The following is a 57,671-nucleotide window of genomic DNA, read 5'->3' as shown; positions in this document are numbered from 1 at the left end:
AATTTTTTTATAGCTATCAGTATTAAATCGTAAATTTTGCTCAGTAAGTTTCAAAATATTCAATATTATATGTCTATATTTATCAGATTTGTTTATAAATTATATTTTTGTCTTTATTTAATAGCTTTTATTTGTATTATTACTCGATGATCTTTGGCCAGAAGTTTAATAAGAGATTTATGTAATACAATATTATCACATTCATGTTTATAAAACATAAATAAAAAAATGCATATATTCTTTGATTTAGTAGGTAGTTAGTAACAGATATTAGGCGTTATTTAGCAAGTTTGTAGTTATATTCATAAGTTCCAATACGATCAGTATAACCTAACATTATTATCCATACCTCTTTTAGATTCAGAGTACTCAATTCACTAACAAATAGCTTTACCCTTGCTTTTGCGCTCTGATTTAATATATATTTGTTAAAATCAAAGAATACTGTAGCCTTTAGAAGATAGTGTTTAACTTTTGCGATTGACCAATGACCCCTCATTGGATATTTTGAATATTTATCACAAAAAACTTTACTAATAGTAATACTCAACATATAATTAATGGGAGATGTTCCTACTATATTATAATCACCTATGTGAGGTATAATCTGATAATCTAGTTATTGTTATCCAATGACATTGTAATAAATATTCCAAACCTACAGATAATAAAATGGAGATACTTATATAATCCTCTATTGGAGGATTTATAAAATTATTAATCTGAGAAGTATAAAGATGCCATATTAAAAAACCTATACTATGAGAGATATTTAATATACTAAATAGTGTAGCATAAGTGTATTTATAGAATATATGAATACCATGAGTTATATACTAAATTCTGTTTTCCACCATGCCATACATTACCCCAATCATAACCTACCTCAAGCTCAGCTGATACCCTAAAAACGTACTCCATACAAATTTATTGGAATAAGTTATACCATAATTATTTACATAACCATTACCACTATTGAGTGTTATGAAAATGAGATAAACCACTTTTAATTCCCTCATACCAATAATTATATTTATGATAAAGATCAGCGTGGACAATATGGGTTTTTAAACTAATCCAAACTAAGAAAATTACAACAATTTTTTTTTCATTATAAGCTTCAGTATGAATATTAAAATTCAGGCAGTGAAATACTAATAGATAATAATCTTGTATTTGCCTGAATTACTAAAAATCATAGTAATGATTAATTTGTCTTTTTTTAAAGAAACTTTTATAAATATAATCATGTATATATGTATAACCATATCTCACTCTAGATAAGATTTACATATATATAGTTAAAACAGTTTAATTAGAGATTAAAAAAATTTTTTCTTAGAAAGATATGTTTAAATATTTTTGAATATCTGGATATATCATTTGATATTACGTATATTTTATATACCTATAAGTTTGATATGCATTCATTGAGGTTTAAAAACTTAGGCATAAAGGTATTTTTATAAGAAAATTAATATAAACGGAGAGATGGACCAATAAGTTTTTTATTGATATTAGATGTTGTATTTATTAATAAGATATTGGTAGAAAATCATTGTTATGGATATACTACGGATCATAAAAAAAAATTTTAAGTAATATTACTTATCTTTAAAATAATTTAATCTAACTCCATTTTGATAAACGTGGTACTTTTGGAGGTCATGATGATTTTCACTAAATTTGCCATTGGGCAACAAGTGAGACATAAAATGTCAGGTCTGCTCGGAGTAATAATTGATGTCGATCCCGAATATTCCTTGACAACACCTAAATTAGAAGAATTTGGTGTTTCTGAATCATTACGTACAGATCCATGGTATCACGTAATTATAGAAAATTATTCAGGAGAAGCAGTCTATACCTATGTGGCTGAAGTGCAATTATATGGAGAAGTTTTGTGTGAACATCTTGACCAACCTTCTTTAGATGAACTTGCTAGTTCGATCAGACAACAACTTCAAGAACCTTGTTTGCGTCATTAATTATAATTTAATTTTTTATTATAATGTTTTAAAAATGTTGAATTGATGACAGAATAACATTAGTTAATTTATTAAAGGCCAATTTGTATTAATGGATAAAAGCCTTTAGTACTATCTTGAGTATATATCAGTTTGTTATGTTGATAATGGAAGTAAAATTCAAAATAAAAAAAATTACCTGTCCTTCATACTTCATAATATGAAGTTTAAGTATATATATGAGTATATAAATACTATAAAATAATATTTTAAATAAGAAGTTATAAATTATTTACTATATTTTTCACTAAAATAGGACCCTTATATATTAAGCCTGAATAAATTTGTCCTAATGATGCACCAGCAATCATTTTTTCGCGCATAGCAATTAATGAATCAATACCACCTACCCCAATAATAGGGATACGTCCTCGTAATTCTCGAAATAAACACTTAATAACTTCAGTGCTACGCAATTGTATTGGTCGACCACTTAATCCACCATTTTCCTGACTTTTATTTAATCCTTTGATAATGTTTTTATTTATACTACTATTAGTAGCAATAACACCGTCTATTTTATACCTAATAAAATTATCGGCTATTTTGATTAATTCTTCTTCAGAAAGATCTGGAGAAATTTTAACCACAATTGGCACATATTTAAAATATTTTTTTGCTAAAAATTTTTGCTTTGCTTTGATCGTCAATAAAAGGTCTTCTAGAAGACTACCATATTGGAGTTTGCGTAAATCTAAGGTATTAGGAGAAGATATATTGATAGAAATATAACTAGCATACTTATATACTTTTTCTATACATGTTAAATAATCTTCTTTTCCATATTCAATTGGAGTATTTTTATTTTTACCAATATTAATACCTAAAATACCTTTAAATTTTGATTTTTTAATATTTTCTATAAGACCATCAACGCCTATATTATTAAATCCCATACGATTAATAATACCTTCTGCCTCAACTAAGCGAAATAAACGGGGTTTTTTATTTCCTAACTGTAAATACGGTGTTACTGTTCCTACTTCAATGAAACCAAAACCCATTAAACTAAAAGCTTGGATACACTCACCATTTTTATCTAAACCAGCTGCTAACCCTAGGGCATTTTTAAAAGTTAATCCCATACATTTTATTGGTTTAGAAAATAAATTTTGTCTAATAAGCCATTCCAAGGGTGTACCGGATATCAAACCTAAAATTTTTAAAACTAATTTATGAGCACGTTCCGGATCAATTTTAAAGAGAGCAGATCTAATTATAGGATACAGCATAATATCCTCCTTAAGGAATTTATATAGTAAATAATTTAATTCTTTATAAATGTTAATGAATACATATTTTCACGGTAAGTATATTTTACTTAATCAAATATTCCATTTTTACTATTAACTAAGCTTAGATAAAACATATAAATAAAATATGATTTGATAGCAAATCACTTTATGTATAAGATATAATAAGTTGCTTACTTTAATAGAGAATTAAAAATTTTTTAGAATTAATACCAATAAATCCATAATTAAAGATGGTTATGCTATATTAACCAGGCTACTTGATACAGATGCATATAAAATATATATATGCATCTGTATTTTATGGTCATTATAATGGTCGGTAAAGTGTTTTTATCGTCTGAATAATATTATAACTAGGCCTTTCTTTTATGCTGATGAAATTCAAATAATATGAGTTCTGTAATATTATGTAGAGAAGAATTTATTTAAATCAGCAATTATTTAATCAAATTTTATGGTCAGTTGCAAAACATTTTGATATTTCCAGTAAGGATATTATATTAAATAGTTATGTAAAGCATGCTATATAACATTTATAAAAACATAAAATGATTTAAATATAAGTAAATAAATATTTAGATTATCTGCGGATAGATTTAAAAAATTGTTAAACATTATGATAATAAAGATAGAGATAAAGACCTTATGAAAACTATGCTGGTAGCGGATATACTAAATGGTAGGATAAAAGTAGAAAATAAAGTTATTATACGTGGATGGGTCCGTACTAGAAGAGATTCAAAAGCAGGTATTTCTTTTATTGCTATTTATGATGGTTCTTGTGTAAATACTGTGCAGGTTATAGCTAATAATAATCTTAAAAATTACAAGAGTGAGATCCTACACCTGACATCAGGTTGTTCTGTATCAATTGCCGGATATGTAAAAAAGTCTCCAAGTAAAGGCCAATCTGTTGAGATTTATGCTATACAAATTGATGTAATAGGGTGGATAGACAAACCTGAAACTTACCCAATAGCTCCTAAAAAACACAGTATGGAATATTTGAGAGAAATAGCACACCTACGTCCTCGAACAAATTTGATAGGTTCAGTGACACGTATCCGTCATACTTTAGCATTAGCTCTCCATCAATTTTTTGATCAACATGGATACTACTGGATATCTACTCCTTTAATAACTTCTTCGAATACAGAAGGAGCTGGTGAGATGTTTAGAGTATCTACGTTAGATATAGAAAATATACCACGTAATTTAAATAATAAGGTAGACTATAGCAAGGATTTTTTTGGTAAAGAAACATTTTTAACGGTATCTGGTCAATTAAATGCTGAAGCTTATGCATGTGCTTTATCAAAAGTATATACTTTTGGTCCAGTTTTTAGAGCTGAAAATTCTAATACAAGCCGTCACTTAGCAGAATTTTGGATGTTAGAACCAGAAATAGCATTTGCTAATCTTAATGATATAATTATATTAGCCGAATCTATGTTAAAGTATGTTGTAAAGGTTATTTTAGAAAATCGTGCAGAAGATCTTTCATATCTTGATAAAAATTCAAATAAATCAATAATATCACGTTTAGAAAAATTACTTTTATCTAACTTTTTGTGCTTAGATTATACAGAAGTTATTGATATTTTGCAGAAACACCATGAATATTTTAATATACCGATAACTTGGGGAATGGATCTAGCTTCTGAACATGAACGTTATTTAACAGATAAATATTTTGAAAGTTCAGTAGTAATTAAAAATTATCCAAAACAAATTAAAGCATTTTATATGCGTCTCAATGATGATATGAAAACAGTATCTGCAATGGATATATTGGTACCGGGAATAGGAGAAATTATCGGCGGTTCTCAACGAGAAGAACGTCTGGAAATATTAGATAAACGTTTAGATGAAATTGGACTTAACAAGAGTGATTATTGGTGGTATCGTGATTTACGTCGTTATGGTACAGTTCCTCATGCAGGTTTTGGTTTAGGTTTTGAGCGCTTAATTGCTTATATTACTGGAATACATAATGTAAGAGAAGTTATTCCCTTTCCTAGAAGTCCATACAATATTGATTTTTAAAAATATTAATATTATTAAATCATTAATTATGATTTAACTAAGAATTACCATAATGAAACGCAATATTGATAGAGATATCATTTATCATAAATGCGGTGAATGTAATTCTTCATTATAAATCAAGACTATTCAAAACTAATTCTCTATGATGGGAAAAGAACATTTCTCAGTAATATCTACAAAAATGTCAATAAACCTAAACTTACAAAAGAGAATACAATAGCTTTCAATGTCAATAGATGTTTGAAATAAAGCTATTACCTTCACACAAAGTTAAGCATGTATTTTAACTGGCTATATAATATAAATGTTAATAACTATTAGTCATTTTATATAAAATACGCATGAAGCAAATTATCATACTTGTTTAGCTTATATGGGTTTACATTGAGAAAATATGGAAATTTATAGTTTGGACGGAATAATGGCATACTTCAATATACTTTTAACTAGACTAATGACAAATTAAGGATGCTTAATATCCTTAAATTTATTTCATAGCATATTTAACCTGATTCAGTATACTCAGATGATGAATACAAATTACCTCCAGCATAGATGTACATCATAAAAACAAAACTTCTGCAACGGTAATACAGTATGATACTTCTCATTTTGATGTAGCAGCATTATACTGTGAAAATACAGGTACTAGTTACATATTTCTGTCAAGTTCAAAAAACAGAATTAAACGAGCAAAGATTTGTGTAACTCCAGTAAAAAATATAAAATTAATGTCCTTGATTGTTGATTAACTCCATTTATTAGATATGTATAAGCGACCACTAATTATGTGAGTAATAAAGATCTTTATAAATATGTAATTTATGTTCGCGAATTAAAATAATTATTTTCAATAAAATAAATGTTCAATAAGATTGATTAATCTTATAGTAAAGTGTTTTCTATTATAAATAACTAAGCTAAGGTATAATATGTTTGAATCTATTGCTATTGCACCTGCGGATCCCATTTTAGGATTAGCAGATTTATTTTCTACAGATCCTCGTTCTTATAAAATTAATCTTGGTATAGGTATTTATAGAGATAATACCGGTAAAACCCCTATTTTGAATACGGTAAAAAAAGCTGAGAGATATTTACTTGAATATGAAAATACAAAAAATTATCTCAGTATAGAAGGATTACTAGCATTTGCGTATTATACGCAAATTTTATTATTTGGAATGGAAAATCATCATAATAAAGCTAAATATACTTGTACAGTACAAACACCTGGTGGAACTGCTGCTTTACGTATAGCTGCAGATTTTCTGCTTTCTCAAACTATTTGCAAACGCATATGGGTAAGTTCTCCAACTTGGCCAAATCATTACAATATATTTAAGGCTGCAGGATTGGAAGTTATTAATTATAAATATTATGATGATCAACATCATATTTTAGATTTTAATGGAATGATTACCTCATTGCATGAGGCCAAAAAAGGAGATGCCGTACTTTTACATGGATGTTGTCATAATCCAACAGGTATTGATCTGATATCTACTCAATGGGAAAAACTTTCCGAATTATCTAAATTAAATGGTTGGATTCCATTATTTGATTTTGCTTATCAAGGATTTGCAAATAATTTGAATAAAGACGCTGAGGGAATTCGCATTTTTTTAAATAATAACCATGAAATGATTGTTGCTAACTCTTATTCTAAAAACTTTGGTATTTATAATGAGAGAGTAGGTGCTCTTAGTGTAGTCTCCCTAGAAGAAAAACATATTAAAAATGTGTTAAGTCAAATAAAATTGATTATTAGAAGCAATTATTCTAATCCACCGGCACATGGTGCTGCAGTTGTAGTAAAAATATTAAGTGATAATGCATTACGTAATGAGTGGCAACAAGAACTTACTGATATGAGAAAACGTATTAAAGACATGCGAACATTGTTCGTAACTCATTTAATGGAGATGGGTGCAACACGTGACTTCAATTTTATTACACAACAATATGGAATGTTTTCTTATACAGGATTGACAAAACAACAGGTCATTCGCTTACGTAAAGATTTTGGAATATATATTGTTGACTCAGGAAGAATAAATATAGCTGGCATCACGACAAATAATATATATAATTTATGTTCAGCAATTACAGCTGTAATTTAATAATTATATTATTTTAGGAAAGGATTAGTAATCCTTTCCTTACCTACTGTAGATATAGGGCCATGTCCAGGTATTAAGATTACCTCATCTCCCAATGATAGGATTTTTTGTTTTATAACTGTTACCAATTGTTGATAATTACCTTGTAAAAAATCTGTACGGCCTATACTACCTTTAAAAAGAGTATCACCAGCAATAAGTAATTTGTTCTTACGATTGAAAAAAACTATATGACCTGGTGTATGTCCAGGACAATGTATTACCTCTAACCTAATGTTTCCGATATTAATAATATTATTTTCCTCTAAAAAATAATCTGGCCTTAAAGGTTCACATTTGGGAAAATGAAACATTTTGCTTTGGTTTGGTAAATTATTTAGCAAATATAAATCTTGAATGTGAGGGCCTATAATAGGTATTTTATAAAAACTTGCCAATTCCGCGGCCCCAGCAACATGATCAATATGACCATGAGTAAGTAAAATTTTGTTAGGTTTTAATTCAATATCTAATAATTGCTTTTTAAGCTTATTGGTATCACCACCAGGATCTACTAAAGCGCAGTCGTAAGTATTTTTACACCAAATTATTAAACAATTTTGCAAAAAATTTGTTAATACAATAATTTTATAATCCATATATTTACTGTATATAAATAAGATTTAATCTTATGATTAGTATGAAGTGCACTTTTATAAATAAATTATTAGTATGCTTACATGATTTTTAAATTTTTCTAGTAATACCTTTTATACTTATATTATCAGTCAATATAGTATATTTTATTATATTTATGTAGAAATTATCATTTAGTTTCATTATATAACCATATATTATAAATATCTTTTTTAAATTGCAAATGAGAATTAATATTCATACAAGCCATTGAATAAACAATAGAAAATAAAAAACTTTTGATCTATTCATATATATTGTGTTTAATTATTTTTGTGTATTTTAGCAAAAATTATTTTTTTTAAGTATACTTTTGGTAAGTATCATGAGCCGCCTTATCTATACGTATACAAACACGAATATGGCTCTTAAATAAATCATGATGGGGAGCATCATGGAGATAAACCGAATTTAAATTAGGCAGATCAAATTTATATCTTCCCATTGCATTTATTGTACTGAGGAGTTGACGAATATAATAAGGAAAAGAAGAAGGTGAGATAATCTTGCTATTAATTTTAGTGATATCAATTCTTTGATAATCATCTGCATTTCTCAAATATAACTCAAATCCATTTTTGCTAAGATAATTATGGTTTAACTTAAATTTATAAATAATATCATTCACTAAGACTGCTAGTACATTATATACTTTAATATTATCCTTTGTATAATAGGAGTTTTATGATCAATACGACCAATAATTACTTTATAAAATATATTTTTTATTAAAATAAATTAATGAATAGTTTGGAATATTTATAATAATAACATTATATCTAATATCCGGTATACGTAGTTGTTGGATATTTAATCCTAGCACAGCAGCGCTTGTTCGTGATTATTGGATAATGTTTTATGACATTTATATACGTATGATTTTTTCATATTTACTTAAGTGTTTATAGGGCGAAAAATTCATTTAATATTATTATGCATAGGCTTATATAGTCATTAGATGGAGCTAAATATTGAATAAATGTCTTTAAACTCTGTCTATATCCCTTGTTGCCATTCATTTAAAATGTTTATTAGTAGTAGCAAATACTGTCTTTTAAAGAGATACATCTGTACTGCTAATTATACACAAAACTTCCTATTTTTTTGTAGTTTTTATATAATTTTAAGTATTAATACTTGTGCGTAATTTTGTGATAAAGAAAATAGAGAATTATTCATTAAACTGTTTGGCTTCTTTCTCTAATAATAGTGGTATGCCATCTTTTATAGGAAAGGCTAAGCGATCTACCTTACAAATTAATTCGTGAGTAATATGATTATAATGCAGTTCATTATTACATTTGGGACAAGCTAAAATTTTCAGAAAAGAACAATCCACATAAACTCCTAAGTAAATATAATTTATAGTTATTAAATGTTATAATGAATATAACCTCTTCTATCAGAGAGATAGTGAGTATTTTTATAAAAAATGCGCTAATGTGTATCACATGAAGCCCTTTACGAATAATTTATTTTAGCTCACGATATACAAGATATATTATATACAGTTAACCGGTTTTGGTAAACCGGCTATTTTAGTAGCTTGTTTTGCTGGCCCTTTAGGAAATAAAAAATACAAATACTGACTATTACCGATTTCTTTGCCATATTTGTTTTCTACTGCTTTTACTAATAGTCTCATGCCAGGAGAAATATTAAAATCTTTATAAAATTGGTGCAAAAAATGCACTATATCCCAATGTATATTATTGAGTACAATACCTTCTTTTTGGGCAATATCAATTGCTAACTTTTCACTCCAATAATTTATATCTTTGAGATATCCCTCTGCATCAAATTCAATTTTTTTATCAAATTTCATAATGAATAAATATCTTTATTATAAAAGATTCCGTATTATTGCTTAGCACTTCGTTTTTTTCCAGATATAATCTTAATATACATTATTATCATAATTAAAGATATTAAAAAAATATCAAATAGACTTTACAACAATAATAAAATTGTTTATATTAAATTGCGTGTATGATGGAGGAGTGGCTGAGTGGCTTAAGGCAGCGGTCTTGAAAACCGTCGATGGGAGACTATCCGAGAGTTCGAATCTCTCCTCCTCCATAAAAGGTAATTATTTTGCATGTTACTTACTCAGTAAATTTTTTATATTATAAAAATAAATACTATCAGTAGAATATGCAATTTAATGTACCTGTAAGTATCACTAGAATTATTTATTCTAGCACCATAATTTGCAATAACATTGTTATTTTTATTATGCCAATTATGTTACTGTATTTATTTTTATCATTGCAGCTTTAAGTGATTGGTGATATGGTTTTTTATATCCGATAGCTTCTAAAATCCTAGAAGAGGATTATTACTACTGGAGTATTTTCATACTCCATGAGTTACATGGCCTTCTGTATTGTTAATTATACGTTAGATGATTTCGGCATTAAGATAATAGATGACTATGATTGGAAAAGAAGATTATATGTCTGTTTTATATCTATAAAAAATTAAAATAATTAATTTAAAGATAACAATCTATGCTTTATATATGTGTAACTTTATGTTAAACTATCCTTTATATTCTTATTGATTGTATTTTGTTAATTATCCAACCACGGCGCGTTGGCAGAGTGGTTATGCAGCGGACTGCAAATCCGTTTACCTCGGTTCAATTCCGGGACGCGCCTTTATCATTAATTTCTGCCCAGGTGGTGAAATCGGTAGACACAAGGGACTTAAAATCCCTCGGCTTAACTAAGCTATGCGGGTTCAAATCCCGCCCTGGGCATTAAATTAAATAAATGTATATATATTTAAGTACTATTTAATATCACCTAATTATAATATGTAACAATATTGCATGAATTCAATTTATACAAGGCCATTTAATGTTTACTATAAATGCTATGAAGCGAACAAGTAAGGGGAAAGGATCTAATCGTCGGTTGAGAGCATCAAATAAATTTCCCGCAGTTATTTATGGTGGTAAGGAAAGTGCCATACCAATAACATTGGAACAAGAAACGTTAATAAACATACAAAAGAATATTGATTTTTATCGAGAAATATTGAAACTTGTGGTAGATAATCAAGAAATCAAAGTTAAAGTACAGGCAGTTCAACGTCACCCTTTTAAACCTAAATTTTATCATATCGATTTCATTCGTATTTAGAAAATAATTAAATGAATAAAATATTATAGGTGATTACATCATACTATGATCTGCATAAGCAGATACTTTAATTATTTACTAATAATACATTAAATAATTGCTAGGATAATATTTTACATATCAATGAAGTTAATTGTAAAATAACAGACATTTTAAAAATTCTGTTGCTAATTGGCTAAAAATACTTATATTATTAAGTCGGCGCGTAGCGCAGTTTGGTAGCGCACTGTCATGGGGTGTCAGGGGTCAGAGGTTCAAATCCTCTCGTGCCGATTAGATTTATTGTATAAAACTCTATTTATTTGCTGTTGTATTAACATTTATATCTTAAAAAAAAGATGGTATTGTGTTGAAAAATTCAAATAAAAATGTTGGTATCTCTTCTTATCATAATCCTGCGGGTGGTTTAGATGCATTGACAGCAGCTGCGAAAGCTATGCATGATCAAAAAATAATAATACGAGACATTATTTCTCTATTTAAAATTAATCAACCCAAAGGTTTTGATTGTCCTGGTTGTGCTTGGCCAGATTCACATCCTACGTCTTCTTTTGAATTTTGTGAAAATGGAATCAAAGCTGTTTCCTGGGAAGCTACTAGTAAACGTGCTACTCCAGAATTCTTTGCAAAGAATACGATAAAAGAACTATGGCAATGGAGTTCTTTTAGGCTAGAAAATGAAGGTCGTTTAACTCACCCAATGAAATATGACATTGTTACGGATACTTATAAAAAAATTACATGGGAAAAAGCTATTTTTGAAATAGCTAGCAAACTTAACCAGTATAGTAATCCGGATAGTGTAGAATTCTATGCTTCAGGAAGAACTTCTAATGAAGCTGCATTTCTGTGGCAACTATTTGCTAGGGAATATGGTACCAATAATTTTCCAGATTGTTCTAATATGTGTCATGAACCTACGAGTGTAGGATTACCACCTTCAATTGGAGTAGGTAAAGGAACAATAACCCTTGAAGATTTTAATCACTGTGATCTTGTTATTTGTATCGGTCATAATCCGGGTACTAATCATCCTCGCATGCTTGGTACTTTACGACAGGTATCCAAAAGAGGAGCTATAATTTTGGCTATTAATCCACTAAAAGAACGTGGTTTAGAATCTTTTGCTTCTCCTAAGCATCCCATAGAAATGTTGTCTTTAAATTATACATTATTGGCTTCTAAGTATTATAAAATTCGCATCGGCGGTGATGCAGCCTTATTAAAAGGAATTATGAAATGTTTAATTTCCATGCATGACCAATCTGTTAATACTGGAAAAGCAAATGTTATAAATGAAAAATTTATCAATCAGCATACTAAAGGGTTTAAAGAACTGAAAACGGATTTAGAAAAAACGAGTTGGAAAACATTAGAGGATATTTCTGGTTTAAAATATAAGGATATAGAAGAAATTACGCATATTTATGCAGCGTCTAAAAGAACCATTATATGTTATGGTATGGGTATAACTCAGCATCGTAATGGTACTTATAATATACAACAAATTGTTAATTTATTATTATTAGGTGGTAATATTGGCAAAAAGGGTGCTGGTATTTGTCCATTACGTGGGCATTCAAATGTACAAGGCAATCGCACTGTTGGGATTACAGAAAAACCATCTAAAGAGTTTTTAAAAAAACTTGAAACCATATTTAAATTTAAACCACCTTATAAACATGGACATGGAGTGGTAGATGCAATTAAATCAATGATAACAGGACAATCAAAAGCATTACTCTGTCTTGGCGGTAATTTAGCAGAAGCTATGTCCGATCAGTTACTAACTTTTCAAGCGATACGTAAACTGGATTTGGTAGTTCATATAGCTACAAAACTGAATAGATCACATTTAGTATTAGGAAAAGATAATTATTTACTTCCGGTATTAGGACGGACTGAAATAGATATACAAGCATCAGGCGAACAAAAAATTACTGTTGAGGATTCTATGTCAATGGTACATTCATCACAAGGGGTCTTAAAACAAGCTTCTACTTGGCTTAAATCAGAACCAGCTGTGATTGCCTCTCTTGCGAAAACAACTCTGTTAAATACCAAAATCAATTGGGATCAGATGGTAAATAATTATAATGTTATTCGCAATTTCATTGAAGCAGTATTTCCAGCTTTTAAAGATTTTAATACGCGTATTCAAACAGCCGGGGGTTTTTGTCTATATAATTCAGCAGCTAATCGCATTTGGTTAACTCCTTCTGGTAAAGCTAATTTTATTGTTATGCCAAATGCAAATCTAGAAGAATTGTCAATTTTGACAAAAGATAACTTATTGTTAACTACTATACGTAGTCACGATCAATACAATACTACTATTTATGGTCTGAATGATCGTTATCGTGGTATCTCTGGACGACGTGATATATTATTTATATCCTGGGAAGAAGCAAAAAAACAGGGTGTATATGCCGGTGATAAAGTGAATATCATTGCTTTAGATTCAAAAGGTGCTCGTACAGTTCGTCGTATGGATAATTTGATTATTGTTATCTACAATATGATTGCAGGTTGTGTTGCTACATATTATCCGGAAGCAAATATAATGATATCATTAGAAGATTATGATAAAGTGAGTAAGACACCGGCTTACAAAAGCATTCCTATAGTCATGGAAAAATGCAAATAATTAATTAAATTTTTTATTTAAAATACTTGCTATTTACATAGTATATTTAATGAATTATACTATATTATAATACATTGCATGTAATAATATATCTATTGGCTCCTTAGCTCAGTGGTCAGAGCAGGCGACTCATAATCGCTTGGTCGCTGGTTCAATCCCAGCAGGGGCCATAAATATTATTTATCACTTATAATCATAGTTGGAAGAAATATATTTGTTTATAGTAAAATAATATATAACTTATACAAAATATAATTTACAGTAAAGGAGAATTCTATGTTTAAAGATTCATCAGATAGTCTACGTGAAGAAATAAAAAATTTAGCAGATACATTAGACGAAGTGCTGAACAATTCTAGTGAAACCTCAAAAGACGAATTAGATAATATTCGTGATCAAGCTCGAAGTGTGTTAGAGATTTCAAGAGAACGCTTAGAAGAATCAGGTGAGCACCTAATGGAAAGTACACGTAAATTGGTTAATTATGCTGATAGTTATCTTCATAAGCATCCCTGGTATGGTGTTGGTCTAGGTGCTATTTTTGGTGTTATGTTAAGTATTTTTATTTATTCTGAAAGTTAAATTATGGCTGATACCCGGCAGATAAATGGTCCAGCAAAAGGTATTATACATCTTGCAGAAAAGATTATCTTTATCTTAATAAAGATAATCGAGACAAGAATACGTTTAGGTATAGTGGAGTTAGAAGCAGAAAGAGCCAATATAATACAAATGTTACTTATGATTGGCTTAACTTTGCTTTTCACGACATTTGGTTTAGCAAGTTGTTTAGTTTTATTGATATTATCAGTAAATATAAAATATAGTGTTATTATTGTCAGTAGTACTGCTTGTTTATTTTTTGTTTGTGCATTTTGTTTGAGTGTCTGGGTATTTCAAAAGTCACGTGAATCCCGTTTATTAATTTATTCTCTCAGAGAATTGAGAGAGGATCAAGAATTAATGAAAAAATAGTGGAAGATGATTATCTATGGGTCAGCATAATAAACGAATGGCATATATACGGATGTTGCTCAATAGATTACAACAGCTGCGTCGTGATTTGGTTTTAGAAAAACGGGCATTGTTGATTGAAACGGCAACTTATGATAGGTTATGGTTTATTTTGAGGAAAATCAATAGTTATTTTAAGATAATAAGTAGTATATTGGCCATATTTTCCGTACGTGGTTCCAATATGTTAATACGATTCTTAAAAAGGATTATATATATATGGCGCATATGGGGTATGGTGAGATCTACTTATAATAGCTTTTTAGCAGAAGCTAACCGATAAGCCGGGTTCTGTCTTGGACAATCATTCATCTAAACTAAAAATCACTTTCTAGCTCAAGCGACCTACCCGGGTTCATCATACGGGCCGTACTTATATATATAACCCCTATTTGGTCTTGCTCCGAGTGGAGTTTACCCTACCAACACTGTTACCAGTGTTGTGGTGTGCTCTTACCACACCTTTTCACCCTTACCTTACTTAATTTAATTATATAAATACTTAATAAATAAGGCGGTTTGTTTTCTGTGGCACTAGTCGTAGACTCACGTCTCCCAGATATTAACTGGCACTCTGCCCTATGGAGCCCGGACTTTCCTCTCCTTTGTTACTACAAAGCAGCGATTGTCTAGTTAGCTTCTGCTACTGCTAAGATAATAGAATATTTTCTAATATTTGTCATGGCTTTTTTGTTGATTCAAATAATATTTATATAAATCATTTTTTCTGATGTTATGTATTTTAGATGTTAAAGAAATAGATTTTTTAGGAGATAGTTCCTGTTGTAATAAATATAATGTGCGTAATACTTCACTATTAAGGTTTTTTCTATCCTTTTTATATCCCTCAATAACTAATACTATTTCTCCTTTGGTACTATTTTTAGTATTTTTTAACCAGCATAATAATTCTTCCGCAGAACTACCACGTATTGATTCCCAATACTTAGTAAGTTCTCTGGCTAATATGATATAACGTTCATTACCTAATTCAATTACTATGTCATAGATTGTATCTAATATGCGATGTGGGGATTCATAAAAAATAATAGTTCTAGATTCTAAACGAATAGATCTTAGTTTATCACACCGTGCTTTTCTTGTAGCAGGTAAAAATCCTTCATAACAAAAACGATCAGCAGGTAATCCTGATGCACTTAATGCTGTTATGGCAGCACAAGGACCAGGTAGTGGTACTATTCTAATACATAGCTTTCGGCAGTTACGTATTAGATAGTATCCTGGATCATTGATAAGTGGTGTACCAGCATCTGATACTAGAGCGATGCTTTTACCTTCTTGTAGTTTTTTTATTATTAATCGGGATTTTTGTTTTTCATTATAATTGTGCATTAATAAAAGCTTGGTATTTATGTTAAAATATTTTAGTAAAAACCCTGTGTGAAATGTATTTTCTACAGCAATTAGATCCACTTTAGATAAAACTATCAATGCACGATTAGTGATATCTCCTAAATTTCCGATAGGGGTAGGTACAATATATAAAGTACTTTTACAAATATCCGTAAAAATTATTGATTTCATTTGTTTATTAGTTTTTGCTTTAGGATGAAAAACTATTCTTTATTAATGCTGAATAATTCAATTTTTCTATTTAGTTACCAGCAATATTCATTTCTGGAATTAGTACTGAGCCACATTGAATATTACTTCTTGTTTCAATATCATTACCTATCATTGCTATACTACTCCACATTTCTCTCAAGTTACCGACAATAGTTATCTCATTTACAGCATATTGAATCTCTCCTTTCTCGACCCAAAAACCAGCCGCTCCACGAGAATAATCTCCGGTAATTATATTCACACCTTGTCCTAAGAGCTCAGTAACTAATAAACCTGTATTCATTTGTCCTAATATATCTTTTAAACTATATTCTGGCCCGGATACAAACCAGTTAGAAATTCCCCCCGCATGTCCGGTACTGTGCAAATTTAGCTTACGAGCTGCATAACTTGCTAATATCCAAGTTTGTAATATCCCATTTTTAACTATAGATCTCCTTTGAGTGAGAACTCCTTCAGCATCGAATGGAACAGATGCTAATCCTCGATAGATATGTGGTTTTTCTGTAATATTTAGCCATGCTGGCATAATTTGTTTTTTTAATGAATCAAGTAACAACGTAGATTTATGGTAAACACTATTACCACTAATAGCTGCTGTAAGATGTCCAAATAAACTAGGCGCGACTTCAGCAGAAAAAACTACCGGTGATTTCATCGTAGTGAGCTTACGAGCTTCTAATCTACTAATAGCTCTTTGTGCACATTCCGTACCTACCCATTGAGGACTTTTTAACTCATCTATCACTCTAGAAATTGTATAAGCATAATCTCGCTCCATGCCAACTTTTCCTTTAGCAATAACACAACTAGAAATTACATGATTACTAGAACAATAACTTTGTAACATACCGTGACTATTACCAAAAGCTTTAATATTAACATGGGAGCTAAAATTACCACCTTCTGTATTAATAATACGCTTATCTGATTTTAAAGCAGTTTGTTCTGCACATGCGGCTAATTCAATAGCTTCCGATATCTCCCCTAGCCAAGGGTGATAGAGATCAAGTTCAGGAGCTTCGTATGCTAATAGATTAGCTTCTGCTAAACCGGAAAAAATATCAGGAGAAGTAGAGCAAGCTATATCAATAGCAGCTTGTAAGGTCCGATTGATCGCAGGATAACTAATATCATTAGAAGATGCACTACCTTTACAGTTATTTTTATAAACAGTAATACCTAAAACCCCATCATTATTAAATTCTATATTTTCTGCTATACCATATCTAGTACTAACATTAATACCAGTAGTTTTACTTACACCTACTTCTATACTAACAGCATTAACTTGAGCTAATTCAAGTGCTTGCTTTACCGCTTCTTCCAATAACTTACGTTGTTCTGCTACTTGAGTAAATGAATTCATACAATTGCCATATACATGTTATAATTTTATCCATATTAATAATATCGTAATTTAAAAATTTTACAATAACCTTCTAAAGAAGGAAATCGAAATTGTTTTCTTATAATATATTTATTATGGAAATATTTTTATATAATGAAATAAAGTTTCACTTATCTAGATTTTATATCTATACTTTTTTCGTGTTCCTCTAAAAAGCTACGCAACACTTCTGAGCGGCTAGGATGTCTTAATTTACGTAAAGCTTTTGCTTCAATTTGACGAATGCGTTCACGAGTTACATTAAATTGTTTACCCACTTCTTCTAGAGTATGATCAGTACTCATATCAATTCCAAACCTCATACGCAAAACTTTTGCTTCACGTGCAGTTAAACCAGTAAGGACATTTTGTGTTGCAGTACGTAAACTATCTGAAGTTGCTGAATCTAATGGTAATTTTATAGTGTTATCTTCTAAAAAATCACCTATATGTGAATCTTCATCATCACCAAGAGGTGTTTCCATAGAGATAGGTTCTTTAGCTATTTTCAGTACCTTACGTATTTTCTCTTCGGGTATTAACATGTGCTCAGACAGTTCTTCTGGCGTAGGCTCATGTCCAGTTTCTTGTAAGATATGCCGTGAGATGCGATTAAGCTTATTAATAGTTTCAATCATATGAACTGGAATGCGAATAGTACGAGCTTGATCCGCAATAGATCTAGTAATTGCTTGACGTATCCACCAAGTAGCATAAGTAGAAAATTTATAACCTCTTCTATACTCAAATTTATCTACTGCCTTCATTAGACCTATATTTCCTTCTTGAATTAAATCGAGAAACTGTAATCCACGATTGGTATATTTTTTAGCAATAGAAATTACTAATCGTAAATTGGCTTCTACCATCTCTTTTTTAGCTCTTCGCGTTTTCGCTTCACCGATTGCCATACGGCGATTAATATCCTTTATTTGTTCTATTTTTAAACCTGTTTCTTGTTCTATTACAATAAGCTGCTGCAAACATTGCATGAGATGCTTTTCCATCTCTTCAATGTTTTGATAGTTATTTTTATGCTTAATTAATATTGATTTCAATAAATCAATATTAGTTTCATTTCCGGTAAACATTGCTATAAATTTCTTTTTTGGAAATTTATACTGTTCAACATAAAGTTTCATGATTATTCGTTCTTGACGACGAATTCTATTCATGATGTGACGCATATTGTTTACTAAGTAAGAGAATTGTTTAGATACCAAACGAAATTGTTTAAAGATATCAGACAGTTTTTTAATTTCCTGAAGAGCATCTATATGTTCTCTTCCTTTATTTTTAATAACTCTCGCAGTCAGTTCAAATTGTTTACGAAGTAGGAGAAATTTTTCTCTAGCTAATTCTGGATCAATTGTATTATCATCGTCTTCATGATCATGATCTTCTTCATCGTCGTCCAGATCTATATTGATCTTTCTTGACACAATATGATCAGGAATGAAAGTAGGTTCTATTTTAGCATTAGGATCAACAAAACTACTGATTAAATCAGAAAGTCGTAATTCTCCGGAATCAATTTTATCATACTGATCTAGTAAGTAAATAATTGCTTTTGGGTATTCTGCAACAGATGATTGAATTTGATTAATACCATCTTCGATGCGTTTAGCAATATCAATTTCTCCATCGCGAGTTAATAACTCTACAGACCCCATTTCCCGCATATACATTCTTACTGTATCAGTGGTAGTACCTATTTCATATTGCACTTCACATAACACTTGAGCCGCCACTTGTACAATATCTTCATAACTGCTATGAATATTTTCATTTAATATTAGATCATCAGTATCAGGTGTTTTTTCTACTATTGGAATACCCATATCGTGTATCATTTGAATGATATCTTCAATTTGTTCAGAATGGCTGATATCGTTTGGCAGATGATCATTAAGATCAGCATAGGTCAAATAGCCTTGCTCCTTACCTCTAGTGACAAGAAGTTTAAGCTGTGACTGTGAACTTTGCTCCATAAGATGGTATCCATAAGTTTTTTGAATTAAGATAGTTATTGATCAATATTGATCAACGCTGTATGAGCGAAGACATTAATAAATATTGCACGCTGCCTTCTGAGCGTGTAAAATAATGAGAATCATCCAGGATGAGATGAATCGAATTTTAAAAAATCATTCTTCACGGATTTTAACATTATATATTTATTTTTTTTGACAAAGCTTGATTTAAAGACCATAGTTCATGTTTATCTTTTGCACTTAATATTTTAATACGAGAACGAGCAATTAGTTTCTCAAGACGATGTTTTATTACAGTGTCATAAAGATTAGTTAAAGCATCCTGAAATACTTTTTCGATTGCTTCGTCTACTACCATGTGGTTCCAGGAGGCTAATATTTCAAGTGGTCGCATAAAATTTGTTCCACGATATATTTCTATTAACTGAGCTGTGGTTGATGTGGGATTTTCATTACATATTTTAACGATATCTATAAATAGAGATAAACCACAAAGATTAATTTTTTTTAATTTTTCTAAATTAGGAACAAAACGGGATAACGTGGGATTTTGCAATAATAATGCTATTAACAAACGCATGGTAGTATGCTTTATTGTAGGTGATATAACATTGTTTATTTTTTTATTTAGAAATATCACCTTATCCAGCTGACTGTCATTCAATATTCCTACTTTTTTACCAAATTCTTGACGTAAATAAATACTCATCATACTTCCTGGTACTTTAATAATTAATGGTATTGCTAACATGCTGAAATGTGCTTTTCCATCAACTGTATTCAAATCTACCTGAGAAATTAACCTATTAAACATAAAAGAACAAAAAGGTATAGCTTTTTTCAAACGTACTTCAAATGCTGTTTTGCCTTCTTTACGTATTAATGAATCTGGATCTTCTCCTTTAGGTAAAAACATAAATCGCATTTGACGACCATCTTTCATATGGGATAGTGACTTTTTAAGTGTACACCACGCAGCATTATACCCTGCATTGTCACCATCATAGCAACAAATAATAGTATCTGTGTAGCGAAACAATAATTGAATTTGTTCTCCTGTAGTAGCAGTGCCTAATGTTGCTACACTATAATGGATACCAAACTGTGCTAAAGTCACTACATCAGTATAGCCTTCTACTAATAGTAGACAATTTTTCTTATCATGATGTTTATTGATTTCATATAATCCATACAGATAATATCTTTTATGAAAGATCTCGCTGTCGGGTGAATTAAGATATTTAGGTATATTATTTCTTATTGCTCTTCCACCAAAACTTATAATACGCCCGCGTTTATCTCGAATTGGAAAAATTATGCGATCACGAAAAATATCATACAGTTTATTTTGAGCATTTTTTACAATCATGCCCAATTTCATGAGTAAGTTAATTTGTTTATTAGATATAGCAAAATGCTTAATAAGATTTTGCCAACCTGGAAGAGCATAACCAATCATAAAATCATTAGTAATTTCTTTAGTAAATCCTCTACTATTTATATATTTCCTAGCATGTATAGCAAGTTCTTGGTTTAAATTATATTGATAATAAGTAGCTATTTTTTTCATTAAATCGTAAAAACTTTGGCGTGAGAAAGTATCGTTAATATCTGTTGGGATGTTTTTTTCATAAATTATATTTAAACCATGATTAATAGCTAATTCTTCTATAGTTTCTATAAAATTTAATCTATCATAATGCATTAAAAAATCTATAGCATTACCTCTTGACCCACATCCAAAACAATAATAAAATTGTTTTTCATTATTTACTACAAATGATGCATGTTCTTCAATATGAAAAGGACAGCAAGCATAGAAATTTTTACCTTTTTTTTGCAAATTAATACGATTACCAATTACATGTACAATATCCGTACATGCTAGTAAATCATTGATAAAAACCTGGGATATTCGTCTATACATAGACTGTTATTTAATTTTATAGGTTATTAATAATCGTACTTCCTGAAAACATAGAAAGCACGATATCTTAATATATTGATTTAAATAGTTCAATATTTCTGAGACTAATGTGCTAAAAAATTAATACACACGCGAGCGACGTGCACTTTCTCTAGCGATTTTCTTAGCCTGACGTTTCATAGCAGATGATTTAGCTCTTTTACGTTCTGTTGTTGGTTTTTCATAAAACTCACGGCGTCGTATTTCAGCTAAAATACCTGCTTTTTCGCATGATCTTTTAAATCTACGTAGTGCCACATCAAATGGTTCATTTTCACGTACTTTAATTACCGGCATTTCATTCTCACTTCAAGATTTGATCTCATTTTCTGTTATTTAATAAAATTATAATTTTAATATAAAAAAAGCTACTTTGTAAAGTAATATAATAAGCTAATATTAATTGTTAATATATATATTATAATTAACTATATTTTTTACTAAAAGTACAGCTAATAATGAAAATAATAGGAATTGAAACATCGTGTGATGAAACAGGAGTGGCAATTTATGATGATAGATTGGGTATATTGAGTAATCAATTATATAGTCAAGTTAAGTTACATTCTAATTATGGCGGAATAGTTCCAGAATTAGCTGCTAGAGAACATGAAAAAAAAGTTATTCCCTTAATTCAAGCAGCAATGCACGAAGCTGGTCTGAAATCCAAACAGATAAATGCCGTAGCTTTTACTGCAGGACCTGGCTTAGTAGGCTCTTTATTAGTAGGAGCTACAATAGGACGAGCACTTGCATTTGCATGGGATGTACCAGCAATTCCCGTACATCATATGGAAGGTCATTTATTATCACCTATGCTTGAAGAAAAAACAATAAAATTTCCTTTTGTAGGTTTATTAGTTTCTGGAGCACATACACAATTAATTCTTGTTCATGGTATAGGAGAATACATATTACTTGGTGAATCAGTAGATGATGCTGTTGGAGAAGCATTTGATAAAACAGCTAAGCTTTTAGGACTAAAATATCCTGGTGGTCCAAATTTGTCTAAATTAGCAAAAAAAGGTGAAGAGGGACGTTTTATTTTTCCACGACCTATGATTAATCATTCAAATTTTAATTTTAGTTTTGCTGGTTTAAAAACTTTTGTAGAAAATTTTTTTGAAAAAAATAAAAATAATGATAATGAACAAATGCGAGCTGATATTGCTCGAGCATTTGAAGATGCGGTTGTCGATATATTAGTAATTAAGTGTAAACGTGCACTAAAATACACAAATTTAAAAAGATTGGTACTTGCCGGAGGTGTTAGTGCTAATATGAGTTTACGTCAAAATATGACAAAAATGATCAAATCTTGTAATGGGGAATTATTTTATACTAGTCCTGCTTTCTGTACAGATAATGGAGCAATGATTGCTTATGTTGGTATGATAAGATTTAAACGAGGAGAATATAGTAAACTTAACATCATAGTTCGTCCACGATGGGCATTATCTGATATTGCTAGTATCATAAATTAATATTTATATCAATTTAGTGACCTGTCAAAGATATAATGCCAAAAATTGAGGCATAATTAACATTTCTATGTTCATAACATATAGAACAATATTATTTAATGGATAAATTATCATGGATGTTATCTTTATTAAAAATCTTACATTATTTACTAAAGTAGGCATTTATGAATGGGAGCAACAAGTTAAACAAAAACTAGTGCTTAATATTGAAATGTTATATGATAATACGAATATATTAGTAGATAATTTTTTAAATTACACTGAAATATCAACAATGATAGTTGAATATATAGAGAGTAAAAATTTTACTCTTATAGAATATGTAGCAGAAGAAACAGCAAATTTAATTATGAATCATTTTCCAGTTAAAGGGATTTATATTGAAGTAATAAAAATTAATGCAATTGCTCAAGCAAAACAAGTTGGTATACGTATTAAACGTGGCATTACCTTTAATTAAAAATTATCTTTTAGCAGAATTATTCATTAAATATTTTTTAATAACTTAAAGTTACCAGATAAGAGAATCATTATATTGTAACTCTTTTATTTTAATTTGTAATATAGCAATGCGCTGTAAGGTAAGTTCCTTTCTTAATTCAAGTCCTTGAAAACCTTTTTTTATAATATCTTTTATGGGTACAGATTGTGCACATTTAAAAGCTATTTTTAAATAATTTCCTTGGATGTAATTTAGATTTTTATATCTACTATAAAAATCTGCTTGGCTAACCATTGCTAGTTGATTAATACGATCTGGTTTACGCCAAGCATCTATTCTATCAAACATTAATATCAAATCTTTTGCTGAATAATATTGAACATTATGTACGAAATTATGGTATTCACTCACAATTAATGCCAAATCACAAGTAGCATTAGGTACATGTAATCTCTTGCATAAATTCTTAATAATGGATATCCCAGTTATATTATTTCTATCGGTAGTTGATAATTTTTGGTCTGGTATCCATGCGTTTCCTACTGCATGTAACAGTGCAGCAAAACGAATATTAACATTATTAGATAAAGTAGCAGCTTTTTCTAAAGTTTTAAGTGTATGTAAACCAAGGTTAATTTCACTATAATATTTCTTGGATATAGGAATACTATAAAGTACATCAATTTCTGGAAAAATAATTTTTAAAGCTCTACACGTACGCAAAATTTTAAAATATACTTGGGGATTACTGGAATGTAGTGCTTTCTCTGTTTCTTTCCAAATTCTTTCAGGAGTTATGTAATTTAACTCGCCATTATTAACCATATCTTTCATTAATTGTAAAGTTTTTTTAGCTACTTTAAAATTCAGGTGAGCAAATTTAGCTGCAAATCGAGCTACTCTTAAAATACGTAGTGGATCTTCAGTGAATGCTTCAGAAACATGACGTAATACACGTTTGTTAATATCATCTCTACCGTTATAAGGGTCAATAAGATTTCCATCTTCGTCTTGTGCAATGGCATTAATTGTTAAATCTCTACGGCGTAAATCCTGTTTGAGAGAAATATTTGGAGAATATTTAGTAACAAATCCCGTATATCCCTTGCCGGATTTATACTCAGTGCGCGCAAGCGCATATTCTTCATGGTTTTCTGGATGAAGAAATACTGGAAAATCACGACCAACTTGTTGATATCCTTTAGCTATCATTAGCTCGGGAGTGGCTCCCACCACTACCCAATCTTTATCTTTAATAGGTAAATTAAGTAGTGCATCTCGTACTGCTCCACCTACAAGAAATATTTTCAATTAATAGACTCCGCAATTTATTAAATATTTCATTAACTTCAGTATACAAAACACACTAATATGATGCATTATTAGTTTTATTTATCTTAATTTAAATATTTTATATATTAAGATTGATGATGTTCTGTTATACCAAGGTAATATAATCCTATGAATACTTTATTATTTTCTGAAATTGATAGCTCACTTCAACGTATAGAACGTGCTCTTACATCTTTGAGAAGAGGCAATGGAGTTATAATAGTAGATGATGAAAATAGGGAAAATGAAAGTGATATAGTTTTTGCAGCAGAGACTATGTCTGTTGAGCAAATGGCTCTTACTATTAGACACGGTAGTGGTATTGTGTGTTTATGTCTTACAGCTAAACGTTGTCAACAACTTGAATTACCCCTAATGGTAACTTGTAATACTAGTACTTATGGAACAGCCTTTACGGTAACAATTGAAGCTGCTAAAGGTATAAAAACTGGTGTTTCAGCCAAAGATCGCATTACTACTATTCGTACAGCGATTGCCGAATATGCTAAACCACATGACTTAAATCGTCCTGGTCATGTTTTTCCATTATGTGCTCGTAATGGTGGGGTACTTGAACGTCGAGGACACACTGAAGCAACCATAGATTTAGTAACTTTGGCTGGTTTTAATTCAGCTGGAGTACTTTGCGAATTGACTAATGAAGATGGTTCTATGACTAGAGATGTACAAGTAACTAGATTTGCAAAGCAATATAATATGCCAATTATAAGCATCGAAGATTTAGTATGTTACAGAAAGAAAAAAGCAATATCTTAATTAAAAGTAATCTTCATGTTATGAAAATGTAAACAATGATATATTAGAGGATAGGTAATATAACTTTTGCTGATATTTTATGTAAAAATAATTTATATGATTAATCTCACTCATTTAACTGAATAATAAAAAATTTAATTTTAGGTATTTATATATAATATCCGTAATAATATATAAATTCAAATGTATAGTCAGAGATGATAACTAACACTATTATCATCTCTGTATGAGATTATATCCATAATACAGTAAAGTTAATGATTTAGATTAATATTCTCAGTATTAGAAATAGTGAAAATTAAATTGTATAGTACATTATTTATATTACCTAACAAGTCAATAAAGAAAATGACTTTTTATATAGATATTCTATGTGATCTTTTTAAGATTAAAAGGAATATAATCCAAAGTATCAGGATGTGAATGTGAGGATATTAAAAATAGTTAACATGAATCATGGAGCCTTAGATAACTAATGTAATATCCAATAACAGCATACTAAACTACTAATTAGATAATTGAAATATATTTGATTATATTGTTGTAGTGCGGAAATACGTTTTATAGTAGTGCTAGTTAAAATATTTATTACAAAATAAAAAACTATACTGATAATAATGCACGAACTATATGGGTGCGTTTCAGGCAGGTACCTGAATCAAATGATTACTTAAGCATATATTTGTTAAGTAATACTCAGACAATACCTGCCGCATTCAGCAATAGTAAATATTATTACGGATATAATATCCTTTGATAATAAGATATATCTTATTCTTAATATATAATGTATAATTTTTATATTAACAATTTATACGTTTAAATCCTTCAGCTAAATCATTAATCAAATCATTAACATACTCCAAACCAATATGTAAACGCACTAATGTTCCCTGAAAATCTATTGTCGTTGTAGGACGAAAATAGGCTAATTCTTCTGGTTGGCTAGTCATAATTAGGGATTCATATCCCCCCCATGAGTAAGCCATACTAAAATAACGAAATTTATCTAAATAATTGGCAAGTTGCTCTTGTGATAAGTGTTTTTTTAATATAAAAGAAAACAGTCCATTACTACCAGTAAAATCACGTTTCCAAAAAACATGTCCTTGAGATTCAGGCAAAGCGGGATGATTAACACGTGCTACTGCAGGATGATTACTTAACCATTCTGCTATCTTAAGCGCATTTTCTTCGTGTTGACGTAGACGGACGCTTAAAGTATGTAAACCACGATGAGCTAAATATGCTGTATCAGCATCTATCATTTGTCCCATGGAATAAGAATGTTCACGCAGTTGTTCTAAGCATCGTTCATTTACTACAGCTGTACCTAGCATGATATCACTATGTCCACTTAAGTATTTTGTGCCTGATTGAATTGAAATATCTACTCCTTTATCTAAAGCTTTAAATAGTATACCAGCGGCCCATGTATTATCTATTATGATAACTACATTCGGAGATTTTGCTCGTATCGCTTTAATAATAGTCGGAATGTCTTGCACTTCCATAGTAATGGAAGCAGGAGATTCTAAAAATACTACACGTGTATTAATTTGAATTAGGTCTGCAATATTACTACCAATATTATTATCAAAAAATGTTGTCAAAATATTAAATTTACTAAGTATTTGAGTACAAAATATTATGGTAGGCTCATAAACTAAATTACTTACTAATATATTATCCCCGGATTTTACAAAAGCTAATATTGAGTTAGATATTGCAGCTACTCCACATGGATATAGTACGCAACCAGCTCCATTTTCTAATTGACTCATTGCTTCTTGGAAGGCAAAATGTGTCAATGTACCTCTACGACCATAAAAAAGCTTTCCTTGTGTACAACCAAAAGTAGCTTTTTTTTTCTCTATTAATGAGTCAAAGATTAGTGAAGAAGCACGTTGAATAATAGGATTTACTGCACCTTTGGTATAGTGTTTACTTCTGCCTGCATGGATTAATGTAGTATCATTTTTTTTAGTGATCATGTTTTTATTTTACTCATTCAATTATCGTAATTTTATATTTTATCATAAATAGTGAATATTATTTGTGTATTAATTATTAATTTTGACTTAATTAATAGTATAATTAATAGTATAGATAGCATTGATTATTTACGATTTGATAAGAACTATCAAATAGTTGTATATTTGCAATTATTTCATATACAGATACTACCAAAATTACGTTTTACTACATACAACATACCGGGATTACCTCCTGTAAAAGTTCATAATAACACTATTAACTAATGTGTGAAAATTAATATACAAACTGCATATATTACTTACGTGTGTGTAGTAAATTGATAAATACACCTGTTTTATATTGAAATATAATACCAACAACTGACGGACCATTATGGAACATACGAAGTAATATGACATATTATATCATGGATTGAGTCGCTTTTTATAAATGGCAGATATAAAATCTGCAAAATGTATTAAATTAGACAATAATAAAGATATTATTGACGCTGATATTAATTTTTATTGCATATATTGCAAATATAAAAATTACTGCACCGCAAGTTTTTTATTTTAGTTGTTGATATAATTTAAATAATAATTATTATAATAAGTGATTTGTTGAATTATCAGAAGAATCGTAGGTGCTTTTTGAGAGTTATTTGGACAGTAATTTGCCATGGTTATCATTATTTAAATCTGGCAAATTCATTTACTTAAATAACGCTATCATATATAATATAATCTAAAAAATTATTTATGAATAAATTACGATAATTAGTGGTGATTTAAAAAATAGTTTAGTATGGCAATCATCAATTGCCTATTCCAGGTTGTCGCCGAGTATAGAAATATACTATAATAACAAGCTACGGAAATAATTTTTTCATAAAATATGAGAACATATCGATATATAATATATTTAACAATTTTTTAATAATAAATATTTATATATTGATGTTAATTTAAGCTTAATTATTACTTTTAATAATCTATTAAATGTATAACATAGAGTATTTACAAATAAGAAAATATTTTTAATGAAACGTGCATTTATTTTAATACTTGATTCTTTGGGAATTGGTGCTAGCAAAGATGCTTATAAATTTGGTGATGATGGTGCTGATACGTTGGGTCATATTGCTGAAGCGTGCTTTAAAGGTAAAGCTAATATAAATCGCAAAGGTCTATTATATATTCCAAATTTAACTTCTCTTGGATTAGCAAAAGCCGCTAATCTTTCTACAGATCGTATACCTCTTGGCCTAGATATACTAATACCTAGTATAGGTGCTTATGGTTATGCCAGTGAAATTTCATCTGGTAAAGATACTACTACAGGACATTGGGAAATTGCTGGAGTTCCAGTGTTATTCAACTGGGACTATTTTGAATCTAAATATAATAGTTTTCCTGAAGATTTATTAAATAACATAGTTCAAATAGCTAATTTACCCGGTTATCTTGGAAATTGTCACGCTTCAGGTACAGATATTATTAATGAGTTAGGTGAAATCCATTTAAACACTGGAAAACCTATCTTCTATACTTCTGCTGATTCAGTTTTTCAAGTTGCATGTCATGAAAAATTCTTTGGATTACATAAAATATATAAATTATGTGAAATTATTCGTAAAGAATTAACGCAAACTGGATACAATATTAGTCGTGTAATAGCTAGGCCTTTTATTGGCACTACTATAGGTTCTTTTGAACGTACAGGAAATCGTCTTGACCTAAGTATGAGTCCTCCCTCTTCTACTATATTTAAAAAATTAGTTGATGAAAAATCTGGGGAAGTAATTGCAATTGGTAAAATAGCTGATATTTATTGTCGGCAGGGTATCACAAAAAAAATTACCGCTAATGGAATTAATGAACTATTTGAGGCTACTATTACAGCTATCATAGATAATAAAAAAAATAATTTAATTGTAATTACAAATTTTGTTGATTTCGATTCAATGTGGGGTCATCGTAGAAATATTGCAGGATATGCCAAAGGTCTTGAATTATTCGATCGCCGTTTACCTGAAATTATTTCTATTATGGAAGAGAATGATATTCTTATTATCACAGCAGATCATGGATGTGATCCAAGTTGGATCGGAACCGATCATACGAGAGAACATATTCCAATTTTAATTTATGGTCATAAAATTGATCCTATCTGTATAGGCTATAGAACTACTTTTGCTGACATAGGACAAACACTAGCGTCTTATTTTAATATTTCACCTATGAAATATGGCAAAAATATCTTTTAATTTTATTGTACTATAATACATCCAATTAATATATTTACATTAGGAAAATACAAATGGCAACTACACATATTAATGCTAAACCAGGAGATTTTTCTGAGATAGTTCTTATGCCTGGAGATCCATTACGAGCTAAACATATAGCTGATAATTTTTTAGCTAAATCTTTGGAGATTAGCAATATACGTGGAATGCTTGCTTATACTGGTTTTTATAAAGGATTAAAAATTTCTGTTATGGGGCATGGAATAGGAATTCCTTCATCTTCAATATATACTAAAGAAATAATTACTGATTATGGAGTAAAAAAAATTATTCGCATAGGATCTTGCGGTTCAGTAAGAAAGGATATCAAGTTACGCGATGTGATAATTGGAATGGGAGCTTGTACTGATTCTAAAGTAAATCGCATACGTTTCCATAATCATGATTACGCTGCTATTGCTGATTTTGGAATGTTGCATAATGCGGTAGTCGCAGCTAATAAACTTTCTATTAAAGTTCATATTGGCAATCTTTTTTCTACAGATCTTTTTTATTCAGCTGATAAGCAACTAATAAACACTTTAGAAAAATATGGAATTTTAGGAGTTGAAATGGAAACTGCAGGTATTTATGCTGTTGCTGCTGAATTAGGTGCAAAGGCTTTAAGTATTTGTACTGTTTCTGATCACATTCATACTGGAGAATTGACTCCTCCGTTAGAGCGTCAAACATTATTTAATGATATGGTAAATATTGCACTAGAATCCATTCTTATGAACAGTAAATATTAATTTATATTTAATAACTGCAAGTGGGTGCTGCTTATAGCCGCATAATTGTATTTGTAGTAAGTAATTAAAAATTTTAGTATAATATGAATGAACAATCGGATACGATCCGATCGTATTATTCATAATACTCAAAAAATAAATTAATAAGTATATTTATTTTACGATGACTTACAGTTTGTATTCAAAAAATTAAGAAAAGTTTCAGTTTATGAAACTTTTCTTTCTGATTGAACTAAAGACATTTATTCTTGATAGAAAGAAAATTTATCATTTCATTTTCTAAAAAAAAGCGATCTTCTGGGTTAATCAGATTAAGTTTTTTCTCATTTATTATCTTAGTTTGCTTTATTATCCACTCTTTCCAAGCTTCTTTAGAAATATCATTATAGATAATTCTACCTATCTTACCTGGATATACTTGACTCTCCATACCTTCAGTCTCACGTTGTAAATAAGTACAAAATATTTTGCGTGCCATGAACGAACCTATTATAAATTAATTTGTTGAGTAACTATAAACCATATATATTCTTTTTATGCAATAAGGAATATATATAACTATATAGTTATATCAGATAATTTGTTAAAAACTGAGTATACAAATATAATCTTTATAAAGTTATAATTTTAAATTACTATTAACTAAAGAGGTTTAACAGTAATGATTAATATATGTCAAAACAAATATAACAAAAATACTACTCAATTTTTCTATATACGTAGTTTTGTATTACGTCAAAGACGATTGACAAAACATAAAAAACATATTATTGAAAATAAGTCAAATTTACTAGTAAATTTCAGTTACGATACTATTAATATGGTTTCATTATTTGGCAATGATGCTCCAGTTGTAATGGAAATTGGATTTGGCCGAGGTGATTCATTAGTTGAGATGACTAAATTAAATTTTTCTCAAAATTTTTTAGGTATAGAAGTATATATACCTGGTATTAGCAGTTGTATTAATTTAGCAACGAGAGAAAAAATTACAAATTTACGCTTAATACATCATAATGCCGTTGAAGTATTAGAATATATGATACCTGATAGTTCATTATTTACAGTACAACTTTTTTTTCCTGATACATGGGAAAAAAAACGTCATAACAAAAGAAGGATTGTTCAAATTCCCTTTGCGGAATTAATACTAAGAAAACTAAAGATAGGAGGGTTTTTTCATATAGTAACCGATTCTAAAAACTATGCAGAACACATTTTAAATATCCTAAATGGCATAAGAGGATATAAAAAACAATCTGTTTATTCTGCTGTAACTCGGCCTTCAAACAGAATTTTAACGAAATTTGAACAACGTGCGCATATAATGGGACAGGAGATCTGGGATATTAAATTCCTGAAAGTGTAAAATATATTTTATTCATATATAAAAAACACGTTGTTTCTATTAATTATTATTGATAAATATTTGTAATAAAGAATTAAGAAATAACTTACCTTTTTCTGTAGTTTGCCAATTTTTATTATTCTCTGTGATATAACCTTCAGAAATAGCTTGAATTATCTGCGGTCTTATAAAATCTTCGGATATACCAGTATAGTCCGTAAATTCTTTACGTGGAATAGGTTCTATAAGGCGAAAACGATTTAGGAAATATTCAAAAGGTATTTCTGATTCATTGACTTTCCAGATTTTATTTAAATATATACCTTTCATAAAAATACGAGGATGATTTGTTTTAATAGTGCGTATAATACGTCCATCTAACTGAGTTAATTTACCATGTGCTCCACAACCGATTCCTATATAGTCTCCAAAGCGCCAATAATTAAGATTATGGAGACAATAATAACCTAACTTAGAATATGCAGATACTTCATATTGATAATATCCTGATGATTCTAGTAATTTATGCCCATGTACAAAAATATCCCAAATTATATCTTCATCAGGCAATTTTGGTGGACATGAGTAAAATAATGTATTTGGTTCAATAGTTAACTGATACCAAGAAATATGTGGAATATTATACTTAATGGCTTGATTGAGATCATCTAATGCTTCTTTCAGACATTGTTCAGTAAACCCATACATAAGATCAATATTAAAACTACGTAATTTTAGTAATTTTATTGCTTTAATAGCATATTGAATTTCTTTTATGCCATGATTTCGACATAATAATTCTAAATGTTTCTGTTTAAAAGTTTGTACACCCAGTGAAATACGATTTATACCAGCTTGTTGATAATATTTAAATTGATTACTATATATTGTTTCTGGATTAGCTTCTATAGTAATTTCAGCATTATTAGAAATAGGTAATAGTATTTTTATATGATTTATTAAAATATTTATCGCTTTACTATGAAGCAAAGTCGGCGTGCCTCCACCTATAAAAATAGTATTGATTTCTCGCGGTACTATTAATGGCAAATTTTCTTGTAAATCATCCAGAAGGTGTTTTACATATTCAAAATGAGGTATTGTTTTATCTGAAGCATAAGAATTAAAATCACAATAAGGACATTTTTTCACACACCAAGGAATATGAATATATAAACTTAATGGTGGTAAATTTTCATTAGGCATTGTATTAATTAAATCTATAAATGATCGTTTCTATACAGGTATTAAGTTGTAAATTTTAAAATTACCAGATGATTTTATTAATAGATATCATCTCAACAACAGGATTCTAAAACTTAGAATGAAAATTCTAATTATCTGCTATAAAAATCCAAAAACTCAATTCTTGAATCTAAATTCTAATATTGTGAAATATTTTGTTAAAGTTATTATTAATCATGATTGGAAAGAATTTTTTATTTTTTAATAATTGCAGTTTTTCTAAAAAAATAACTAATGATTTTAAATCAAGTTATATCAAATAAAGTTGAGATACATCAGAAAAAATCTTATTGAGCGATAATTCTCATAAACAATTTTACTTATCTCTACTACCAAAAATAGCAGTACCTATACGTAATAGAGTGCTTCCAGCAGCAATTGCTGCTGCCATATCATCACTCATTCCTAAAGAAAGAGTATCTATATCAGGATATTGTAGTTTCATAGAATGAAATATTTTTGACATTTTCTGATAAATAGAAAATTGTAGCTTGTAGTCCTTTTCACGAGCTGGAATAGTCATTAAACCACGTAGTTTAAGGTAAGGAAGATTATTATTTATAACTTTAGCTAATGTTGGTAGTATGTTCAAATCAACACCAGATTTACTATCTTCACCACTTATATTTATTTGTATTAATACGTTAAGTGGAGGTAAGTATGTAGGACGTTGATCATTTAAACGTTGAGCAATTTTTAAAGAATTAATGGTATGACACCAAGTAAAATTTTCTGCCACTAGCCTACTTTTATTTGATTGTACTGTACCTATAAAATGCCATTCTACAGATAAAAAATTGTTTAATTGCTGAATTTTTTTTATAGCTTCCTGTACATAATTTTCACCAAAAAATCTTTGTCCAAATTTTATTGCTTCTTTTATCTCACTTATAGATTTATTTTTACTTACAGCAAGTAATTTAATATCCTTTGGATGACGCTGATATTTTATAGCATGTAACATAATTTGATTACGTACTTCATTCAAGTTTTCTTTTATTGATATCATCTTGATAAGATATAAAAATTGATATAACTACTGAATTAATATAACATATATTTATTCTGTACGTATAAAAAAATACGTCAATTTATTAAATTGGTTTAATTTTCATTAAACCAATCTTGTAAAATAATTACTGCGGCCTGTGAGTCTACTTTTTGTTTATTAAGTCCTCTATAGCCACTTTTTTCAAACAATGTTGCATATGCTTCTATTGTACTTAAACGTTCATCTTGCATTTCAACTGGTATATTAAAATAATTTCTTAAGTAATTCGCAAAAATTTGAGCTTTATTAGTGATGGGTTGTTTAGTACCATCCATATTTAGCGGTAATCCAACTACTAGCAAATTAGGTTGCCAATTACTCATTAATTCGGCAACTTCGTTGATATTGGCTACGCCATTTTTTGCTATTAACGCATTTAGGGCATACGCTGTTTTCGTTAATTGTTGACCTATAGCCACACCTATACTTTTAGTTCCGAAATCAAAAGCCAGTATAGTTTTTACTAACATTATGCGTGTCCTACATTACAGTTAATAGTGTATATATTAACTCCGATAGTTTTCGCTGCTTCATACCATCTATTAGCAATAGGAGTTTCAAAAATCAAATTATTAGTAGCAGGAGTAGTTAACCATATATTCTCTAATATTTCATTTTCTAGTTGATTTTTTTTCCACGCACAATATCCTAATGCTACTAATAAATTTTCTGGTTGTTTTATAGTACCAATAGTTTCTAATACATCTCGTGATGTAGTTATTACAGTATTCTCTGAAATGTAAATGCTAGAAGCATATATAGAAGATTGAGCAGAATGTAAAATAAAACCTCGATCAGCCGCTAACGGTCCACCAACAAATACTATTTTCTCCAATCTATCAACAAAATTATTTTTGCGTAATTTTGCTTTATTGCTTATGGATTTTATTTTAAGTTTTTGTAAAAAATTTTTTACTGTCAAGGTTTCCAATGGTTTATTAACGATAATGCCCATCGCCCCTTCTGGACTATGTTCACATATATAAATTACTGAGCGTCTAAAAAAAGGATCCTGTAATGCTGGCATCGCGATTAGAAAATGATGCTTTAAATTCATACTCATATAATACCCCAATAATCACTGGGTTAGTCTCCACAATGCTAAATACTGCTAAAATGAGTGTATACGTTTTTCTAGGCAATTCATTAACATACTAGTAATAGAAATTGGATAAGCAGCTTCAATTTCCCGCACACCAGTTGGACTGGTAATATTGATTTCTGTAACTTTATCTCCAATGATATCTAAGCCAACAAAAATTAAGCCTTTTTCTTTTAGAATAGGAGCTAACTGAAGTGCTATATTTAAGTCACTTTTGGTAATGACACGCACTTCCCCATGCCCTCCAGCGGCAAGATTAGCACGTGTTTCTTTTAATAAGGGTATACGAGCAAGACAATATGGAACAGGTTGACCATCAATAATCAATAAACGTTTATCTCCATCTTTTATAGCTGGCAAATAATTTTGTGCCATACAATATGAACTACCATTATTTGTCATCACTTCAATGATAACAGAAACATTTGGATCGTCTGCTTGGATACGAAATACTGAGGTACCTCCCATGCTATCTAGTGGTTTTATTATAATATCACCATGTTTTTGCCAAAAAGATTTTAGCCTATTTTTATTACTGGTCACCAAACTATCTGGGATTAGTTTTGGAAAACATGTAGCATAGATTTTTTCATTACAATCTCTCAAACTACATGGCCTATTAACAACTAAAGTTCCTAATTTTTCAGCATGTTCAAGGATATAAGTAGCATAAATAAATTCTGTATTAAAAGGAGGATCTTTACGCATTAGTATGATATTTAATTCATGTAATTGTATTTCCTGTACGTTACCAAAAGAAAACCATTCATTGTAGTTTTCTTTAACATTTAGTATATATGTCTGTGCACAAGCAATACCATTACGTAAAAAAAGATCATGTAGTTCCATGTAGTGAATTTCATAACCACGTTTTTGTGCTTCTAATAACATCGCAAAACTAGTATCTTTTTTAATATTAATAGATCGAATAGGATCCATTACTATGCCGAGTTTAATCATTATTATTCACTTAATTAGGATATTTAATATTAATAATACCCGATATAATATAAAAACAGAAGTTATTTTTCTTATTACGAAGAGATAATTTTATATACAAATTTTTTAAATGTTGATGTTGCTACTGTGTAATGAAATGAAATTTTTTAAACATATTTAGATAAACTAATAATATCATATATTATTGCTAAAATGATAGCATTTAAATAGATTTAAAAAATTTTATTTAAAATACATATTAATATACTAAAAGTTGTTGATTTTATTGTAATATTCTGCAAAATGACAATTAATAAAAATATAATTACTATATTGAACAATAAATGGCGAGCCCAATTTATCGCCATTTATTATATAGAAGTTATTTCCTTGAGCCAATATCTCTTAATTTATTACCTGACATTAAATTACGTTCAATATGTTCTAATGAAATATTGCTAGTTTCTGGTATGAGTAATAATGTTAATAATACGAAAATTAAATTCAATATCGAATATAACCAAAAAGTATTAGCATTACCTAATTTGTTTAAGAGTGTTAAAAAAGAGCCTCCTACTACTAAATTAGCAATCCAGTTAGTAGAAGTAGAAACTGTAAGGCCAAAATCACGTCCTTTTAATGGCTGAATTTCTGAACATAATACCCAAATTAAAGGACCAGCACTCATTCCAAACCCTCCTATAAATATTAGCAACATAGCGACCGCCAAATATTTATCTAATGTTGTATGAACTCCTATATGTAAAATCGTAGCCAATGCAAACATAGCAATTGACATTATTAGAAAACCTAACATTAACAGCGGTCGACGTCCCAAACGATCTACTACACCAATAGCTATAAATGTGGCAAATACGTTCACCACGCCTACTATTATAGTACCTATCATTTTTTGTGTTACAGTAGCAAAGCCAGCTATTTCAAATAATTTAGGTGAATAGTACATTATTATATTCATACCAGTAAATTGTTGCATTATTTGCAATAACATCCCTAATAAAACTGCTCTACGAAAATTACAGTTACTCTTAAATAACATCCATCCAGATTGTTTTAATTTTAAGCTTTCACGAATTTCTGTTAATTCATTTTTGGCTTGATCAGTACTCTCACGTAATCTATCTAGTATGCGCTTTGCATCATCAAAATATCCTTTAGCTGCTAACCATCTCGGACTTTTAGGCAAGAAACAAACACTAATCAACAATATTAAAGCAGGTATAGTAATAATACCCAACATGTAACGCCAATTACCATTCACGCTAAAAGCTGTATCAGAAATATATGCCACAAGAATACCGATAGTAATCATTAATTGATAAAGTGAAATCATACTACCGCGAATATTTTCTGAAGCTATTTCAGATAAATACAGTGGAGTAGTATAAGATGCGATACCTACTGCTAAACCAACTATTAAACGGGACACAATCAACATTTGTGGAGTAGTAGATTGTGCACAAAAAATTGATCCACTAACAAACAATAATGCACCGGCTATTAAACTGTTTTTCCGCCCTAGAAATTTAGACATCCATCCATTACTTATCGCTCCAATAGCAGCACCTAACATCATAGAGCTAACTATCCATTCTTGTTGATGTATTGTAACATGAAATTCTGTAGTTATGAATGGTAAAGCCCCAGCTATAACTCCTATATCTAAACCAAATAATAATCCTGCAAGAGCAGCTAAAAAACATACAAAAAAACTAAATAATTTATTTGATATTACATTTTGATACATATTATCAAGCATTTTGCCTCCGCAACTAATAATGCTATTAGTAAATAAATATAATCCACCAAATGCATGTACATACATATTTCAAGGAAATTATTTTATTTATATAATAACTATTAATTTGCTGAAAATAATAAATTATCAAAATATTCAAACTTTTTTTGATGAAAAAGCAATTTTATTGAAGAGTTATATAGTGACTGATATTATACACCAGCAGAATAACGCAGTTCTTTGATCTTATTGAGTTTTTCCCATGGAAAAATTTCTCTCCCAAAATGACCATATGTCGCAGTCTTAAAGTATATAGGCTGTAGTAAATCTAACATTTTAATTATTCCGTAAGGTCTTAGATCAAAATGTTGCCGAATCAGTAAATTCAATTTTTTGGTAGATATTTTTTCAGTACCAAAAGTTTCTATCATGAGTGATGTTGGTTGTGCTATACCAATGGCATAAGAAATTTGAATTTCACAACGTTCAGCAAGTCCTGCAGCTACAATGTTCTTTGCTATATAACGAGCAGCATAAGCAGCAGATCTGTCTACTTTAGAAGGATCTTTACCCGAAAAAGATCCGCCTCCATGACGAGCCATTCCACCATATGTATCTACCATTATTTTACGACCAGTAATACCACAGTCACCCATAGGACCACCAATCACAAAACGACCGGTTGGATTAATGAAGTATTTAGTATCGTTATTTAACCACATTTTTGGTAAAACTGGTTTAATAATAGTTTCCATTACTGCTTCTTGTAGTTCTTTGAATGATATGTGTTCTGAATGTTGAGTAGAAAGAACAACTGCATCAATTCCTATAATATTATGATTGTCATATTTAAAAGTAACTTGACTTTTTGCATCGGGACGTAACCAAGGTAATGTACCATTTTTTCGAACTTCAGATTGACGTTGTACTAAGCGATGAGCATAAGTAATTGGAGCCGGCATGAAAACCTCGGTTTCATTTGTAGCATAACCAAACATTAAACCTTGATCTCCTGCACCTTGTTCTAATTTATTTACTCTATTAACTCCTTGATTAATGTCAGGTGATTGTTTACCTATATTACTTAATACTGCGCATGAATTACTATCAAATCCCATATCTGAATGTATATAACCAATGTCTCTAACAGTATTACGAGCAATCTCTTCTATATCTATCCAAGCACTAGTAGTAATTTCGCCACCAACTAAAATCATACCAGTTTTTACATAAGTTTCGCAAGCTACGTGCGCTGTAATATCTTGTTCTAAAATAGCATCGAGTACAGCATCAGCTATTTGATCTGCTATTTTATCTGGATGTCCTTCCGATACAGATTCTGATGTGAAAAGGTAGTTAGCCATTTGTTATTTACCTTACTAGAAAAATTTTAAAAATTACATATTTAAAGTAGAGCTTTTGAATAACATAACATTCTATTATTAATAGACTTTAAAATAATTAAACTTTATTAATAAGTTATTATGTAATTTATTTTAATACGCTTATTACTATTTTTGAATAAGTTAATAATATCATAAATGTATAGGGCCTTATCCAAAGGACTAACGAATGCATTGATATTGATATATGGCAAAATTGTCATACAAATGACATTAAGAATAGCTATATAAATTAGTAAAATTATGATAAACTGTCTAAGTATGTATTCTATAAATATCCCATGTTTCTCCTTCGAGAAAAGACCAATATATTAATAATAAAAGTTATTAACTCTTTTTTAGACAAAAAATCATTCTTGTTGCTCGGCATTTAAAAATGTAAATATAGTTTATTAGAATAATTAGTAAGTAAATAAGAAATTTTTTAATAAAGTTAAAAAAGGTATTTTTTTGCCATTATGCAAAATATATAAAAAGCAATCATAAAAATGTAAGCTGTACTCATATTATCTAGGAGCGAATATAGTGATTGATGAAAATAAACAGAAAGCCTTGGCAGCTGCATTAATTCAAATTGAAAAACAATTTGGAAAAGGATCTATTATGCGTCTAGGAGAAGATCGTTCAATGGATGTCGAAACTATTTCTACTGGTTCGCTTTCTCTAGACATAGCACTTGGAGTAGGAGGACTTCCTATGGGTCGTATAGTGGAAATTTATGGTCCAGAATCTTCTGGTAAAACAACATTAACCTTACAAGTGATTGCTGTGGCTCAACGCGAAGGTAGAACATGTGCTTTTATTGATGCCGAACATGCTCTAGATCCAATTTATGCCAAAACATTAGGAGTTAACATCGATGATTTACTTTGTTCTCAACCAGATACTGGAGAACAAGCTCTAGAAATTTGTGATGCATTAGCCCGTTCTGGTGCTGTAGATGTAATTATTGTAGATTCTGTAGCTGCATTAACACCAAAAGCGGAAATTGAAGGTGAAATTGGAGATTCACACATGGGATTAGCAGCTAGGATGATGAGTCAAGCTATGCGAAAATTATCAGGTAATCTCAAACAATCTAATACGCTGTTAATTTTTATTAATCAAATCCGTATGAAAATAGGGGTTATATTTGGTAATCCCGAAACCACTACTGGTGGTAATGCTTTAAAATTCTATGCTTCTGTACGTTTGGATATTCGTCGAATAGGCTCAATTAAAGAAGGTGATAATATAATAGGTAGTGATACCAGAGTAAAAGTAGTGAAAAACAAAGTTGCAGTACCATTTAAACAAGCAGAATTTCAAATAATGTATGGGAAAGGCATAAATATTTTTGCGGAATTAATAGATGTAGGAGTTAAAAATAAATTAATTGAAAAATATGGTTCCTGGTATAGCTACAATGGTGAAAAAATTGGACAAGGCAAAATTAACGCCAGTAATTTTCTGAAAGAAAATGTCTTGATTGCGAATAAAATTGAACAACAATTACGTAATTTATTATTTTATAATAAAACTACTTGTGTTGCTACTGAAAAAAATCAAAATTCAAAAAATGAAATATCAAAGGATAATCTTCCTTTTGAACTTTGATATATAATTTAATATTCAAATATGTTCTTTCTTCTTTGTTAATCAATTTTATTACACTTTAATTTGCGCATATTATTTAGTAGATACCTGAATTTTGTATTCATATAATACTTAACTAAACTATAAATATTAACTCCGAACAAAACTAGTTTAAATATTTTCAGGACATTTATGAAGAGAAGTACCGCTGAAATTCGTCAAATCTTTCTTGATTTTTTTTGTAGTAAAGGACATCAAATATTAGATAGTAGTTCACTTATACCTCAAAATGATAAGACCTTACTATTTACTAATGCTGGAATGAATCAGTTCAAAGAACTATTTATTAAAAAGAATAAATATTATACTAAAGTTGCTACAGCACAACGTTGTATACGTGCAGGAGGCAAGCATAATGATTTAGAAAATGTAGGTTATACAACACGTCACCATACTTTCTTTGAAATGCTAGGTAATTTTAGTTTTGGTGATTATTTTAAAAAGGAAGCAATTGGTTATGCTTGGGAATTATTGACTAATAAAAAATGGTTTAATATTCCACCAGATCGATTATGGATAACCGTATATGAAACAGATTATGAATCCTATAACATTTGGTTAAATGAGATTGGTATTTGTCCGGAGCGACTCATTCGCATAGGAGATAATGGAGGAAGTTTATACAATTCTGATAATTTTTGGCAAATGGGTAATACCGGTCCTTGTGGTCCCTGCAGTGAAATTTTTTACGATCATGGCAAACATCTTTCTGGTAATCCCCCTGGTGGGACAGAAATAAATGGCAATCGTTATGTTGAAATATGGAATATTGTTTTTATACAATTTGATCGTCAAATTGATGGTAGCATGGTTAAATTACCCATATGTTCAGTAGATACGGGGATGGGATTAGAGCGTATTGCCGCGGTATTGCAAAATGTGCATTCTAATTATGATATTGATTTATTCACCAGTTTAATGCAATATATTGCTAATATAATGAAAATATCTGATCTAAATCAGAATTCTCTACGTGTTATTGCTGATCACATTCGTTCCTGTTCGTTTTTAATTGCGGATGGTGTAGTACCTGCTAATGAAGGTCGTGGTTATGTTTTGCGTCGCATTATTCGTCGTGCTATACGTCATGGGAATAAATTAGGTATAAAAGAACCTTTTTTTTGGAAATTAGTAAAACCATTAATAGAAGTTATGGATATTGCTGGTAAAATACTTCAAATAAAAAAAACTCATATTGAAAATATATTAAAAATAGAAGAAGAAATATTTAATATAACTTTAAATAAAGGTCTAATATTATTAGATAAAAAACTTAAAAAAATCGAAGGAAATGTAGTTAATGGAAAGATAATATTTTTGTTGTACGATACCTTTGGCTTACCTATTGAATTAATCAAAGAAATCTGCCACGAAAAGGGACTAGAAATTGATGATGTAGAATTTAAATCCGAGTTACAAAAGCAGCGTCATCGCAGTCGTACATTAAGTAATTTTCCTCAAAAAATTAATAATGCAAATATTTACTTAATTCCTCCTTCTATATTTAAAGGTTATGATAAATATATCATAAGATCTGTAGTTAAGGCTATATTTGTTAATACAAAACAAGTAGAACAAATAGAAAATAATACTGAAGCTATTGTTATTTTAGAAGAAACACCATTCTATAGTGAATCTGGTGGCCAAATTGGTGATACAGGGATATTAAAAGGAATAAATACAAAATTTATTGTCACAGATACACAAAAATATGGTCAAGTTATTGGTCATATTGGCAAATTAATATGTGGTAATTTATGTGTGGGAAATATAATAGAAGCCTCTATAGATCAGACTCGTCGTAATCGTATATCTGCGAATCATTCCGCTACTCATTTGCTACATGCAGCATTACGTCAAGTTTTAGGAAAACACGTAAGTCAAAAGGGTTCATTAGTCTCTGATAAATATTTAAGATTTGACTTTTTTCATGCAAAAGCAGTTGAACTTAATCTTATACATGAAATAGAAAATATTGTTAATGATCAAATACGTAATAATTTAGCTATAAAGACTGATTTGATGACTATTAATGAAGCTAAAAAAATAGGGGCTATTGCTATATTTATAGATAAATATGAGAAGTATGTGCGTGTATTGCAAATAGGTGATTTTTCCACAGAACTATGTGGAGGAACCCATGTAAATTATACTGGAAATATTGGTCTTTTTCAAATAATTGCAGAATCAAGTGTTGCGGCAGGAATTCGGCGTATTGAAGCAGTTACTGGAGAACAAGCTTTATGCCAAATCCGTTTAACAAACAAAGATTTATATGAAATATGTCAATTGATAAAAGTAGATAAAAGTAAATTAAAAAATAAAATACAATCTCTAGTCAATTATGTCGCTCTTTTAGAAAGAAAGGTGAAAAATATAGAAAATCAGCAAATTATGCAAGAGACTAAGTTACTTCTCAGCAAAGCAATTTCTTTTAAACATATAAAATTAATAGTAAATTTATTCAAGAATATAGAATTAAATATATTGCGTCGTATTTTAATGAATTTGAAAAATCAAATTCAATCTGGAGTAATTGTGTTAGCAGTTATATTAGATAAGAAAACACATTTATTGGTGGCTGTTAGTAAAAATTTAACTGATAATATCAACGCGTGTGAGTTGGTAAAGATGTTAGCTCATCAAATTAATGGGACTGGTGGTGGCTGTTCGACGATAGCAGAGGCAAAAAGTGATGTTATTCACGCTTTACCGGAAGTTTTAGCAACAATTGAAGGATGGGTAAAGTCTCGTTTGTAATATATACAACTAAAATATAAATATGAACACTATATGTATATATTTAGAGTAAAATTTAAATAATCCTGCTAAATTCAGTAAAAGGCCTCAATCCGGTTATTTTAATCTTTTAAGGAGCAGAGAATGCTTATTCTAACTCGTCGAATTGGTGAATCCATCATGATTGGCGATGAGGTGACGGTGACGGTTCTAGGAATTAAAGGTAATCAAGTACGTATAGGAATTAATGCTCCTAAAGAAGTATCCGTACACCGTGAAGAAATATATCAACATATTCAGACAGAAAAAATTCAGCAAACAACTTATTAATAAATTTTATGCCTAGCTACTAAACATGATCAAAGCAAGGCACTATTTTCCGGTTATTTTTTTTACAGATAATTTTTTAAAAAAATATTTGACTTCTAAGCTATGAAAAGTAATATATATTTTAGTGTGTGTGGTATTAATGCATCTTACCAAGATGTGAGGTGAGGTGGCCGAGAGGTTGAAGGCTCTCCCCTGCTAAGGGAGTATGTAGTAAAAGCTGCATCGAGGGTTCGAATCCCTTCCTCACCGCCAAAATTAATCTAGCATCCGTAGCTCAGTTGGATAGAGTACTCGGCTACGAACCGAGCGGTCGGAGGTTCGAATCCTCCCGGATGCACCAGCACCATCTTTTATTAAAGATTGAATTAACATAAGAAAAATACTTATTTTCTCCAAAATATATTTGATTAAAATCATGTATATGATAAAAGTCTGTAGGTTTCTTTTCAGTATGTGCAATATTTAAAGTAAATAAAAATTTTTTAGAAAAATTCTGTATCAAATATTATTGAATAATCTACAGTAAAAGAGCATATTTAGTATGCTATAACTACTAGTCATCTTGCAGGAGGAGGTTAAAGTGATTCCTGATCTATCTAAAACATTGGTAGAGTTAAAAAAATATCCAGGTACTCTTAAAGGTATTTGTCGTGGAATTGAACGTGAAACTCTACGTGTTAAACAGGATGGATCTTTAACAGATACTTCCCATCCTACTTCATTGGGTTCTGCTCTCACACATCAATGGATTACCACAGATTTTGCAGAAGCTTTACTTGAATTAGTTACACCTAGAGATGATATTGATGATATCAATTATCTAGTAAGATTTTTATCAGATCTTCATCGTTATGTGGCACAAGAATTAACACAAGAAAGAATGTGGCCTTTTAGTATGCCTTGCATAATTAATGATCCTAACAAAATTAAATTAGCCGAGTATGGAAAATCCAATATTGGCAGAATGAAAACTTTGTATCGTAGAGGATTAAAAAATCGCTACGGAGCTATGATGCAAATTATTGCTGGGGTTCATTATAATTTTTCTTTACCTATTGCTTTTTGGCAAAAGTCTCTGGGTAAAACAAATATAACTACAGAGGATATATCATCTGGTTATTTAACTTTAATTCGCAATTATTACCGTTTCGGCTGGATTATACCATATTTGTTTGGTGCTTCCCCCGCGATGCATTCCAGTTTTTTAGAAGGACGCAAAACCAACTTATGCTTTGAGACTGATGGAAAAGAAATATTATGGCTACCTTATGCAACATCATTACGTCTAAGTAATGTAGGTTATAATAATAAAAAAAATGTTTTGGACTTTACTTATAACTCCTTAGAAGAATACGTTGATACTTTGAATAATGCTATTAACACTCCATCCGATGATTATCTGAAAATAGGAATAAGAGATAAAAACAATCATTTATTACAGCTGAATGCAAATGTTCTTCAAACTGAAAATGAATTGTATGTTCCTGTTCGCCCTAAACGCTTTAGTAATTCTGCTAATCCAGGAAGAGACTTGTTATTACAGAAAGGAATTGAATATATTGAAATACGTTCATTAGATATTAATCCATTTTCTACTATTGGAATAAATTATGATCAAATACGTTTTTTAGATCTTTTCCTCATTTGGTGTAGTTTAACTAATCAATCTAAAATGACTAAAGAAGAACTTCATTCTAATCGTAAAAATTGGAATAAGATTAGTTTGGAGGGAAGAAAACCAAATTTAGAAATTGATCTTAACGGTGGTAAAGATAAGTGCACATTACTGGAAATAGGTAAAAGAATTTTTAACGACTTATATTATTTAGCAAAAATTTTAGATACTAATGAAGGAGATATGCAGTATCAAAATGTTTGTAATAAATTCATCAAATTCTTTGAAAATCCTGAACTTACGTATTCTGCTCGCATATTACATCGGATAAAAACAGAAGGTTTCCTTACTACTGCAATGATGTTAGCAGAGAATCATTATTCTTTATTAAAAAATGAATCATTGGAAATTCTTTCACAACAAGATTTTCTGCGCCAGTTAAAAGAGTCCATTGAAAGCCAACATAAAATTGAAAAAAATGATTGTATGGAATTTGAACGTTATCTAGATTCTTTATACTACTAATAAGTTAAGTATTCTAGATTATTTAAAAATTAACGTGCCTAATAATGCAAAAAGAAGGTAAATAATGCCATTACTAGATAGCTTTAAAATAGATCATACCCGTATGACTGCACCAGCCATCAGAATGGCTAAAATTATGCATACTTTTCATGGAGATACCATTACTGTTTTTGATCTACGTTTTTGCGTTCCGAATAAAGAAATAATGCCTGAAAAAGGAATCCATACTTTAGAACATTTATTTGCTAATTTCATGAGACAGCATTTATCTACAGCTGATATTATTGATATTTCTCCCATGGGCTGTCGTACTGGATTTTATATGAGCTTAATTGGTTTTCCAAAAGAGGAGGTGGTATTATTTTCTTGGAAATTATCTATGAAAGATGTTCTTAATGTAAAAGATCAAAAATCTATTCCAGAATTAAATAAATATCAATGTGGTAGTTATAAAATGCATTCTTTAGAGGAAGCTCACCACATTGCACGACATGTCTTAGAAAAAGGAATACAAATCAATTATAATAAAAATCTTGAACTGCCAACAAAAATGCAACCAGAATGTAATTGATTAGATATTTTTATAAATATAATTAATAAATATGTTCGCTGATTTTAACTGGTTTAACCATATTATCTCGCATAATACCATACCGTTAATAATTCGTAAGTATTTTATTAATTTCTCTGACATTAGCGTTACCTTATACCGTTACGGAACTATTATTTGCTAACGAATATGTAATCGATTTACTAACATATCAGATAATTTATTTAAAAATGTCTTCAATATTTATTAGACCTTTGTCCATATTAATGGACTACTATCCTATAATTTTATTATAGGTAAAATTAAATAATTGAATATTTAAATGTGTTCCTTCTGTCTGAGATATGGTCTATTGGATCAGCTATCTTTAAAAGAATATACTCAAAGCATCATCTAAATAATTGTGAAATATTACTACATATTTATATGTTAATTTACTTAGTTAAAGTAATAACAGTATTATATTTATTAATGTTGAAAATAGCAATTTTCTGACGTATGATAATAATATAAACTACATAGCGTAGCTATTCTGTGCTTAAAGCCGACTTGTATCATTTAATACTCTAAAATGTTAGTGATATTATTAATGGTAACATTATATATTTAAGTAGAAAAAATACTAAATAAGCTATTTTTGATGGAGATAAAGAGGCAATAGTTTTATATAAAATTTCAGTAAAAATTAATACTATAAATATTAGTATATAAGTTACAATAGCAATATACAAGTATTGCCACCATATAAAGTTATCCCCATAATAGTCGCTAATGACGAAGCTAATATATTTATTAAGTAATATTATTACCAATAAGTATAATACTGATTAATGAATGAGTATTTTTTTTAAGTTACTTAACACGTTTAGCATTATGGTTACCATTTTAGCGTTGTGATAGAATGTATCTCTATTAAAAATAATCATACTAGTTTCAGCACTGGCAAACCACGATGAAATCAATATCATTATAAAAATGAACAAAAATTTAAAGTAGTTATTGAAAAATGTTTCAATATGATACTTCCTTTATATGTAAAATTATTAATAGGTTTTAAAAATATCATACATGTCTTATAGACATAACCTATTAAATAAGAAAGGATTTCAAATTAATTATTTTAAGATAGATTATTTGCAGACCTACACCTACAAATTAATTTTGTATGAAAGATGTAATCTTAATAACATTGATATATTATGATTATATAATTTAATATGCTTTATATAACTAATTTTGTTATTAATTATAAATTGAGTTAAAAATAATGTTTGATAATTTAACTAATAGTTTATCTCTATCTTTACATAAAATCCAAGGTTCAGGAAGACTAACTGAAAATAATATCGAAGATACATTACGCAATGTTCGTATGACATTGCTTGAAGCAGATGTTGCATTACCGGTAGTGCGTGAATTTATTAATAAAGTGAAAATTGTTGCATTAGGTCAAGATATTAATAAAAATTTAACTCCGGGGCAAACTTTTATTAAAATAATTCAACGTGAGTTAATTAAAGCTATTAGTGCTGATAATATTAACTTAAACTTAGCAATACAACCACCAGCAGTAATACTACTAGCTGGTCTACAAGGAGTTGGTAAAACAACTAGTGTCGGTAAACTCGGTAAACTTATTCAGGAAAAACGCAAAAAGAAAGTTTTAGTGGTTTCATTGGATGTATACCGTCCCGCAGCAATTAAACAATTAGAGTTATTAGCACACCAAGCTGGTATAGATTTTTACGCCAGCAATACTGAAGATAAACCAATTAATATTGCTAATGGTGCTTTAAATTACGCAAAAATAAATTTCTACGATGTTTTATTAATAGATACTCCTGGTTGTTCACATATTAATGAAATTCTTATAGAAGAAATTAAACAAATACATACAGAAGTTAATCCAATAGAAACGCTATTTGTTCTCGATGCTACTATTGGCCAAAATGCAGCTAATATAGGAAAAGCATTTAATAATATTTTGCCTATAACAGGAATAATTTTAACTAAAGTTGATAGTGATGCGCGGGGAGGTGCTGTATTATCAGTATGCTATATTACGGGTAAACCTATTAAGTTTATTGGTGTAGGTGAAAAAATTGATGCATTAGAAGTGTTTTCTCCAGAACGGATTGCATCACGTATATTGGGAATGGGTGATATTTTATCATTAATTGATGATATTGAAAGTAAAGTTAATTTACAAAAAGCAGAAAATTTAGCGAAAAAATTACAAAGTAATAAATATTTTAGTCTAAATGATTTTTTAGAACAATTGCAGTATATGCGAAGTATTGGAGGTATGGCTAACTTATTAGATAAGCTTCCAGCAATAAAAAAAGTATCATATAATATGCAATTACCAATTAATGATCAAGCAATGATAAAAATGGAAGCTATTATTAAATCTATGACTAATCAAGAACGCGAACATCCAGAAATTATTAAAAGTTCTCGTAAACGTAGAATAGCTACTGGAGCGGGACTGCATGTACAAGATGTAAATCGATTACTCAAGCAATTTCATGACATAGAAAAAATGATAAGTACCTTAAAGAAAAGTAAGATGTCTAAGATGATCCATAACCTAAAAAAGATGCTTTTTCAAAAAAATTAATATGATTATTCACAAACCATTAATTATTTCATTTAATTAAGGAGAATATGATGGTAAAAATTCGTTTAGCATATCACGGAGCTAAAAAACGTCCATTTTTCCAAATTGTCGTCACTGATTGTCGTAAAGCTCGCAATGGTAAATTTATTGAACGTATAGGATTCTTTAATCCTATTTCTTCTGGAAGATCTATTCCCATGCGTTTAGATCTAAACCGTATTGCTTATTGGATTAGTAAAGGAGCCCAATTATCTAATCGTGTTCAATCATTAATCAAAAAATATCAAAATGATTAATGAATGACAAAATTTATTCTAATCGTTTGGTCATAGGTAAATTTACTTCTGCTTATAGTATTAGAGGTTGGTTGAAATTGCGTTCGTTTACTGAAAGTATGACAAATGTTATTAATTATCAACCTTGGTTGGTTTATTTTCAAAACTCTTGGAAAAAAATCACTGTAGAAAAATGGAAATTTTATAAAAATAGTTTAATAGTCAAGATTCAAGATATAAACGATCGAAGTATGGCTGAAAGACTAACCAATTATAAAATAATGATTGAAACAACACAACTTCCTATTTTAGATGAAGGTTATTACTGGAAGGATTTAATTGGTTGTACCATAGTGCACCATGAAAGCTATCATATAGTAGGAAGAGTCATTAACTTAATGGAAACAGGTTCAAACGACGTTTTGGTAGTTCATGGGACTCAATCTAATTCTTCATTAATCAATGAACAACTAATTCCTTTTATAAAGGATAGAGTAATTAAAAAAGTTAATCTTCTGTTAAAGATAATAGAAGTAGATTGGGACCAGAATTTTTAATTTATATGTAATATATTGGAAAATCTAATGAGGATAGGTATTATCAGTTTATTTGAAAGAATGTTTGATGCTATTACAAAGTACGGAATAATTGGTCGGGCAGTAAAACATGGTCAACTTCAAATTAAGATATGGAATCCTCGTAATTTCACAAGTGATAATTATCGTAGTGTAGATAGTCCACCTTATGGTGGAGGACCAGGTATGCTGATGATGCCACAACCTTTAAAACAGGCTATTCAGGCAGCTAAATTAGATAACGATTATGATGGTTATCCAATTAAAGTAATTTATCTCTCTGCTCAAGGGAAAAAACTTACTCAGAATACTGTGCGTAAATTAGCTTCTTATAAGCGACTTATTTTAGTATGTGGACGCTATAAAGGTATTGATGAACGTGTGATTGAGTCGGAAATTGATGAAGAATTATCAATAGGTGATTATGTGCTTAGTGGAGGAGAATTACCAGCAATGGTATTAATTGATTCCGTCGCACGATATATTCCTGGAATTGTAGGTACAGCAGCTTCATTAGATGCTGATTCATTTTCGCAGCAGGGTTTACTAGATTGTCCCCATTATACACGTCCGGCAGTATTAGAAGGAATGGAAGTTCCATCAGTGCTATTATCTGGAAATCATAAAAATATTTATTATTGGCGTTTAAAACAGTCGTTAGGTCGTACTTGGTTAAGAAGACCTAAATTATTACAAAGCCTGCCTTTAACTTCAGAACAATTAAAATTGTTAATGGAATTTCAGCGTGATTATCAAAATAAATCATCTTAATTTAAAATAAGGATTACTATGATGAGTGATTTGATTAAAGAAATTGAAGCCAGACAAATGAAAAAAACTATGCCTAATTTTAATATTGGTGATACTATAGAAGTAAAAGTATGGGTCGTAGAAGGATCTAAAAAGCGTTTACAAGCTTTTGAAGGTGTAGTAATTGCTATTCGTAATCGCAGTTTTCAGTCAGCGTTTACAGTTCGTAAAGTATCTCATGGTGAAGGAGTTGAACGTGTATTCCCATTTCATTCTCCAGTAATAGATAGTATTATTATTAAACGGAAAGGATGTGTTGGTAAAGCTAAATTATATTATTTAAGAAAACACACTGGAAAAGCAGCTCGTATTAAAGAACGTCTTAATTAAAAGTGAATAATATTTTTTATAAATAAAATTGTGTATGTTAAATACAGTATTTTATAAAAATTAATAAATTAATTTATTATAATTACTTAATTAAAGTTAAATAGAATTTTATTCTATGTAAAGCATCATGTTTATGATATATCTATAATATTATTCCTTAAGTCAATAAGGGATGATGCAATCTGTATTGCATCTTTTATGATTTACAGTAAATCACACCCCTTAATTTTAAAGGATTCTATTAAACACATATGAGTAAAAGGATTAAAAAATGCAAAGAGATGCGCTCAATAATGTGCATATTTCTGATGAAAAAATTCTTATTACACCGCAAGAACTAAAGATTAAGTTTCCTCTTACTAGACTACAAGAAAGACAAATTGCGGAATCACGTCAAATTATTTCTAATATTATTGCAGGTCGTGACTTACGTTTTCTGATAGTCTGTGGACCATGTTCTATTCATGATCCTGAAGCGGCAATTGATTATGCAACTAGATTGAAAAATCTTTCCATGCAGTTACAAGATAAATTATATATTGTTATGCGAGTTTATTTTGAAAAACCTAGAACTACTATTGGCTGGAAAGGGTTAATTAATGATCCCTATATGGATAACTCATGCGATATGGAAAAAGGCTTACATATTGCAAGGCAACTTTTAATCAATATTATTGAAATAGGTTTACCATTAGCAACAGAAGCACTTGATCCAAACAGCCCTCAATATTTAGGTGATCTATTTAGTTGGTCGGCAATTGGTGCACGTACTACGGAATCTCAAACTCATCGTGAAATGGCTTCTGGTCTCTCCATGCCTGTAGGTTTTAAAAATAGTACGGATGGCAGTTTATGTACTGCTATTAATGCTATGCGTGCTGCTGCTATGCCACACAGATTTATGGGTATTAATCAGTCTGGGCAAGTTTGCTTATTGCAAACTCAAGGTAATCCTGATGGTCATGTTATCCTACGGGGGGGGAAACTACCTAATTATGAACCAGAAGATGTTTTTCATTGCGAACAAGAAATGCTTAAAGCTGGATTGCATCCTGCTTTAATGATAGATTGTAGTCATGATAATTCTAATAAAGATTTTCGACGTCAACCTATTGTTGCTCAATCTGTTCTTCAACAAATTAAAGATGGTAATATTTCTATTATTGGATTAATGCTGGAAAGTAATTTATATGAAGGTAATCAATCAACAGATAAACCTAAAGAGAAAATGAAATATGGAGTTTCTGTTACTGATGCTTGTATTGACTGGGAAACGACTGAAAAGTTATTATATATGATTTATGACAATCTTCCGGAAAGATTACTATCATGACGTATCGGTTATGAGGTCTAATGAAGTATGGTAAGTGAATTAATGTGCTTGCGTAATAAGATTGACCAAAATGATAAGGCTCTGCTTGAGATTTTAGCGAAGAGGTTAAGGCTTGTTGCTCAAGTAGGAGAAGTGAAAAGTCGGTATGGTTTACCTATTTATGTCCCCGATCGTGAAGCATCTTTGTTAGCTTCACGTCGTAAAGAAGCAGAAGATTTAGGAATCTCTCCTGAATTGATAGAAGATATATTACGTCGTATAATGCGAGAGTCATATAGTAATGAAAATGATAAAGGTTTTAAAACGCTATGTCCTACTTTGAGATCAATTGTTATTGTTGGTGGAAAAGGCCAAATGGGTCGTTTATTCAAAAAGATGTTAAAGTTATCTGGTTATAAAGTTAAAATTTTTGATAAAGATAATTGGAAACAACCAAACATTTTGTTAAATGCTGGCATGGTGATTATTAGCGTTCCTCTTCATTTGACGGAAGAAGTAATATATAAATTACCTAAATTACCTAAAGACTGTATTTTAGTAGATTTATCTTCTATAAAGGAGAAACCTTTACAAGCAATGTTAAAAGTTCATAAAGGTCCAGTGCTAGGGTTACATCCAATGTTTGGTCCAGATACCGATAACTTAGCTAAGCAAGTAATCATTTGTTGTCATGGACGTCAACCGGAAATTTATCAATGTTTTTTAGAACAAATCCAAGTGTGGGGTGTATGTATTCACTATATGAATGCAATTGAACATGATAAAAACATGGCGTTTATTCAAGCATTACGTCATTTTACTACTTTTGTTTACGGACTACATTTAGTAGAAGAAAACTCTAATTTACCGCAGCTCTTAGCACTTTCTTCCCCAATATACCGATTAGAACTAATAATGGTAGGAAGATTATTTGCACAAAGCCCACAACTTTATGCTGATATAATTATGTCTTCAAAAATGAATATTTCTCTTATTAGAAGATACTATTCACGTTTTGGAAAGGCTATTAAATTGTTAGAAATAGGAAATAAAAAAGCTTTTATAAATAGTTTTCGTCGTATAGAAGATTGGTTTGGCCCTTATGCTAAAAGGTTTTTAATTGAAAGTCGGGGTTTATTACAAACTGCTAATGATAATCGTTAAAATATTACTCTTTGTGAATGGTTACTACCATTTCTGCTGGATAACATCCAAGTACTTTTATTAAGCTTGACATTAGTTTTAGTTCTTTTATGGCTTGTTTCATATCTTCTGAGTTTAAATTGTGTTTAATATCAATAAAAAATATTTCTTCCCAAGGATTACCCGGAATAGGTCTAGATTCTAATTTACTCATAGCCAAATTATTCTGATGTAAAATAAGTAAAGCATCTAGTAATGCACCTTGTCTGGGTTTAGTTACTATCATTATGGTTGTTTTAGCTGGTATATGTTCATCAACTTTAATGGGTTTACGAGCTAATACAATAAATCTGGTGATATTTCTGCATTCATTAGCTAAATTACGGGCTACTACCTGTAAGTTATAAATTTTGCCACCTACTTCACTACCTAATGCAGCTACTTGAGGAGAGTTTAGTAGGGACACGGTTTGCATTGCTGCAGCTGTGCTTTGTGTATATTTAATATTCCAATGAGGAAAACTATTAATAAAATTACTACATTGTTGAAAAGGTTGCACGTGACTATAAATAGTTTTAATTTTTTGCAAATCAGTTTTAGTAGATACTAATATACAATGATCAATAGGTAAAATAATTTCATTAACGATTGAAAGTTTGGTGTATGGTAAAAGATCATATACATCATTAATAGAACCAGATGTGCTATTTTCAAGAGGTAAAATTGCATATTCAGCTTGCTGATTTTCTACTTTATTGATAATGTCTCGAAATTTAATACAGCTAACTTCAACTATTTTCTTACATAATCGAGAAGCGTAATTGCAAGCGGCTAGATAAGAAAAAGAACCTTTTGGACCCAAAAAAGCAATGCGAGTAATTTTACTAGCTGAAGAATTATGAATTTTCTCCAGTAAATTGTGCTGTATATTTTCTAAATAGGCGACAATTATCCTAAAATAGCGTATAATATCCCATATCTCTATGTTCGATATTTCGTTCATAATGGTTAAGTATTTACAATAAACCTGCTTGTTTTTATTGTGGTAAATTAATTTATTATCAGGAATTAAATGACAGACATGCATATAATATTCCATAAACTATGGAGTCAAAGAAAAGATTTTTATCGCACTATCACTATATGTATATATACGCTTATATTTAGCTGATATCAAACTTATATGGATGTTATAGAGTATTTATTTTTAATGGTTTAACCAAATTTATATATCATTAACATCTAGGATTTTTTATTTACCGTAATTTATTCAATATTTTTTTAAATATTAGTTACTTGATACTACATATACTTTTTGTAGTATAAACTGCTGCCTATATTGTGTTGAAAACCCCATTAGCGATAAAATCTGTTGCTTGATTTTAGTGGTGCATGCACTTCTCTAAATTTAATGCCACGTAATTGCGACAATGTTTTAATATGTTCACTGATAATCTCAAAAAAGGTATATTATATAATTCCAATAAAACAAACATATGGGCATTTTTTATAAATTTTTTTTCCCCATAATTTAAAGTACAAAATTACATTGCTTTCAATTTAAATTGATATAAATATTCTTTAATGGGTCTTCTAATAGGTCTTATAAGATGATTAATTTCAATAATTTGATCTATTTCTTTTAATTTTGTATTTAAATTCAGTCTCTTGCAAGAGTCTTTCATAAAAAAGAGAGCATCTCGCGTTGCTTGGGTATCTGAATAATCACGTAACATTTGTTCTACACGATTAATAACAGAAATATAATTTTTCTGATCATAGTAAAAACGTACTATTGCATATTCATGTCTTGCCAGGTAATTTTTTATAAAAATTAATCTTTTATAAGCATCTTTTGCATAAAAACTATTTGGATGATTAAGTATTAATTGATTAAAAGATTCGTAAGCAATTTTATTTGGATTTTGATCACACTCCGTATCCTTAATTGGTTGGGATTTTATCATATTAATAACTCCTTTTAGATAAAGGACATAATCTATATTTGGATGCTTAGGGTATGATTGCATAAATGTTATTATTCTTTTTTCTGCTTGATTAAACTGATTGCTTTTGTAATATGCATAGATTAAATCTAATTCTAATTGTTGATAATAATTTGCTAAAACAGGAAGGCAGGTTATATTTAGTACGTTCAAACCTTGTATTGCGTCTTCATAGTACTTTCGTGACAGGGTTTGAAGCATCATTATGTATCCTTCATCATAACTATCTTTGTTCCTAAAAAAAAATTCGTTAGGTAAAGTATTTTTTACTACAGAACAACCCATTATGGTTATAAAAAAAAAAGTTTTAATAATTAAATTTTTGATGCGTATCATAATAACGAATATTCTCCTATATTCAAATTTTGCAGAGCTATAATTAGACAATATTATTATAAGGTGATACATATGAAACAACAAATTGAATTAACCGCAAAAATATCTGTTTGTCACTCTGGAAAACGGATAGATCATGCATTATCAAAATTATTTCCCGAATATTCCCGTTCCTATATCAAAAAATGGATTATTAATCATATTGTAAAAATAAATAACAGAGTAATAAATAAACCAAAAAAAAAGTTTTTGAGGGAGATCAAATAATAATTAATCTGGAAATAGTACAGGAACAATTATTAAAACCGCAAAACATTAAATTAGATATAATTTATGAAGATGATGACATTTTAGTTATAAATAAGCCTCCTAATATGGTTGTTCATCCTGGTATAGGTAATAATGATGGAACTATCTTAAACGCATTACTTTATCATTATCCGAAGATTATTGAAGTTCCACGCGCCGGCATTGTGCATCGTCTAGATAAAGATACAAGTGGATTGATGGTAGTAGCCAAGACGGTGTTATCGCAAAGATTGTTAATACAAATGCTTAAAGAGCATCAAGTAACTAGAGAATATGATGCTTTAGTGCTAGGTAAAGTCTTAAATAATTCTACAATAAATCTACCTATTGGCAGAAATATCAAAAAGCGCACTTGTATGGCAGTTAATAACATGGGGAAAATAGCTATTACTCATTATTATATAAAAGAAGTTTTTCGTGATTACACTTTGCTTCGTGTTAAACTAGAAACAGGACGCACACATCAAATTAGAGTACATATGTCATACATTAATCATCCCATAGTAGGTGATTCGATTTATGGTCGTAAAAAAATAAGGTGCAAATTAGCTAATTATAGTTCTCGAATGTTTAATATTAAGCGACAAGCATTGCATGCTAGTTTTTTGCGTTTTTATCATCCCATAACTGGCAAGAAAATGGAGTGGTCTTCAAAATTACCTACAGATATTACTAATGTCATTGATTTACTTAGAATAGATAAAAATACAATGAAATGAATTAATTTGTTTCTACTAGTATTGAAATTTTTTTATTAGCAGTAATATATAAAATATCAATGTCTTT

The 57,671-nt window shown here is 29.7% G+C and carries 49 protein-coding genes, 7 tRNA genes, 1 other RNA gene and 2 pseudogenes (1 of these 59 cut by a window edge); 34 read left to right on the top strand and 25 right to left on the bottom strand.

What is annotated here, in order from left to right:
• On the bottom strand, positions 1-63 hold the start of the coding sequence (locus tag ICMP_RS02945) for an AAA family ATPase (RefSeq protein ID WP_102032548.1). 1,677 nt of this gene lie to the left of the window's left edge; only the first 63 of its 1,740 coding nucleotides appear in the window; its start codon is at positions 61-63; the stop codon falls past the left edge of the window.
• A gap of 214 nt (positions 64-277) precedes the next feature.
• Positions 278-553, bottom strand: a complete 276-nt coding sequence (locus ICMP_RS02940; protein WP_041069826.1) for an OmpA family protein — start codon at positions 551-553, stop codon at positions 278-280.
• A 1,117-nt stretch (positions 554-1,670) separates the two neighbouring features.
• On the opposite strand from ICMP_RS02940, the gene hspQ reads away from it, so the two are divergent.
• Positions 1,671-1,988: a heat shock protein HspQ gene (gene hspQ / locus ICMP_RS02935; protein WP_041069823.1), complete on the top strand. Its 318-nt coding sequence runs from the start codon at positions 1,671-1,673 to the stop codon at positions 1,986-1,988.
• Positions 1,989-2,248: 260 nt separating this feature from the next.
• Here the strand turns inward: hspQ and pyrD are convergent, their stop codons facing one another.
• The gene (gene pyrD / locus ICMP_RS02930) at positions 2,249-3,259 is read right to left on the bottom strand and encodes a quinone-dependent dihydroorotate dehydrogenase (RefSeq protein ID WP_041069820.1); all 1,011 of its coding nucleotides are present in this window, start codon (positions 3,257-3,259) and stop codon (positions 2,249-2,251) included.
• Positions 3,260-3,928: 669 nt separating this feature from the next.
• On the opposite strand from pyrD, the gene asnS reads away from it, so the two are divergent.
• Together asnS and ICMP_RS02920 are read left to right on the top strand one after the other, a co-directional pair.
• Positions 3,929-5,329, top strand: coding sequence for an asparagine--tRNA ligase (gene asnS, locus ICMP_RS02925; protein ID WP_041069817.1), 1,401 nt, complete (start codon positions 3,929-3,931; stop codon positions 5,327-5,329).
• Positions 5,330-6,264: 935 nt separating this feature from the next.
• Positions 6,265-7,455, top strand: a complete 1,191-nt coding sequence (locus ICMP_RS02920) for an amino acid aminotransferase (protein ID WP_041069814.1) — start codon at positions 6,265-6,267, stop codon at positions 7,453-7,455.
• 8 nt (positions 7,456-7,463) lie between these two features.
• Here the strand turns inward: ICMP_RS02920 and ICMP_RS02915 are convergent, their stop codons facing one another.
• From ICMP_RS02915 to ICMP_RS02905, 4 genes are all read right to left on the bottom strand, one after another.
• On the bottom strand, positions 7,464-8,093 hold the full coding sequence (locus tag ICMP_RS02915) for an MBL fold metallo-hydrolase (protein WP_041069811.1): 630 nt from the start codon (positions 8,091-8,093) through the stop codon (positions 7,464-7,466).
• Between the two features lie 338 nt (positions 8,094-8,431).
• Entirely contained in the window at positions 8,432-8,758 is a 327-nt protein-coding gene (locus ICMP_RS02910; RefSeq protein ID WP_041069808.1) for a hypothetical protein, read from the bottom strand.
• Between the two features lie 543 nt (positions 8,759-9,301).
• Positions 9,302-9,469, bottom strand: a complete 168-nt coding sequence (locus tag ICMP_RS03400) for a Trm112 family protein (protein ID WP_084121333.1) — start codon at positions 9,467-9,469, stop codon at positions 9,302-9,304.
• A gap of 162 nt (positions 9,470-9,631) precedes the next feature.
• Positions 9,632-9,958 (bottom strand): TusE/DsrC/DsvC family sulfur relay protein, encoded by a 327-nt coding sequence (locus ICMP_RS02905; RefSeq protein ID WP_041069805.1) that lies wholly within the window; start codon positions 9,956-9,958, stop codon positions 9,632-9,634.
• A 166-nt stretch (positions 9,959-10,124) separates the two neighbouring features.
• Here ICMP_RS02905 and ICMP_RS02900 point away from each other — a divergent pair.
• The 10 genes and pseudogenes from ICMP_RS02900 to ICMP_RS03505 form a co-directional block, all read left to right on the top strand.
• Positions 10,125-10,209 (top strand) — tRNA-Ser (locus ICMP_RS02900).
• A 510-nt stretch (positions 10,210-10,719) separates the two neighbouring features.
• Positions 10,720-10,790, top strand: a tRNA-Cys gene (locus ICMP_RS02895).
• Positions 10,791-10,805: 15 nt separating this feature from the next.
• Positions 10,806-10,891: transfer RNA gene (locus ICMP_RS02890), tRNA-Leu, on the top strand.
• A gap of 100 nt (positions 10,892-10,991) precedes the next feature.
• Positions 10,992-11,276: a 50S ribosomal protein L25 gene (gene rplY / locus ICMP_RS02885; protein ID WP_041069801.1), complete on the top strand. Its 285-nt coding sequence runs from the start codon at positions 10,992-10,994 to the stop codon at positions 11,274-11,276.
• Between the two features lie 199 nt (positions 11,277-11,475).
• Positions 11,476-11,549, top strand: a tRNA-Pro gene (locus ICMP_RS02880).
• Between the two features lie 76 nt (positions 11,550-11,625).
• The gene (locus tag ICMP_RS02875) at positions 11,626-13,923 is read left to right on the top strand and encodes an FdhF/YdeP family oxidoreductase (protein ID WP_041070190.1); all 2,298 of its coding nucleotides are present in this window, start codon (positions 11,626-11,628) and stop codon (positions 13,921-13,923) included.
• A 97-nt stretch (positions 13,924-14,020) separates the two neighbouring features.
• Positions 14,021-14,093: transfer RNA gene (locus ICMP_RS02870), tRNA-Ile, on the top strand.
• Between the two features lie 106 nt (positions 14,094-14,199).
• Entirely contained in the window at positions 14,200-14,505 is a 306-nt protein-coding gene (locus tag ICMP_RS02865) for a DUF883 family protein (RefSeq protein ID WP_041069799.1), read from the top strand.
• A 3-nt stretch (positions 14,506-14,508) separates the two neighbouring features.
• On the top strand, positions 14,509-14,898 hold the full coding sequence (locus ICMP_RS02860; protein WP_041069796.1) for a phage holin family protein: 390 nt from the start codon (positions 14,509-14,511) through the stop codon (positions 14,896-14,898).
• Between the two features lie 16 nt (positions 14,899-14,914).
• Positions 14,915-15,157: pseudogene (locus tag ICMP_RS03505) on the top strand (YqjK family protein); the annotation flags it as partial.
• Between the two features lie 44 nt (positions 15,158-15,201).
• Here the strand turns inward: ICMP_RS03505 and rnpB are convergent.
• The 6 genes from rnpB to rpsU all read right to left on the bottom strand — a co-directional run bounded on the left by rnpB (position 15,202) and on the right by rpsU (position 22,171).
• An RNA gene (rnpB, locus tag ICMP_RS03330) (RNase P RNA component class A) lies at positions 15,202-15,578 on the bottom strand.
• A gap of 28 nt (positions 15,579-15,606) precedes the next feature.
• The gene (gene rsmI, locus ICMP_RS02850; protein ID WP_041069790.1) at positions 15,607-16,482 is read right to left on the bottom strand and encodes a 16S rRNA (cytidine(1402)-2'-O)-methyltransferase; all 876 of its coding nucleotides are present in this window, start codon (positions 16,480-16,482) and stop codon (positions 15,607-15,609) included.
• Between the two features lie 70 nt (positions 16,483-16,552).
• The gene (gene pmbA / locus ICMP_RS02845) at positions 16,553-17,893 is read right to left on the bottom strand and encodes a metalloprotease PmbA (RefSeq protein WP_041069788.1); all 1,341 of its coding nucleotides are present in this window, start codon (positions 17,891-17,893) and stop codon (positions 16,553-16,555) included.
• Positions 17,894-18,045: 152 nt separating this feature from the next.
• On the bottom strand, positions 18,046-19,905 hold the full coding sequence (gene rpoD, locus ICMP_RS02840; RefSeq protein ID WP_041069785.1) for an RNA polymerase sigma factor RpoD: 1,860 nt from the start codon (positions 19,903-19,905) through the stop codon (positions 18,046-18,048).
• 178 nt (positions 19,906-20,083) lie between these two features.
• Complete coding sequence (dnaG, locus tag ICMP_RS02835) at positions 20,084-21,835, bottom strand: DNA primase (RefSeq protein ID WP_041069782.1); 1,752 nt, start codon at positions 21,833-21,835, stop codon at positions 20,084-20,086.
• A gap of 120 nt (positions 21,836-21,955) precedes the next feature.
• Positions 21,956-22,171 (bottom strand): 30S ribosomal protein S21, encoded by a 216-nt coding sequence (gene rpsU, locus ICMP_RS02830; RefSeq protein ID WP_041069779.1) that lies wholly within the window; start codon positions 22,169-22,171, stop codon positions 21,956-21,958.
• Between the two features lie 161 nt (positions 22,172-22,332).
• Between rpsU and tsaD the strand changes: the two genes are divergently transcribed.
• Both tsaD and folB read left to right on the top strand, forming a co-directional pair.
• Positions 22,333-23,358, top strand: coding sequence for a tRNA (adenosine(37)-N6)-threonylcarbamoyltransferase complex transferase subunit TsaD (gene tsaD / locus ICMP_RS02825; protein ID WP_041069776.1), 1,026 nt, complete (start codon positions 22,333-22,335; stop codon positions 23,356-23,358).
• A 112-nt stretch (positions 23,359-23,470) separates the two neighbouring features.
• The gene (folB, locus tag ICMP_RS02820) at positions 23,471-23,818 is read left to right on the top strand and encodes a dihydroneopterin aldolase (protein ID WP_041069773.1); all 348 of its coding nucleotides are present in this window, start codon (positions 23,471-23,473) and stop codon (positions 23,816-23,818) included.
• A gap of 51 nt (positions 23,819-23,869) precedes the next feature.
• Here the strand turns inward: folB and ICMP_RS02815 are convergent, their stop codons facing one another.
• A complete protein-coding gene (locus ICMP_RS02815) occupies positions 23,870-25,111 on the bottom strand; it encodes a multifunctional CCA addition/repair protein (RefSeq protein WP_041069770.1) in 1,242 nt (413 codons plus the stop codon).
• A gap of 150 nt (positions 25,112-25,261) precedes the next feature.
• Here ICMP_RS02815 and ribB point away from each other — a divergent pair, with 150 nt between their 5' ends.
• A complete protein-coding gene (gene ribB, locus ICMP_RS02810) occupies positions 25,262-25,909 on the top strand; it encodes a 3,4-dihydroxy-2-butanone-4-phosphate synthase (RefSeq protein ID WP_041069767.1) in 648 nt (215 codons plus the stop codon).
• 803 nt (positions 25,910-26,712) lie between these two features.
• Here the strand turns inward: ribB and metC are convergent.
• Entirely contained in the window at positions 26,713-27,903 is a 1,191-nt protein-coding gene (metC, locus tag ICMP_RS02805) for a cystathionine beta-lyase (RefSeq protein ID WP_041069764.1), read from the bottom strand.
• Positions 27,904-28,928: 1,025 nt separating this feature from the next.
• Between metC and ICMP_RS02800 the strand changes: the two genes are divergently transcribed.
• Positions 28,929-30,155 carry a phosphopentomutase gene (locus tag ICMP_RS02800; RefSeq protein ID WP_041069761.1) on the top strand — a complete coding sequence of 409 codons (1,227 nt, stop codon included), beginning with the start codon at positions 28,929-28,931 and terminating at the stop codon, positions 30,153-30,155.
• Positions 30,156-30,208: 53 nt separating this feature from the next.
• The gene (deoD, locus tag ICMP_RS02795; RefSeq protein ID WP_041069758.1) at positions 30,209-30,928 is read left to right on the top strand and encodes a purine-nucleoside phosphorylase; all 720 of its coding nucleotides are present in this window, start codon (positions 30,209-30,211) and stop codon (positions 30,926-30,928) included.
• A gap of 232 nt (positions 30,929-31,160) precedes the next feature.
• Here deoD and ICMP_RS02790 read toward each other — a convergent pair whose 3' ends face one another.
• On the bottom strand, positions 31,161-31,406 hold the full coding sequence (locus ICMP_RS02790) for an oxidative damage protection protein (protein WP_041069755.1): 246 nt from the start codon (positions 31,404-31,406) through the stop codon (positions 31,161-31,163).
• Between the two features lie 183 nt (positions 31,407-31,589).
• Here ICMP_RS02790 and trmB point away from each other — a divergent pair, with 183 nt between their 5' ends.
• Positions 31,590-32,297, top strand: a complete 708-nt coding sequence (gene trmB / locus ICMP_RS02785; RefSeq protein WP_041069753.1) for a tRNA (guanosine(46)-N7)-methyltransferase TrmB — start codon at positions 31,590-31,592, stop codon at positions 32,295-32,297.
• Positions 32,298-32,336: 39 nt separating this feature from the next.
• Here the strand turns inward: trmB and hemW are convergent, their stop codons facing one another.
• From hemW to metK, 7 genes are all read right to left on the bottom strand, one after another.
• Positions 32,337-33,482 carry a radical SAM family heme chaperone HemW gene (hemW, locus tag ICMP_RS02780; protein ID WP_041069750.1) on the bottom strand — a complete coding sequence of 382 codons (1,146 nt, stop codon included), beginning with the start codon at positions 33,480-33,482 and terminating at the stop codon, positions 32,337-32,339.
• Between the two features lie 355 nt (positions 33,483-33,837).
• Entirely contained in the window at positions 33,838-34,530 is a 693-nt protein-coding gene (locus ICMP_RS02775; RefSeq protein ID WP_041069747.1) for a YggS family pyridoxal phosphate-dependent enzyme, read from the bottom strand.
• A gap of 95 nt (positions 34,531-34,625) precedes the next feature.
• Positions 34,626-35,042, bottom strand: coding sequence for a Holliday junction resolvase RuvX (gene ruvX / locus ICMP_RS02770; protein ID WP_041069744.1), 417 nt, complete (start codon positions 35,040-35,042; stop codon positions 34,626-34,628).
• Positions 35,042-35,629 carry a YqgE/AlgH family protein gene (locus ICMP_RS02765; protein ID WP_041070188.1) on the bottom strand — a complete coding sequence of 196 codons (588 nt, stop codon included), beginning with the start codon at positions 35,627-35,629 and terminating at the stop codon, positions 35,042-35,044. The genes ruvX and ICMP_RS02765 overlap by 1 nt, the downstream gene beginning before the upstream one ends.
• Positions 35,630-35,683: 54 nt before the next feature.
• Entirely contained in the window at positions 35,684-36,634 is a 951-nt protein-coding gene (gene gshB, locus ICMP_RS02760) for a glutathione synthase (protein ID WP_041069741.1), read from the bottom strand.
• Positions 36,635-36,995: 361 nt separating this feature from the next.
• The gene (locus ICMP_RS02755) at positions 36,996-38,393 is read right to left on the bottom strand and encodes a sugar porter family MFS transporter (protein WP_041070186.1); all 1,398 of its coding nucleotides are present in this window, start codon (positions 38,391-38,393) and stop codon (positions 36,996-36,998) included.
• 191 nt (positions 38,394-38,584) lie between these two features.
• On the bottom strand, positions 38,585-39,736 hold the full coding sequence (gene metK, locus ICMP_RS02750) for a methionine adenosyltransferase (protein ID WP_041069738.1): 1,152 nt from the start codon (positions 39,734-39,736) through the stop codon (positions 38,585-38,587).
• Between the two features lie 561 nt (positions 39,737-40,297).
• On the opposite strand from metK, the gene recA reads away from it, so the two are divergent.
• The 14 genes from recA to tyrA all read left to right on the top strand — a co-directional run bounded on the left by recA (position 40,298) and on the right by tyrA (position 54,255).
• Complete coding sequence (gene recA / locus ICMP_RS02745) at positions 40,298-41,371, top strand: recombinase RecA (RefSeq protein WP_041069735.1); 1,074 nt, start codon at positions 40,298-40,300, stop codon at positions 41,369-41,371.
• A 171-nt stretch (positions 41,372-41,542) separates the two neighbouring features.
• Complete coding sequence (gene alaS / locus ICMP_RS02740; RefSeq protein ID WP_041069732.1) at positions 41,543-44,170, top strand: alanine--tRNA ligase; 2,628 nt, start codon at positions 41,543-41,545, stop codon at positions 44,168-44,170.
• Between the two features lie 123 nt (positions 44,171-44,293).
• On the top strand, positions 44,294-44,479 hold the full coding sequence (gene csrA, locus ICMP_RS02735; protein ID WP_041069729.1) for a carbon storage regulator CsrA: 186 nt from the start codon (positions 44,294-44,296) through the stop codon (positions 44,477-44,479).
• 160 nt (positions 44,480-44,639) lie between these two features.
• Positions 44,640-44,731 (top strand) — tRNA-Ser (locus tag ICMP_RS02730).
• Positions 44,732-44,742: 11 nt separating this feature from the next.
• A tRNA-Arg gene (locus tag ICMP_RS02725) sits at positions 44,743-44,819 on the top strand.
• 240 nt (positions 44,820-45,059) lie between these two features.
• Complete coding sequence (gene gshA, locus ICMP_RS02720) at positions 45,060-46,619, top strand: glutamate--cysteine ligase (RefSeq protein WP_052456839.1); 1,560 nt, start codon at positions 45,060-45,062, stop codon at positions 46,617-46,619.
• Between the two features lie 64 nt (positions 46,620-46,683).
• Entirely contained in the window at positions 46,684-47,190 is a 507-nt protein-coding gene (luxS, locus tag ICMP_RS02715; RefSeq protein ID WP_041069723.1) for an S-ribosylhomocysteine lyase, read from the top strand.
• Positions 47,191-48,436: 1,246 nt separating this feature from the next.
• Complete coding sequence (gene ffh, locus ICMP_RS02705; RefSeq protein WP_041069720.1) at positions 48,437-49,789, top strand: signal recognition particle protein; 1,353 nt, start codon at positions 48,437-48,439, stop codon at positions 49,787-49,789.
• Positions 49,790-49,839: 50 nt separating this feature from the next.
• Positions 49,840-50,085, top strand: coding sequence for a 30S ribosomal protein S16 (gene rpsP, locus ICMP_RS02700; RefSeq protein WP_041069717.1), 246 nt, complete (start codon positions 49,840-49,842; stop codon positions 50,083-50,085).
• Positions 50,085-50,621 (top strand): ribosome maturation factor RimM, encoded by a 537-nt coding sequence (gene rimM, locus ICMP_RS02695; protein WP_041069714.1) that lies wholly within the window; start codon positions 50,085-50,087, stop codon positions 50,619-50,621. Before rpsP ends, rimM begins: the two co-directional genes overlap by 1 nt.
• Positions 50,622-50,648: 27 nt before the next feature.
• Positions 50,649-51,410, top strand: a complete 762-nt coding sequence (trmD, locus tag ICMP_RS02690; protein WP_041069711.1) for a tRNA (guanosine(37)-N1)-methyltransferase TrmD — start codon at positions 50,649-50,651, stop codon at positions 51,408-51,410.
• Positions 51,411-51,431: 21 nt separating this feature from the next.
• Positions 51,432-51,779 carry a 50S ribosomal protein L19 gene (gene rplS / locus ICMP_RS02685; RefSeq protein WP_041069708.1) on the top strand — a complete coding sequence of 116 codons (348 nt, stop codon included), beginning with the start codon at positions 51,432-51,434 and terminating at the stop codon, positions 51,777-51,779.
• 271 nt (positions 51,780-52,050) lie between these two features.
• A complete protein-coding gene (locus tag ICMP_RS02680) occupies positions 52,051-53,112 on the top strand; it encodes a 3-deoxy-7-phosphoheptulonate synthase (RefSeq protein WP_041069705.1) in 1,062 nt (353 codons plus the stop codon).
• Positions 53,113-53,139: 27 nt separating this feature from the next.
• Positions 53,140-54,255 (top strand): bifunctional chorismate mutase/prephenate dehydrogenase, encoded by a 1,116-nt coding sequence (tyrA, locus tag ICMP_RS02675; RefSeq protein ID WP_041069702.1) that lies wholly within the window; start codon positions 53,140-53,142, stop codon positions 54,253-54,255.
• A gap of 4 nt (positions 54,256-54,259) precedes the next feature.
• Here tyrA and ICMP_RS02670 read toward each other — a convergent pair whose 3' ends face one another.
• Both ICMP_RS02670 and bamD read right to left on the bottom strand, forming a co-directional pair.
• Positions 54,260-55,321, bottom strand: a complete 1,062-nt coding sequence (locus ICMP_RS02670; protein ID WP_052456838.1) for a prephenate dehydratase domain-containing protein — start codon at positions 55,319-55,321, stop codon at positions 54,260-54,262.
• A 457-nt stretch (positions 55,322-55,778) separates the two neighbouring features.
• The gene (bamD, locus tag ICMP_RS02665) at positions 55,779-56,576 is read right to left on the bottom strand and encodes an outer membrane protein assembly factor BamD (RefSeq protein ID WP_052456837.1); all 798 of its coding nucleotides are present in this window, start codon (positions 56,574-56,576) and stop codon (positions 55,779-55,781) included.
• Between the two features lie 72 nt (positions 56,577-56,648).
• Here bamD and rluD point away from each other — a divergent pair.
• Positions 56,649-57,604 (top strand): annotated as a pseudogene (gene rluD / locus ICMP_RS02660) (23S rRNA pseudouridine(1911/1915/1917) synthase RluD).
• Positions 57,605-57,671 lie beyond the last annotated feature (67 nt).

The organism is Candidatus Ishikawaella capsulata Mpkobe (assembly GCF_000828515.1).
Taxonomy (GTDB): Bacteria; Pseudomonadota; Gammaproteobacteria; order Enterobacterales; family Enterobacteriaceae; genus Ishikawella; species Ishikawella capsulata.
Note: the sequence above shows the minus strand (reverse complement) of the source record. Positions and strands in the feature narration are given on the sequence as shown.

Bases quoted from the DNA above. Each gene is read 5' to 3' on its own strand.
- bamD (WP_052456837.1), bottom strand. From the start codon at position 56,576: ATGATACGCATCAAAAATTTAATTATTAAAACTTTTTTTTTTATAACC.
- luxS (WP_041069723.1), top strand. From the start codon at position 46,684: ATGCCATTACTAGATAGCTTTAAAATAGATCATACCCGTATGACTGCA.
- rsmI (WP_041069790.1), bottom strand. From the start codon at position 16,482: ATGAAATCAATAATTTTTACGGATATTTGTAAAAGTACTTTATATATT.
- ICMP_RS02765 (WP_041070188.1), bottom strand. From the start codon at position 35,629: ATGAATTTAAAGCATCATTTTCTAATCGCGATGCCAGCATTACAGGAT.
- rimM (WP_041069714.1), top strand. From the start codon at position 50,085: ATGAATGACAAAATTTATTCTAATCGTTTGGTCATAGGTAAATTTACT.
- pmbA (WP_041069788.1), bottom strand. From the start codon at position 17,893: ATGAATTCATTTACTCAAGTAGCAGAACAACGTAAGTTATTGGAAGAA.
- asnS (WP_041069817.1), top strand. From the start codon at position 3,929: ATGAAAACTATGCTGGTAGCGGATATACTAAATGGTAGGATAAAAGTA.
- tyrA (WP_041069702.1), top strand. From the start codon at position 53,140: ATGGTAAGTGAATTAATGTGCTTGCGTAATAAGATTGACCAAAATGAT.
- rplS (WP_041069708.1), top strand. From the start codon at position 51,432: ATGAGTGATTTGATTAAAGAAATTGAAGCCAGACAAATGAAAAAAACT.
- trmD (WP_041069711.1), top strand. From the start codon at position 50,649: ATGAGGATAGGTATTATCAGTTTATTTGAAAGAATGTTTGATGCTATT.
- ICMP_RS02915 (WP_041069811.1), bottom strand. From the start codon at position 8,093: ATGGATTATAAAATTATTGTATTAACAAATTTTTTGCAAAATTGTTTA.
- rpsU (WP_041069779.1), bottom strand. From the start codon at position 22,171: ATGCCGGTAATTAAAGTACGTGAAAATGAACCATTTGATGTGGCACTA.
- ICMP_RS02680 (WP_041069705.1), top strand. From the start codon at position 52,051: ATGCAAAGAGATGCGCTCAATAATGTGCATATTTCTGATGAAAAAATT.
- alaS (WP_041069732.1), top strand. From the start codon at position 41,543: ATGAAGAGAAGTACCGCTGAAATTCGTCAAATCTTTCTTGATTTTTTT.
- ICMP_RS02860 (WP_041069796.1), top strand. From the start codon at position 14,509: ATGGCTGATACCCGGCAGATAAATGGTCCAGCAAAAGGTATTATACAT.
- ribB (WP_041069767.1), top strand. From the start codon at position 25,262: ATGAATACTTTATTATTTTCTGAAATTGATAGCTCACTTCAACGTATA.
- ICMP_RS02755 (WP_041070186.1), bottom strand. From the start codon at position 38,393: ATGCTTGATAATATGTATCAAAATGTAATATCAAATAAATTATTTAGT.
- csrA (WP_041069729.1), top strand. From the start codon at position 44,294: ATGCTTATTCTAACTCGTCGAATTGGTGAATCCATCATGATTGGCGAT.
- metK (WP_041069738.1), bottom strand. From the start codon at position 39,736: ATGGCTAACTACCTTTTCACATCAGAATCTGTATCGGAAGGACATCCA.
- ruvX (WP_041069744.1), bottom strand. From the start codon at position 35,042: ATGTTAGTAAAAACTATACTGGCTTTTGATTTCGGAACTAAAAGTATA.
- ffh (WP_041069720.1), top strand. From the start codon at position 48,437: ATGTTTGATAATTTAACTAATAGTTTATCTCTATCTTTACATAAAATC.
- rpoD (WP_041069785.1), bottom strand. From the start codon at position 19,905: ATGGAGCAAAGTTCACAGTCACAGCTTAAACTTCTTGTCACTAGAGGT.
- ICMP_RS02920 (WP_041069814.1), top strand. From the start codon at position 6,265: ATGTTTGAATCTATTGCTATTGCACCTGCGGATCCCATTTTAGGATTA.
- ICMP_RS02940 (WP_041069826.1), bottom strand. From the start codon at position 553: ATGTTGAGTATTACTATTAGTAAAGTTTTTTGTGATAAATATTCAAAA.
- hspQ (WP_041069823.1), top strand. From the start codon at position 1,671: ATGATTTTCACTAAATTTGCCATTGGGCAACAAGTGAGACATAAAATG.
- dnaG (WP_041069782.1), bottom strand. From the start codon at position 21,835: ATGTATAGACGAATATCCCAGGTTTTTATCAATGATTTACTAGCATGT.
- ICMP_RS02670 (WP_052456838.1), bottom strand. From the start codon at position 55,321: ATGCATGTCTGTCATTTAATTCCTGATAATAAATTAATTTACCACAAT.
- tsaD (WP_041069776.1), top strand. From the start codon at position 22,333: ATGAAAATAATAGGAATTGAAACATCGTGTGATGAAACAGGAGTGGCA.
- trmB (WP_041069753.1), top strand. From the start codon at position 31,590: ATGATTAATATATGTCAAAACAAATATAACAAAAATACTACTCAATTT.
- rplY (WP_041069801.1), top strand. From the start codon at position 10,992: ATGTTTACTATAAATGCTATGAAGCGAACAAGTAAGGGGAAAGGATCT.
- ICMP_RS02790 (WP_041069755.1), bottom strand. From the start codon at position 31,406: ATGGCACGCAAAATATTTTGTACTTATTTACAACGTGAGACTGAAGGT.
- ICMP_RS02865 (WP_041069799.1), top strand. From the start codon at position 14,200: ATGTTTAAAGATTCATCAGATAGTCTACGTGAAGAAATAAAAAATTTA.
- ICMP_RS02775 (WP_041069747.1), bottom strand. From the start codon at position 34,530: ATGATATCAATAAAAGAAAACTTGAATGAAGTACGTAATCAAATTATG.
- folB (WP_041069773.1), top strand. From the start codon at position 23,471: ATGGATGTTATCTTTATTAAAAATCTTACATTATTTACTAAAGTAGGC.
- pyrD (WP_041069820.1), bottom strand. From the start codon at position 3,259: ATGCTGTATCCTATAATTAGATCTGCTCTCTTTAAAATTGATCCGGAA.
- ICMP_RS02800 (WP_041069761.1), top strand. From the start codon at position 28,929: ATGAAACGTGCATTTATTTTAATACTTGATTCTTTGGGAATTGGTGCT.
- hemW (WP_041069750.1), bottom strand. From the start codon at position 33,482: ATGCCTAATGAAAATTTACCACCATTAAGTTTATATATTCATATTCCT.
- metC (WP_041069764.1), bottom strand. From the start codon at position 27,903: ATGATCACTAAAAAAAATGATACTACATTAATCCATGCAGGCAGAAGT.
- rpsP (WP_041069717.1), top strand. From the start codon at position 49,840: ATGGTAAAAATTCGTTTAGCATATCACGGAGCTAAAAAACGTCCATTT.
- deoD (WP_041069758.1), top strand. From the start codon at position 30,209: ATGGCAACTACACATATTAATGCTAAACCAGGAGATTTTTCTGAGATA.
- gshB (WP_041069741.1), bottom strand. From the start codon at position 36,634: ATGATTAAACTCGGCATAGTAATGGATCCTATTCGATCTATTAATATT.